Annotated in this window: 48 protein-coding genes and 1 riboswitch (1 of these 49 running past the window's edge); of the genes, 31 read left to right on the forward strand and 17 right to left on the reverse strand. The window is 42.1% G+C overall.

What is annotated here, in order from left to right; translation table 11 throughout:
- The first annotated feature begins 306 nt into the window (after positions 1-306).
- Positions 307-1,896: a bifunctional phosphoribosylaminoimidazolecarboxamide formyltransferase/IMP cyclohydrolase gene (gene purH / locus PR800_RS17255; protein WP_102140161.1), complete on the forward strand. Its 1,590-nt coding sequence runs from the start codon at positions 307-309 to the stop codon at positions 1,894-1,896.
- Between the two features lie 17 nt (positions 1,897-1,913).
- A complete protein-coding gene (purD, locus tag PR800_RS17260; RefSeq protein ID WP_272531188.1) occupies positions 1,914-3,197 on the forward strand; it encodes a phosphoribosylamine--glycine ligase in 1,284 nt (427 codons plus the stop codon).
- Between the two features lie 319 nt (positions 3,198-3,516).
- Here purD and PR800_RS17265 read toward each other — a convergent pair whose 3' ends face one another.
- The 6 genes from PR800_RS17265 to nudC all read right to left on the reverse strand — a co-directional run bounded on the left by PR800_RS17265 (position 3,517) and on the right by nudC (position 8,096).
- The gene (locus PR800_RS17265) at positions 3,517-4,143 is read right to left on the reverse strand and encodes a DUF1481 domain-containing protein (protein ID WP_102140163.1); all 627 of its coding nucleotides are present in this window, start codon (positions 4,141-4,143) and stop codon (positions 3,517-3,519) included.
- Between the two features lie 89 nt (positions 4,144-4,232).
- Positions 4,233-4,505, reverse strand: a complete 273-nt coding sequence (locus tag PR800_RS17270) for an HU family DNA-binding protein (protein WP_004264522.1) — start codon at positions 4,503-4,505, stop codon at positions 4,233-4,235.
- Between the two features lie 199 nt (positions 4,506-4,704).
- Positions 4,705-5,292, reverse strand: a complete 588-nt coding sequence (locus tag PR800_RS17275) for a YjaG family protein (protein ID WP_102140164.1) — start codon at positions 5,290-5,292, stop codon at positions 4,705-4,707.
- A gap of 74 nt (positions 5,293-5,366) precedes the next feature.
- Complete coding sequence (nfi, locus tag PR800_RS17280; protein WP_210848952.1) at positions 5,367-6,038, reverse strand: deoxyribonuclease V; 672 nt, start codon at positions 6,036-6,038, stop codon at positions 5,367-5,369.
- 109 nt (positions 6,039-6,147) lie between these two features.
- Entirely contained in the window at positions 6,148-7,212 is a 1,065-nt protein-coding gene (gene hemE / locus PR800_RS17285; RefSeq protein ID WP_102140166.1) for a uroporphyrinogen decarboxylase, read from the reverse strand.
- A gap of 92 nt (positions 7,213-7,304) precedes the next feature.
- Positions 7,305-8,096 (reverse strand): NAD(+) diphosphatase, encoded by a 792-nt coding sequence (nudC, locus tag PR800_RS17290; protein WP_102140167.1) that lies wholly within the window; start codon positions 8,094-8,096, stop codon positions 7,305-7,307.
- Positions 8,097-8,345: 249 nt separating this feature from the next.
- Here nudC and PR800_RS17295 point away from each other — a divergent pair, with 249 nt between their 5' ends.
- From PR800_RS17295 to PR800_RS17370, 16 genes are all read left to right on the forward strand, one after another.
- Positions 8,346-9,398 (forward strand): ABC transporter substrate-binding protein, encoded by a 1,053-nt coding sequence (locus tag PR800_RS17295; protein WP_272531189.1) that lies wholly within the window; start codon positions 8,346-8,348, stop codon positions 9,396-9,398.
- Between the two features lie 28 nt (positions 9,399-9,426).
- Entirely contained in the window at positions 9,427-10,242 is an 816-nt protein-coding gene (locus PR800_RS17300) for an alkaline phosphatase family protein (protein WP_166268087.1), read from the forward strand.
- Positions 10,242-11,144: an ABC transporter permease gene (locus PR800_RS17305; RefSeq protein ID WP_166268085.1), complete on the forward strand. Its 903-nt coding sequence runs from the start codon at positions 10,242-10,244 to the stop codon at positions 11,142-11,144. The genes PR800_RS17300 and PR800_RS17305 overlap by 1 nt, the downstream gene beginning before the upstream one ends.
- Positions 11,134-11,964, forward strand: coding sequence for an ABC transporter permease (locus tag PR800_RS17310; RefSeq protein WP_272531190.1), 831 nt, complete (start codon positions 11,134-11,136; stop codon positions 11,962-11,964). The genes PR800_RS17305 and PR800_RS17310 overlap by 11 nt, the downstream gene beginning before the upstream one ends.
- Positions 11,964-12,980, forward strand: coding sequence for an ABC transporter ATP-binding protein (locus PR800_RS17315; RefSeq protein ID WP_166268089.1), 1,017 nt, complete (start codon positions 11,964-11,966; stop codon positions 12,978-12,980). The genes PR800_RS17310 and PR800_RS17315 overlap by 1 nt, the downstream gene beginning before the upstream one ends.
- Before the next feature lie 18 nt (positions 12,981-12,998).
- Positions 12,999-13,661: an HAD family hydrolase gene (locus tag PR800_RS17320; protein ID WP_102140173.1), complete on the forward strand. Its 663-nt coding sequence runs from the start codon at positions 12,999-13,001 to the stop codon at positions 13,659-13,661.
- A 228-nt stretch (positions 13,662-13,889) separates the two neighbouring features.
- Positions 13,890-14,002, forward strand: a riboswitch (TPP riboswitch).
- A gap of 143 nt (positions 14,003-14,145) precedes the next feature.
- Positions 14,146-16,125: a phosphomethylpyrimidine synthase ThiC gene (gene thiC / locus PR800_RS17325; RefSeq protein WP_102140174.1), complete on the forward strand. Its 1,980-nt coding sequence runs from the start codon at positions 14,146-14,148 to the stop codon at positions 16,123-16,125.
- The gene (thiE, locus tag PR800_RS17330; protein ID WP_195698104.1) at positions 16,118-16,783 is read left to right on the forward strand and encodes a thiamine phosphate synthase; all 666 of its coding nucleotides are present in this window, start codon (positions 16,118-16,120) and stop codon (positions 16,781-16,783) included. Before thiC ends, thiE begins: the two co-directional genes overlap by 8 nt.
- Before the next feature lie 75 nt (positions 16,784-16,858).
- Complete coding sequence (locus PR800_RS17335; RefSeq protein WP_206276732.1) at positions 16,859-17,617, forward strand: HesA/MoeB/ThiF family protein; 759 nt, start codon at positions 16,859-16,861, stop codon at positions 17,615-17,617.
- Positions 17,605-17,805, forward strand: coding sequence for a sulfur carrier protein ThiS (gene thiS / locus PR800_RS17340; RefSeq protein ID WP_004264499.1), 201 nt, complete (start codon positions 17,605-17,607; stop codon positions 17,803-17,805). The genes PR800_RS17335 and thiS overlap by 13 nt, the downstream gene beginning before the upstream one ends.
- A 2-nt stretch (positions 17,806-17,807) precedes the next feature.
- Entirely contained in the window at positions 17,808-18,578 is a 771-nt protein-coding gene (locus PR800_RS17345; RefSeq protein WP_102140176.1) for a thiazole synthase, read from the forward strand.
- A complete protein-coding gene (thiH, locus tag PR800_RS17350) occupies positions 18,575-19,696 on the forward strand; it encodes a 2-iminoacetate synthase ThiH (RefSeq protein ID WP_272531191.1) in 1,122 nt (373 codons plus the stop codon). Before PR800_RS17345 ends, thiH begins: the two co-directional genes overlap by 4 nt.
- A 327-nt stretch (positions 19,697-20,023) precedes the next feature.
- The gene (locus PR800_RS17355) at positions 20,024-21,826 is read left to right on the forward strand and encodes an arylsulfotransferase family protein (protein WP_272531192.1); all 1,803 of its coding nucleotides are present in this window, start codon (positions 20,024-20,026) and stop codon (positions 21,824-21,826) included.
- A gap of 12 nt (positions 21,827-21,838) precedes the next feature.
- Positions 21,839-22,597 carry an ABC transporter permease gene (locus PR800_RS17360; protein WP_102140179.1) on the forward strand — a complete coding sequence of 253 codons (759 nt, stop codon included), beginning with the start codon at positions 21,839-21,841 and terminating at the stop codon, positions 22,595-22,597.
- A gap of 2 nt (positions 22,598-22,599) precedes the next feature.
- A complete protein-coding gene (locus PR800_RS17365; protein ID WP_229597510.1) occupies positions 22,600-23,367 on the forward strand; it encodes an ABC transporter ATP-binding protein in 768 nt (255 codons plus the stop codon).
- A gap of 12 nt (positions 23,368-23,379) precedes the next feature.
- Positions 23,380-24,381: an ABC transporter substrate-binding protein gene (locus PR800_RS17370; RefSeq protein WP_102140181.1), complete on the forward strand. Its 1,002-nt coding sequence runs from the start codon at positions 23,380-23,382 to the stop codon at positions 24,379-24,381.
- Between the two features lie 80 nt (positions 24,382-24,461).
- Here PR800_RS17370 and PR800_RS17375 read toward each other — a convergent pair whose 3' ends face one another.
- From PR800_RS17375 to PR800_RS17400, 6 genes are all read right to left on the reverse strand, one after another.
- Positions 24,462-25,763 carry a uracil/xanthine transporter gene (locus PR800_RS17375; RefSeq protein ID WP_272531193.1) on the reverse strand — a complete coding sequence of 434 codons (1,302 nt, stop codon included), beginning with the start codon at positions 25,761-25,763 and terminating at the stop codon, positions 24,462-24,464.
- Between the two features lie 256 nt (positions 25,764-26,019).
- Entirely contained in the window at positions 26,020-26,598 is a 579-nt protein-coding gene (locus tag PR800_RS17380) for a DJ-1/PfpI family protein (protein ID WP_272531194.1), read from the reverse strand.
- A 90-nt stretch (positions 26,599-26,688) separates the two neighbouring features.
- Complete coding sequence (locus PR800_RS17385; RefSeq protein ID WP_272531195.1) at positions 26,689-27,543, reverse strand: tagatose bisphosphate family class II aldolase; 855 nt, start codon at positions 27,541-27,543, stop codon at positions 26,689-26,691.
- 115 nt (positions 27,544-27,658) lie between these two features.
- Positions 27,659-29,125 (reverse strand): DUF2264 domain-containing protein, encoded by a 1,467-nt coding sequence (locus PR800_RS17390; RefSeq protein WP_210848948.1) that lies wholly within the window; start codon positions 29,123-29,125, stop codon positions 27,659-27,661.
- Positions 29,126-29,188: 63 nt separating this feature from the next.
- Positions 29,189-30,796 carry a sulfatase family protein gene (locus PR800_RS17395; RefSeq protein ID WP_206276825.1) on the reverse strand — a complete coding sequence of 536 codons (1,608 nt, stop codon included), beginning with the start codon at positions 30,794-30,796 and terminating at the stop codon, positions 29,189-29,191.
- Positions 30,797-30,819: 23 nt separating this feature from the next.
- The gene (locus PR800_RS17400) at positions 30,820-32,055 is read right to left on the reverse strand and encodes an anaerobic sulfatase maturase (protein ID WP_210844648.1); all 1,236 of its coding nucleotides are present in this window, start codon (positions 32,053-32,055) and stop codon (positions 30,820-30,822) included.
- A 528-nt stretch (positions 32,056-32,583) separates the two neighbouring features.
- Between PR800_RS17400 and agaR the strand changes: the two genes are divergently transcribed.
- The 11 genes from agaR (at position 32,584) to PR800_RS17455 (ending at position 42,554) form a co-directional block, all read left to right on the forward strand.
- The gene (gene agaR, locus PR800_RS17405) at positions 32,584-33,360 is read left to right on the forward strand and encodes a transcriptional repressor AgaR (RefSeq protein ID WP_102140188.1); all 777 of its coding nucleotides are present in this window, start codon (positions 32,584-32,586) and stop codon (positions 33,358-33,360) included.
- A gap of 51 nt (positions 33,361-33,411) precedes the next feature.
- Complete coding sequence (kbaZ, locus tag PR800_RS17410) at positions 33,412-34,695, forward strand: tagatose-bisphosphate aldolase subunit KbaZ (protein WP_102140189.1); 1,284 nt, start codon at positions 33,412-33,414, stop codon at positions 34,693-34,695.
- A gap of 8 nt (positions 34,696-34,703) precedes the next feature.
- Positions 34,704-35,888, forward strand: coding sequence for an SIS domain-containing protein (locus tag PR800_RS17415; RefSeq protein ID WP_272531196.1), 1,185 nt, complete (start codon positions 34,704-34,706; stop codon positions 35,886-35,888).
- A 34-nt stretch (positions 35,889-35,922) separates the two neighbouring features.
- A complete protein-coding gene (agaV, locus tag PR800_RS17420) occupies positions 35,923-36,417 on the forward strand; it encodes a PTS N-acetylgalactosamine transporter subunit IIB (RefSeq protein WP_094962832.1) in 495 nt (164 codons plus the stop codon).
- 48 nt (positions 36,418-36,465) lie between these two features.
- Positions 36,466-37,236, forward strand: coding sequence for a PTS N-acetylgalactosamine transporter subunit IIC (agaW, locus tag PR800_RS17425; RefSeq protein WP_094962833.1), 771 nt, complete (start codon positions 36,466-36,468; stop codon positions 37,234-37,236).
- Entirely contained in the window at positions 37,226-38,113 is an 888-nt protein-coding gene (locus PR800_RS17430; RefSeq protein WP_102140191.1) for a PTS system mannose/fructose/sorbose family transporter subunit IID, read from the forward strand. Before agaW ends, PR800_RS17430 begins: the two co-directional genes overlap by 11 nt.
- Positions 38,114-38,175: 62 nt before the next feature.
- The gene (gene agaF / locus PR800_RS17435; protein ID WP_272531197.1) at positions 38,176-38,607 is read left to right on the forward strand and encodes a PTS galactosamine/N-acetylgalactosamine transporter subunit IIA; all 432 of its coding nucleotides are present in this window, start codon (positions 38,176-38,178) and stop codon (positions 38,605-38,607) included.
- Entirely contained in the window at positions 38,604-39,776 is a 1,173-nt protein-coding gene (gene nagA / locus PR800_RS17440; protein ID WP_272531198.1) for an N-acetylglucosamine-6-phosphate deacetylase, read from the forward strand. The genes agaF and nagA overlap by 4 nt, the downstream gene beginning before the upstream one ends.
- Before the next feature lie 37 nt (positions 39,777-39,813).
- Complete coding sequence (gene kduI, locus PR800_RS17445; RefSeq protein ID WP_166268070.1) at positions 39,814-40,644, forward strand: 5-dehydro-4-deoxy-D-glucuronate isomerase; 831 nt, start codon at positions 39,814-39,816, stop codon at positions 40,642-40,644.
- A 69-nt stretch (positions 40,645-40,713) separates the two neighbouring features.
- Entirely contained in the window at positions 40,714-41,469 is a 756-nt protein-coding gene (gene kduD / locus PR800_RS17450) for a 2-dehydro-3-deoxy-D-gluconate 5-dehydrogenase KduD (protein WP_102140195.1), read from the forward strand.
- 17 nt (positions 41,470-41,486) lie between these two features.
- Positions 41,487-42,554, forward strand: coding sequence for a glycoside hydrolase family 88/105 protein (locus tag PR800_RS17455; RefSeq protein ID WP_166268069.1), 1,068 nt, complete (start codon positions 41,487-41,489; stop codon positions 42,552-42,554).
- A gap of 167 nt (positions 42,555-42,721) precedes the next feature.
- On the opposite strand, the gene PR800_RS17460 is transcribed toward PR800_RS17455, so the two are convergent.
- Positions 42,722-43,441, reverse strand: coding sequence for an oligogalacturonate-specific porin KdgM family protein (locus PR800_RS17460; protein ID WP_102140197.1), 720 nt, complete (start codon positions 43,439-43,441; stop codon positions 42,722-42,724).
- A 128-nt stretch (positions 43,442-43,569) separates the two neighbouring features.
- Positions 43,570-45,129 carry a sulfatase-like hydrolase/transferase gene (locus PR800_RS17465; protein ID WP_102140198.1) on the reverse strand — a complete coding sequence of 520 codons (1,560 nt, stop codon included), beginning with the start codon at positions 45,127-45,129 and terminating at the stop codon, positions 43,570-43,572.
- A gap of 909 nt (positions 45,130-46,038) precedes the next feature.
- On the opposite strand from PR800_RS17465, the gene pepT reads away from it, so the two are divergent.
- Together pepT and dcuC are read left to right on the forward strand one after the other, a co-directional pair.
- Complete coding sequence (gene pepT / locus PR800_RS17470; RefSeq protein WP_102140199.1) at positions 46,039-47,292, forward strand: peptidase T; 1,254 nt, start codon at positions 46,039-46,041, stop codon at positions 47,290-47,292.
- A complete protein-coding gene (dcuC, locus tag PR800_RS17475; protein ID WP_102140200.1) occupies positions 47,289-48,662 on the forward strand; it encodes a C4-dicarboxylate transporter DcuC in 1,374 nt (457 codons plus the stop codon). The genes pepT and dcuC overlap by 4 nt, the downstream gene beginning before the upstream one ends.
- Before the next feature lie 71 nt (positions 48,663-48,733).
- Here dcuC and PR800_RS17480 read toward each other — a convergent pair whose 3' ends face one another.
- The 3 genes from PR800_RS17480 to rpoB all read right to left on the reverse strand — a co-directional run.
- Positions 48,734-49,684, reverse strand: coding sequence for a hypothetical protein (locus PR800_RS17480; RefSeq protein ID WP_102140201.1), 951 nt, complete (start codon positions 49,682-49,684; stop codon positions 48,734-48,736).
- Between the two features lie 291 nt (positions 49,685-49,975).
- Positions 49,976-54,199: a DNA-directed RNA polymerase subunit beta' gene (gene rpoC, locus PR800_RS17485; protein ID WP_195698092.1), complete on the reverse strand. Its 4,224-nt coding sequence runs from the start codon at positions 54,197-54,199 to the stop codon at positions 49,976-49,978.
- 108 nt (positions 54,200-54,307) lie between these two features.
- A protein-coding gene (rpoB, locus tag PR800_RS17490) for a DNA-directed RNA polymerase subunit beta (protein WP_102140203.1) crosses the window boundary here: on the reverse strand, positions 54,308-57,671 show its 3' portion. Its footprint extends 665 nt past the window's final position; only the last 3,364 of its 4,029 coding nucleotides appear in the window; its start codon lies beyond the right edge, outside the window; it ends in the stop codon at positions 54,308-54,310.

Consider the following 57,671-nt stretch of genomic DNA (forward strand, 5'->3'; position numbering starts at 1 on the left):
TGCATTCCACAGCAAAACCCCCACTTATACCGACTTATGCACCAAGTTATCCACAACATGAAAATAATTTAAAAATTACCGCGCATTACGCAAACGTTTGCGTTACAATTGGCTCGAAATTTCAGCATTGATTTTGTTTTTATGTTCTGAAATTGTTAGTGACTTATATATTGTTATAGGGAAAGCGGGCTAATTCCGCTTGGCTTTCATCAATAGATATAATAGGTATATAAGAAAAGCTCTTTGAGTTTTTACTGACTGATATTCGTTATTGCCTTATTTATTCAAATCCAAGGGATCTATCTCATGCAACTGCTTCGTCCTATTCGTCGTGCCCTGCTTAGTGTGTCTGATAAAACAGGGGTTGTTGAATTCGCTAAGGCGTTATCTCAACGTGGTGTTGAGCTTCTATCTACTGGCGGTACTGCAAAGTTACTTGCTGAGTCAGGATTAAACGTAACTGAAGTTTCAGATTACACAGGGTTTCCTGAAATGATGGATGGCCGAGTGAAAACATTGCACCCGAAAGTGCATGGCGGAATTTTAGGACGTCGCGGTACAGATGATGCCATCATGCAACAACATGACATCGCGCCTATCGATATGGTTGTTGTTAATCTATACCCATTTGCCCAAACCGTGGCAAAACCAAATTGCACCCTTGAAGATGCTGTAGAGAATATTGATATCGGAGGCCCAACCATGGTGCGCTCCGCGGCTAAAAATCATAAAGATGTCGCAATTGTGGTAAATAGTAATGACTATCAAACCATCATTGATGAGATGGATAATCACGAAAACTCGCTAAATTGGTCGACTCGGTTTGACCTCGCAATAAAAGCTTTCGAGCACACTGCGGCTTATGACAGCATGATTGCGAATTACTTTGGTGAATTAGTTGCCCCTTATTATGGCGATACAACTCAGCCTTCCGGCCGCTTTCCTCGCACCTTGAATTTAAACTTTATAAAAAAACAAGATATGCGTTATGGAGAAAACAGCCATCAAGATGCGGCTTTTTATATAGAAGAAAGCCCAAAAGAAGCTTCTATTGCAACTGCACAGCAGATCCAAGGTAAAGCCCTGTCTTATAATAATATCGCTGATACCGATGCAGCTCTTGAATGTGTTAAATCATTCGAAGAACCTGCTTGTGTAATTGTCAAACATGCAAACCCTTGTGGTGTCGCTATCGGTGATTCTATTCATACAGCTTATGATAACGCATTCAAAACTGACCCAACCTCTGCTTTTGGTGGCATTATCGCTTTTAACCGTCAATTAGATAAAGAGACCGCTCAAGCGATTATTGAACGCCAGTTTGTGGAAGTCATTATTGCGCCTTCTGTTGCTAAAGATGCATTGCCTATTCTTGAGACTAAACAAAACGTCCGCGTACTTGAATGTGGCGAATGGAGCAAACCCGTTGCAGGTTTAGACTTTAAACGCGTGAATGGCGGTTTATTAGTGCAAGACCGTGACTTAGGAATGGTTGAAAAAGAAGAACTTCGCGTTGTAACTAAGCGCCAACCAACTGAACGCGAGCTAAAAGATGCGTTATTCTGCTGGAAAGTCGCGAAATTTGTAAAATCCAATGCAATCGTTTATGCCAAAAATGATATGACTATCGGTATTGGCGCAGGGCAAATGAGCCGTGTGTATTCTGCAAAAATTGCAGGTATTAAAGCCGCAGATGAAGGTTTAGAAGTCGCTGGCTGTGCGATGGCCTCAGATGCCTTTTTCCCATTCCGCGATGGTATTGATGCCGCGGCAGCTGTTGGCGTAACTTGTGTTATCCAACCTGGTGGTTCTATTCGCGATGATGAAGTGATTGCAGCCGCAAATGAACATGGTATTGCCATGCTTTTCACTAATATGCGTCATTTCCGTCACTAATTATTAGGAGCCTAGTCATGAATATTTTAATTATTGGTGGTGGTGGTCGTGAACATGCATTGGCATGGAAAGCTGCGCAATCACCTTTAGCGGAAAAAGTCTATGTTGCCCCAGGTAATGCAGGAACAGCATTAGAACCTACACTCGAAAACGTGAATATTTCGGCAACTGATATTGATGGGCTGCTCCAATTTGCTAAAGAAAAACAAATTGATTTAACGATTGTAGGCCCTGAAGCACCATTAGTTATTGGTGTTGTTGATGCATTTAAGGCTGCCGGTTTAACTATTTTTGGCCCAACCCAAGGTGCTGCACAGCTTGAGGGTTCAAAAGCATTTACCAAAGATTTTTTAGCTCGTCACAATATTCCAACTGCCGCTTATGAAAATTTTACTGAGATAGAGCCCGCTTTGGCTTACTTAGATAAAGTCGGTGCGCCTATTGTGATTAAGGCTGACGGCCTTGCCGCGGGGAAAGGCGTTATCGTTGCCATGACCCTACAAGAAGCAAAAGAAGCTGTTCACGATATGTTAGCGGGAAATGCCTTTGGCGATGCAGGGCATCGTATCGTTATTGAAGAGTTTCTCGATGGTGAAGAGGCGAGTTTCATCGTTATGGTAGATGGTGAAAATGTCATTCCAATGGCGACTAGCCAAGACCATAAACGTGTCGGTGATGGTGATACTGGTCTAAATACAGGTGGAATGGGTGCTTACTCTCCCGCCCCTGTCGTGACCGATGAAATACACCAGCGTGTGATGGAACAAGTCATTTACCCTACGGTTAAAGGCATGGACCAAGAAGGAAACCGCTATCAAGGCTTCTTATATGCAGGTTTAATGATTGATAAAGCAGGTAACCCAAAGGTTATCGAATTCAACTGCCGTTTTGGCGACCCTGAAACTCAACCTATTATGATGCGCTTGCAATCGGACTTAGTCGCTTTATGTTTAGCCGGTGCGAAAGGTGAGCTGGCAGGTAAAGATTCATTATGGGATGAGCGCCCTGCTCTAGGGGTAGTTATTGCCGCGGGTGGTTACCCAGGTGATTACCGCAATGGCGATGTGATTTCAGGTTTACCAACCACTGAAGCCACTGATAGCAAGGTTTTCCACGCAGGCACTCGCTTGAAAAATGGTGATGTAGTCACTGCCGGTGGGCGTGTGTTGTGTGTCACTGCGTTAGGCGATGATATCGCTAAAGCGCAAACCAAAGCTTATGAAGTGGCAAAAAACATTCACTGGGATGATAACTTTTACCGCAACGACATCGGCTACCGTGCTATCGCTCGTATAAAATAATACAAAGTACTAAACCATTCCCTAAGCTGATAAGAGGAAACTTTTATCAGCTTTTTTATTGTTGTTTGTACTATCAAACAAGCACTCTAAGGATTTCTGTTCGTAGCTAGACGACAAGGTGACTAGGCTAAGTCACCGCGGCCAACAATGCTGAAGGTCGAAAGGCTACGAGTTGACGAGCAAAAATATCGGCTCTAAGTATTTCAATTCAGAGCTAGGCGGCAAACGAAGATATCTTAGGGAGCATACATAAGTATGTGACCTAAGTAGCTGAGAGCAGCCAACAACGTTATGGATTGAAAGACGACGAGCGGTGATATTACAACGAATCTTTAGAAGGCTGCCAGCGGCAAAAATCGGTATCCGCCACCATCAAAAGCTGATTCCCCTCTGAAGACTCCAACCACGCTAAATTTAACTGGGAATGCCACACTTTCGCACGGCTCTGTAACCAATTTTCAGCATAGGGCTCGAAGGTTACTTCTCGCACATCACCTTCACAAGTCGTCACTTTGCCTTGTTGCCAACGTCCTTGGTAAAGTTTAACGCCTCCGACAATAAGGGCGGTGTTTGTCTCAAGTACTCGTTCAGCTTCAAAGCGCCAACGCGTGATGTCATCCGTTGAAAGTGGTGTTTTATGGCCATCTTGGGCACGCTGCATAAAAACAACGTCATTGTTTTTATCGAAGCGTAATTGTTCGGTGATATCACCATTTTTTTGGTTCAAGATTTGGCTGCGAATTTGCCAGAGTTTACCGGAGCGGTATTCGAAGAAATTAACGGAAGTGTCTGTGCCTTTATAGGGGCTATAAACCACCATTAAGACAAGAGGTTGGCTTTGTGCATTATTCAGCCGCCACATACGAATGACGCCATCATCAGCAATAAAACCACTTGCACTAAACTCAGGAAGTTTTGGTGCATTAGAAGAACAGGCGCTTAGCATTGAGATGGCTCCCAATACCAGCACCCCTTTTTGAATAAACAAAAGGGGGAGTTTTTTACCCCCTCTGGTAATTCGTCTGTACAATGTTCTTATTTTACAGCTTCTTTCAGTGCTTTACCGGCAGAGAAAGCAGGTACAGTTGTAGCAGGAATTTGGATTTCTGCTTTAGTTTGTGGGTTACGACCAGTACGTGCAGCACGATGGCTAACTTTAAAAGTACCGAAACCGACCAGTTGGACTTGCTCGCCTTTTTTCAGCGTTTCAGAAATAGCATTCAGAGTAGATTCTAATGCTGCTTTTGCCTGAACTTTGGTCAGGTCCGCTGATTCTGCGATAGCATCAACTAATTCAGTCTTATTCATAAATTATCCTTACACAGTGTGTTTATCGTTTGCAAAGCATCGAGTGCGTCGGATATGCCAAATTGACAGCCCCTGATACACGCCCCCGATAGCCACTTCTTCTCGCCCCTAAATGTAGACCAGAGTAGGGGCAAATGTGAAGTCTTAGTACTCAGCATTACTGCGTCAAGTCACGTTTTCGATAATGAAAATGCAAAAATCAGCTTAAAGTAATACCTATGTTGCTCACCCCCGCTTCGCGGAGGTCAGATTTTAATCCTTTAATTAACTCTAAGTCGCGCTCTTCACAAGCTGCCAGTAAGCGGAAAATGTCCCACTGGATATCCCACTCTTCTTCAACGGCCGGGATTTCTTTGAGTTCTTCTTCTGTCATTTCCCGCCCTGCTTGAGTCATTTCGAGCATGGCAACCGTACGAATGGATGCTTCGCTAACCAATATCGCGTGTTCGAGGGTTTCACCACTCAATTTCGAATGAATAATTTCACCCAATGCAATACAGGCATCAATAGCTGGATACACACCATACATATCAAAATCATCCGCTGATGGGATAATTTCTTCTAATTTTTCTAACTGACTGTCGAAATTGACTTTGCTATCTTTAATGACCAAAGTTTCCCAAACTAAATCAAGGATGGAACGATAAACTTTTGCATCGGCAAATTCAGTTTGCAGACAAAACATCTGAAAGTTGGGATACATTCTTTCACATAAGCTTGCCATGAAAGTTGTATGTTGCCAGCTTTCTAATTTTTCCAACCTCAAATGAATGGGATTTCTTAACATAATTTCTGACTCATCAATCTTAATACTTCGCAGTTTACCTGAAAATCTGTCAATGCCACATATTTTGCTGATAATTAGCTGATTTTCTCATTCATTCGCTTAAAAAACGTTCGATTTGATGCAATTCCGTCAGCAAAACGTGTTGGTTCAGGCAACCTATAACCCTTTAGACACTGCCCAACCCACTCTAAGGAAGATGAAAAACCGACTTTATGTCCCGGAGAAACATATAATGGTTTGCAGCGTTTTTTACTCCGCAGCACCCAACCGAGTTGATTTTCACCTGCCATTAACGGCTGAACACTTTCGGGTTCTTCACTTAACTCATCTGCATCACCACATAAACGGCTTTTTGCAACACCAATTGTGGCAACATTCGCTTGTAACCCAAAATGGCAGGCAACACCAAACCGCCGTGGGTGTGCAATCCCTTGTCCATCCACAAGCACTAATTCAGGTTTGTTTTGTATTTTTCCCCACGCAGCCATTAGTCCAGGCACTTCACGAAAAGAAAGTAACCCCGGTATATAAGGTAATTGCGTCGGTATTCGAGCTATTTGATACTCAACAAGTTCTAACTGTGGCCAAGATAGTACAGCCACCACAGCTCTCGTAATCTCACCTTGCTGTTCAAAGCCCACATCAGCCCCACCAATCAGTTTGAGGGGTGGAAATTCGTCATGCAAAATGATTTTTGAGGCTTGGCTAGTTTGTTCTGTTCGTAACTGTTGGGTATCTAAAACCATCATGCGTCCATTGCTTATGATATTTAATTATTCTTAATCATAGATGATAATGGTGTACTTACAAGATCCTATAAATACACCACAAATCAAGAAGATCAATAAACGATAATTATTGATGATATTGGCGGGATAAACGGTGAACAGCATCCACAAATGCACCTGCATGCTCCGGTGGAACATCCTGATGAATACCATGACCTAAATTGAATACGTGCCCTTCACCTTGGCCGAAGCCTGATAGAATATTTTGTACTTCTTCTTCTATTCGCGCAGGAGGTGCATACAACATGGATGGATCCATATTTCCTTGCAGGGCAACTTTATCACCAACACGACGACGAGCATCGGCAATTTCAGTCGTCCAATCAAGGCCTAATGCATCACAACCCGTTGCTGCCATTTCTTCTAACCACTGACCGCCACCTTTAGTAAATAAGGTGACAGGAACACGGCGACCATCATTTTCACGAATTAAGCCATCAATAATTTTATGCATATAATTCAGTGAAAACTGTAAATAATCACGCTTAGTTAATACCCCACCCCATGTATCAAAAATCATCACAGACTGCGCACCGGCACGAATTTGAGCATTCAAGTATAAAATGACGCTATCTGCCAGTTTATCCAATAACAAATGCAATGAATTCGGGTCTTCGTACATCATCTTTTTGATTTTAGTGAAGGCTTTGCTGCTACCGCCTTCCACCATATAAGTCGCCAGTGTCCACGGGCTACCAGAGAAACCAATGAGTGGTACATTGCCTTCAAGGGCTTTACGAATGGCACGAACTGCGTCCATCACATAACCAAGTTCCATTTCAGGATCAGGAATAGGGATATTTTTTACATCTGCTGCGCTCATAATCGGTTTATGAAAACGCGGACCTTCACCTGTTTCAAAATATAGCCCAAGCCCCATTGCATCAGGGATGGTAAGAATATCAGAAAATAAAATTGCAGCGTCTAATGGAAAACGACGTAATGGCTGCAATGTCACTTCACAAGCCAATTCGGTGTTTTTGCACAGAGCAATAAAATCACCAGCTTCCGCGCGAGTTGCTTTATATTCTGGCAGGTAACGCCCTGCTTGACGCATCATCCATACAGGGGTCACATCTACAGGCTGACGTAGCAAAGCACGTAGATAGCGGTCATTTTTTAACTCAGTCATTATTTACTCCATTATTATAAGTGGCCGCCGCAAATGGCTAAGAGCGAAGTTCATTATTGTATCATGTTAATGATAACAATATCAGCGCTGTGCTATTCCCCCGTTTCATACTCACTTTGACGACACAATGCGACCGTATCTTCAATCAAACGCCTAGCTATTGTGTCTGCCGGTGGGATCAACGGTAAATCATCGTAATGATACCAATTTGCGCTCACCAGTTCCTTCGGGTCTACTTTAATATCACCACTTTCATAATCCGCGAGGAACCCCATCATTAAGGAATGAGGAAAAGGCCAAGGCTGTGAAGAAACATAGCGGATATTTTTCACTTTAATATGGCTCTCTTCCATGACTTCGCGCATGACTGCTTCTTCTAATGTTTCGCCAACCTCGACAAAACCAGCAAGTACCGTAAATAACGGATTTTGCGAATGGCGTCGGTGCTGAGCTAATAGAATATGGTCATCGCGGCGGATCCCCACGATAATGCAAGGGGCGATCTGCGGGTAATAGCGCTCATGACAATGGTCACACAAACACGCCCACTCTGTTTCACTGTGGCGCATCGCAGTACCACAATAACCACAATAACGGTGGGAACGATAGAATTCTGCTAATTGCACACCTCGCCCAGCAAGGCGAAATAAGCCTTCATCTTGCGCAGCAACAATACGGGGAGAAGCCATATCTGATGGCATTTTTTCGGCTATCAACCAGACGATTTCCCCTTGCCACTCACCAATGGGTGTTGCCGTTTTTCCTTCTAACAAATAGTCCTTTGCCATACCTCGAGGAATATCTCCATGAGGTAGCCACAAACGCCCGGAAAAACAGATAAACCACCAACCACTTTCTGTTCCTGATAATTTTAACTTATTCATTTTTCACGTCTTTTGTCAGTTTTTATTGTCGGTAAAATAAATCTATTAATGACACAATATACTTTTTTGACACAAAGTCATTCAAACGTTTGTTTCATTGTTTTTCTTTAGCAATTTTGACACTTTTTAGACGTTCCATTCCATAAAATGTCTAAAAACTGTCATAAAAGGATCAACTAACTGTCACGTCTTAAAATTAGGATGCTAAGTAACCAATACGGTTCACCGTTCTTCAAAAGTGAGAAAATAATGAAAACTATCGTTCCTGCGATTTTACTATCATTGACCGCATCCAGTGTGACATTAGCTGCTGATACTAATTTAACAGAGTTAATCAATGCAGCGAAAAAAGAAGGACAAGTTTACAGCGTTGGGATGCCTGATACTTGGGCGAACTGGAAAGGAACTTGGCAAGACTTAGCGACACAATATGGGTTGAAACATCAAGACACCGATATGAGCTCCGCCCAAGAAATTGCTAAATTTGCCGCAGAAAAAAATAATGCGACGGCAGATATTGGTGATGTCGGTGCCTCCTTTGGGCCTGTTGCCGTACAAAAAGGAGTGACGCAACCTTATAAACCAACAACTTGGTCACAAATTCCTGATTGGGCAAAAGACAAAGACGGTCATTGGGCTTTAGCCTATACGGGGTCTATCGCTTTTATGATAAATAATGATTTAGTAAAAGATGCACCGAAAAGCTGGGATGACCTACTAAAAGGGAAATATAAAGTCACCGTTGGGGATGTTGGGATCGCTGCACAAGCGAATAACGCTGTACTGGCAGCTGCATTTGCGCGTGGTGGGGATGAAAACAACCTAAAGCCTGCTATTGAATTTTTTGCTGAACTCGCCAAACAAAAACGCCTATCCGTTAATGACCCAACTGTCGCAAATATCGAAAAAGGTGAAGTCGAAGTTGGCATATTATGGGACTTTAACGCACTGAATTACCGTGATCAGATCAATCGCGATCGCTTTACGGTTGTGATCCCATCTGATGGCTCCGTGATTTCGGGTTACACCACTATTATCAACAAATTCGCCAAAAACCCTAACGCAGCGAAGTTAGCTCGTGAGTTTATTTTCAGTGATAAAGGGCAAATTAACCTTGCTGAAGGTTATGCACGACCAATTCGTGCACAATATTTAACGTTACCTGATGATATTAAAACCAAATTATTACCAGAAGAACAATATAAAAATGTTCAACCCATTAAAAATGCAGAAGGCTGGGAAAAATCATCTCGTAATCTCCCTAAAATGTGGCAACAGCAAGTTTTGATCCACCAGCAGTAATTCAATGTATTGATTTTAGGAAAAATTAATGTCTGAAAAAGTCATACTTGTTGTCCTAGACGGTTTAAGTTATTCAGTAGCCCATCATTGTATGGGCTATCTCAACGGCTTAATCAAAGCCAACAGTGCAACACTTTACCAATTAGAGTGTGAGCTTCCTTCGATGTCTCGCCCTTTATATGAATGCATACTGACGGGGGTTCCCCCGGTCAAAAGTGGTATTGTAAATAACCAAATTGTCCGCCTTTCTCACTTTGAGAGTCTCTTTTCCCTTGCTCGTCAAGCTGAGAAAACAACTGCCGCCGCCGCTTATTATTGGGTGAGTGAACTGTATAACCGGGCTCCTTTTGTTGCCTTACGAGACCGCTTCACCCACGATGACTCACTCGCTATCCAACATGGCTGCTTTTATCAAGCAGACCATTACCCTGATGACCATTTATTTGTCGATGCGGAATATTTACGGACTCAATTTAACCCTGATTTTTTATTGATCCACCCTATGAATATAGACGACACAGGACACAAGTTCGGTTTTGATTCGCCCCAATATCGTAATGCAGCACGCCATGCAGATATTATCCTGTCGAATTATATTCCTACATGGGTTGAGCAAGGCTATCAAATCATGATCACGAGTGATCATGGTATGAATAATGATCGTAGCCATGGTGGAACACTCCCCGAAGAGTGTTTAGTACCATTGTTTGTGGTCGGTTCGCAGTTTTCTCATCAACCCTGCAATATTGAGCAGACAGCAATTTGCGGAACCATTTGTCGTTTACTCGGTGCCAACTCTCTCGATAAACCGGTTTGTGATGCGCTATTACGAGGAGATTTGTAATGGCTGATATTCCTGCCCCCTGTGAACAGACATACCAACAACAGGGAAAAATTGCCATGTTGAAAAAACGCTTTGCTCGTTTTCATTGGCGCGCTGCACTGCTACTTTTGCCATTCTTTGTGTTGTTTAGTTTATTCCAAATCGCCCCAATGATTTGGGTGCTCATTAATAGCTTTATCTACGAAGAAGCATGGTCATTAGGTAACTATCTTGAAGTATTCAATAATGATTTTTACTTGCAAGCGTTTGAAAATACCTTATGGCTTTCCATTATTTGTAGTGTGATTGGCTTATTTATTTCCAGTATCACGGCATTTTCCATTTATAAAATGCAAGGGAAAATTCGCCGAATAATGATCTCCTTCACCACCATGGCCAGTAATTTCAGCGGTGTTCCCCTTGCTTTCGCATTCATTATTATTTTGGGCTTCAATGGGGCGATTACCTTACAACTTAAATCATGGGGGATTATCGAAGATTTTAATATATACAGCGCCAGCGGCTTAATGCTGTTGTATGTGTATTTTCAGATCCCATTAGGTGTGTTGTTGCTCTACCCCGCCTTTGACGCACTAAAACCGGAGTGGGAAGACGCAGCGAAAACGATGGGTGCAAGTAAGCTGACCTATTGGTTAAAAGTCGCTATTCCAGTGCTTTCTCCTGCTTTACTTGGCACTTTTATTATCTTAATTGCTAATGCAATGGGCGCATACGCCAGTACTTATGCGTTAACGAGTGGTAATTACAACCTTGTGACTATCCGAATTGCCAGTTTAGTTTCTGGTGATTTGTTTCTCGAACCGAATATGGCTGCTGCGTTATCAATGCTACTTATCGCTATCTTAGCTTTTATCACTGCCATACATCATTGGTTAATCAAGCGGAGCTACCATGCAAAATAATAATGCGATTAGCCCAGCCATAACCAATGGCAATAAACCCTCTGGGTTATGGCTTCATAAGTTAGTACTAATCAGTGTTGCTAGCCTACTAGCGTTACCTATTATTGCCACATTTTTGTATTCCATCGCCAGTTCTTGGGGAGCCACTGTGCTACCTGACGCCTTGTCCATCAAATGGTATCTACAATTATGGCAAGACCCGCGTTTTCTCATGGCGTTTGGTCGTTCATTGATTATTTGCTTTGGTACATTACTGGTTAGCACATTAATTATTTTACCGATGACGTTTGCAGTATTTTATCGGTTCCCCAAACTCAAAGGGATGATGGATTTACTGATTATTTTACCCTTTGCGATCCCGCCTGTGGTCTCATCGGTTGGCTTGCTGCAAATATTTGCCGATGAACCATTCATGTTAGTTGGCACACCTTGGATCCTGATTGGTACCTATTTCACCATCACGTTACCTTTTATGTATCGTGCGCTTGCGAATAGCTTCCAAGGCATTAATTTACATGACTTAATGGATGCAGCACATTTACTCGGTGCCAGTACTTTTCAAGCCTTCATGATGATTGTGTTACCCAATATTCGCAAAGGTATGTTGGTTTCATTATTAATTTCATTTTCATTTTTAATGGGTGAATTTGTGTTTGCCAATATCCTTGTGGGAACACGTTATGAAACTTTGCAAATCTATCTTTTCAATATGCGACAAACCAGCGGACACTTCACTTCTGCCCTGGTGATGTCTTATTTTCTATTTACCTTATTGCTGACGTGGTTAGCAATGCGATTAAATCGTTCAGGAGATGAATGATGAGTTATGTTATTGCGGAAAATTTAGCCAAATCTTTTGGCACTAATCAGGTATTTGCTGATATTCAATTTACTATCGAAAAAGGTGAATTCATTACCCTACTTGGGCCAAGTGGTTGCGGAAAGTCTACCTTATTACGCTGTATTGCAGGGCTTGAACAACTTAATCATGGTGAACTTTATATTAATCGCCAGAATGTAACCCACCAAGCCGCGCAACAACGCGGAGTGGGTATGGTGTTCCAAAGTTATGCGTTATTTCCCAACATGACTGTGGTTGACAATATCGCGTTTGGTTTAAAAATGCGTAAAATTGATAGCCAAGCGAGATCTAAAGCAGTCGCTGAAGTGATTGAATTAGTTGAATTGCAAGGCAAAGAACAACAATTTCCTCATCAACTGTCAGGGGGACAGCGCCAACGCGTTGCGCTAGCAAGAGCATTGGTGATGAAACCACAAATTTTGTTACTTGATGAGCCGCTTTCCGCTCTTGATGCACGCATTCGCAAGCACTTACGCCAGCAAATTCGCCAAATTCAACGTGAGTTAGGCTTAACCACAATTTTTGTTACTCATGATCAAGATGAAGCGATGATTATGTCTGATCGTATTTTTCTTATGAATAAAGGCCAGATCGTGCAAAGCGATACGGCAGAGAATATTTATACCCAACCGGCAACAGAGTTTGTTGCTCGGTTTATGGGGCACTACAACCTTGTTGATTCAGAAAAAGCCAATACAATGTTAGGCCTTAATTTACAAGGTACACTGGCTATCCGTCCTGAGTCTATATATGTCAAAGAAGCGGGGCGCCAATATGGTAGCCATATTTCTCACCCTGTTGATGCCGTGATATTGGACCATCAATTGCTCGGCAATATTATTCGTTATAGTGTGAATACCCCTGCAGGTGATATGACGGTGGATTTACTTAACCGCTCATCTGAGCGTTTATTTGAACCAGGAACTCACCTTCAACTTATGTTTAATAAAAATGAAATTCGCACACTTAGTTAATCAGTGAATAGGAATATAATGCAAAACCAACTGGCCATTTTTGACTTAGATGATACGTTAATTCAAGGTGATAGCAGCGTATTGTGGACACAATACCTGTGGGATAAACAAATCATCAGTAATCCGCAATTTGTGGAAGCGGATAAAGCCATGATGGCGCAATATAATGCAGGTACATTAGACATGCCAACTTACTTACGTTTTAACCTGCAGACTCTCGCCAATGTAAAAGCTGAGCAAGTAGATATCTGGTTGGATGATTTTGTACAAAGTGTGATTTTACCGCGGATCTACCCTGAAGCGATTAGAACGATCGCAAATTATCGAGCCAAAGGGATCCCAATTATTGTGATCTCCGCAACTGTTTCATTTATTGTGAAAAAAATTGCGGATCAACTGGGTGCAGATATCGCAATGGGGATCGATATCAAGCAACAAGATGGCTGCTACACCACAGAAATTGACGGTATCCCAACCTTTAAAGAAGGCAAAGTCAAACGCCTATTAGATTGGATCCGCCACCAGCCGATCACTGACGCCTATGTGTATTTCTACACCGACTCCGCTAACGATCTCCCAATGTGCCAATTTGCCGATGAAGTATTTATTATCAACGGCGACGAACGCCTAACACAAGCCGCACTCAAACACAATTGGCCACAACATACTTGGGGTTTGTAAGCCCAATTTTAATTTCAAACTTGGTTTTAATTTTGGTTTTAACTAACTAATCTTTTCAAAGGTTCCTCTAAATTATTCGTGCTAGAGGAAGGAGATAAATAGAATTATCCCAAGGAGCATACATAAGTATGTGACTTGGGTAACTCTATGAAATCGACGCACCTATCGCGCGAAGAATGACGAGGAAGCACTTATCGCTTGAAGAATGATAAGGAAAGCTTATACTGAAACCTCTTGTCGGAGTGCCTAGTATGCATACGCATCAGGCTGAGACCGTTAATTCGGGATCCGCGGAACCTGATCGGGTTAATACCCGCGAAGGGAACAAGAGTAATCACTCAGCGTCATTTCACCCCACTACATTTGGTGAAAAATTCAGCGCAAGCCTTTTTATTACTCCTCCGAACTCCTGACAAGCAACTTTCTTTCGATAAACCCGCTACTCACTAAACTGTGATAGCCGTGACAATGTCAGGAAATTGCTATGTCCAATAATACAGAACAAAATATCATCCCTACTGCTGATTTATCGCCACAAGCAGCCCCGGCTCGCACCCGTAAAGCTCAACGTGATGCCGCTGAAACCTTTATTAATACCGTTTCTGGCGTTTCGTTTCCTAATTCACAGCGTATTTATTTACAAGGTTCTAGAGACGATATCCAAGTCCCGATGCGAGAAATCCAACTCTCTCAAACCTTGATCGGGGGCGATAAAGACAACCCACAATTTGAAGATAACGAACCCGTTCCTATCTATGATACATCTGGCCCTTACGGCGACCCAGTTTCTGAATTAAATGTCCATAAAGGCCTTAAAAAAATTCGTGCGCCATGGATAAGTGAACGTGCTGATACCGAACCTGTCGAAAATTTAAGTTCCGATTTTACCCAACAGCGTCTCGCTGATGCAGGCCTTGACCATCTGCGCTTTAACAACCGCCCCCACCCATTAAAAGCCCAAACTAACAAGTGTGTTACCCAATTACACTATGCACGAAAAGGTATCGTAACCCCTGAGATGGAGTTTATTGCAATCCGTGAAAATATGGGGCGTGAACGCATTCGTGGCGAAGTTTTATTACAACAACACCCAGGGCAAGGCTTTGGCGCAAATTTACCGGAAAATATTACCCCTGAATTTGTTCGCCAAGAAGTGGCAGCGGGTCGTGCCATCATCCCAGCCAATATCAACCATCCCGAATCGGAGCCGATGATTATTGGTCGCAATTTCTTGGTTAAAGTGAATGCCAACATTGGTAATTCATCGGTCACCTCATCCATTGAAGAGGAAGTGGAAAAACTGATTTGGTCGACGCGTTGGGGCGCAGATACGGTCATGGATTTATCCACTGGCCGTTATATTCACGAAACTCGCGAATGGATTTTACGTAATAGCCCTGTGCCGATTGGAACAGTACCTATCTACCAAGCGCTCGAGAAAGTGAACGGTGTCGCTGAAAATCTTACGTGGGAAATGTTCCGTGACACATTATTAGAGCAAGCAGAGCAAGGCGTCGACTACTTCACTATCCACGCTGGCGTATTATTACGTTATGTGCCAATGACCGCCAAACGCCTAACGGGGATCGTCTCTCGCGGTGGTTCCATCATGGCAAAATGGTGTTTATCTCATCACCAAGAAAACTTTTTATATGAAAACTTCCGTGAAATTTGTGAAATTTGTGCCGCTTACGACGTTTCCTTATCATTAGGAGATGGCCTGCGCCCAGGTTCAATCCAAGACGCCAACGACCAAGCACAATTTGCTGAGCTCCATACCCTTGGCGAGTTAACCAAAATTGCATGGGAATATGATGTCCAAGTGATGATCGAAGGCCCTGGTCACGTGCCAATGCAGATGATCCGCCGTAATATGACGGAAGAACTCGAGCACTGCCATGAAGCGCCTTTTTATACCTTAGGCCCACTCACTACCGATATTGCACCGGGTTACGACCACTTTACCTCTGGTATTGGTGCCGCCATGATCGGCTGGTTTGGTTGTGCAATGCTGTGCTACGTCACCCCGAAAGAGCATTTAGGCTTACCAAATAAAGACGATGTTAAACAAGGGCTAATCACTTATAAGATCGCAGCTCACGCCGCTGACCTTGCTAAAGGCCACCCCGGTGCGCAAATTCGTGATAATGCCATGTCCAAAGCCCGTTTTGAATTCCGTTGGGAAGACCAATTTAACTTGGCATTAGACCCTGAAACTGCTCGCAAATATCACGATGAAACCTTGCCACAAGCTTCTGGAAAAATTGCCCATTTCTGCTCAATGTGCGGACCAAAATTCTGTTCGATGAAGATATCCCAAGAAGTCCGTGATTACGCAGCCCAAAAAGAAGCAAACGAAAAAGAAGCGGGTATGGAACAGATGTCTGAGGCCTTTCGTGCCCATGGCAGCGAGCTCTATCACGGAGCTGAAATTGTGAATGCAGAGGTGAATGAAAATGCCTAAATTGCCTAATGCTATTATAACGCCAACATCACCCTTTCCAGAGACTGAACAACACCTTGGGCTTTACCCCGTTGTGGATTCCGTTGAATGGATTGAACGTTTGCTTGATGCAGGTGTTTCCACAATCCAATTGCGTATCAAAGACAAATCTGACGCAGATGTGCGTGATGATATTCAAAAAGCCATCGCTTTGGGTAAAAAACATAACGCACGTTTATTCATTAACGATTACTGGCGCTTAGCCGTTGAGTTCGGTGCCTATGGCGTACATTTGGGCCAAGAAGATTTGGAAACGACCGACTTACTGGCAATACACCAAGCTGGGCTACGGTTAGGAATATCAACGCACGATGAGCATGAACTGGCTATCGCAAAATCCGTGCGTCCTTCTTACATTGCTATGGGGCATATCTTTCCAACACAAACGAAAGAGATGCCATCTTCGCCTCAGGGTTTAGAAACACTTAAAGCCATGGTGGAAGCAACGCCTGATTACCCAACGGTCGCCATTGGTGGGATTTCTATTGATAAAGTCCCTGCCGTGCTAGCAACTGGAGTAGGCAGCATCGCGCTGGTCAGTGCGATTACCAAAGCAGATGATTGGCTAGCTGCAACAGAAACCTTGCTGAATTTAATTGAGCGCAATACTGCCAACTAGCCAATTTTTAATCACATAACTCGCCCTGCTTTATCATCATAAAACAGGGTTAGTGATGATTTAAGGAATTCATTCATGTTAAGTGACCAAGAATTCATGCGTTACAGCCGCCAGCTACTACTCGAAGATATCAGTCCCGAGGGGCAACAAAAACTGAAAAATAGCAAAGTCCTCATTGTTGGCTTAGGGGGCTTAGGCTCTCCCGCGTCCCTTTATTTAACGGGGGCTGGTGTCGGTGAATTGTGGCTAGCCGATCACGATGATTTACATGTTTCTAACTTACAACGGCAGGTGCTTTATGATACTGATGATATCGGCCAGCCAAAAGCCCAGCTGGCCGCAGATAGACTGCATCAGCTCAATCCGTTGGTAAGAACCCATGTTGTCGCACAAAAGTTGGATGTTAAGACTTTAATTCCTTTAGCTGAGCAAGTCGATTTAGTGCTTGATTGCTGCGATAACATGGCCACTCGTCACGCAGTTAATGCCGCTTGTGTCATGACCAATACAACCTTAGTTAGCGGTAGTGCGGTTGGGTTTGGCGGCCAATTAATGGTTCTTGAACCGCCATTTAGCACCGGTTGCTATGCCTGTTTATATCCAGACCAAGATGAACCTGAGCGCAACTGCCGCACTGCTGGGGTATTAGGGCCTGTAGTTGGGATCATCGGCACGCTGCAAGCACTGGAAGCCATTAAATTACTTGTCGGCCTTCCCTCTTCACTGAGTGGTAAATTGCGTTTGTTCGATGGAAAACAACAACAATGGAATACATTGCAATTAACGCCGTCATTGCAATGTCCAATCTGTCGGGAAGAAACATGCATATCATAATTAACGACCAACCTATGGAATTCGACGCCCCACTGACGGTTAATCAATTATTTTCCACTCTCAACCGCCCAATAGTGGGAACTGCACTTGCTATCAACCAAGTGATCATTCCTAAAAGTCAGTGGGATTCGCATCTCATTAATGACCAAGACAATATCTTGTTATTTCAAGCTATCGCTGGGGGCTAATAATGTTAAAAATCGCAGATTTAACTTTTCACTCACGCCTGTTTACTGGAACAGGTAAATTTGCCAGCGCCAACCTAATGCAAGACGCCATTGCGGCCTCAGGCAGTCAATTGGTGACAATGGCAATGAAGCGTATTGACTTACGTGGGCAAGATGATGGCATTCTACAACCTCTGCAAGAACTGGGTGTGAAACTATTACCGAATACCTCTGGTGCGAAAAATGCCCAAGAGGCGGTGTTTGCCGCGCGCCTAGCTCGAGAAGCCCTCGGTACCAATTGGGTCAAACTCGAAATTCATCCAGATATGCGTTATTTGCTACCCGATCCTATCGAGACATTGCTTGCCGCGGAGCAGCTCGTTAAAGAGGGATTCGTTGTATTGCCTTACTGCAGCGCAGACCCAGTGTTATGCCGTCGTTTAGAAGAAGTTGGCTGTGCCGCTGTGATGCCATTAGGCGCACCGATAGGCACAAACAAAGGCTTAGCAACCAAAGAAATGCTTCGTATCATTATTGAACAAGCCTCTGTCCCTGTCGTCGTAGATGCAGGAATTGGTGCACCAAGCCATGCGGCAGAAGCGATCGAAATGGGTGCTGATGCCGTTTTAGTCAATACCGCAATCGCGGTAGCTAAGCAACCGGTACTTATGGCAAAAGCGTTTAAACTGGCTGTCGAAGCCGCTGAATTGGCCTATCAAAGTGGATTAGCTGCACCGAAGCAACAGGCGCAAGCATCAAGCCCGTTGACCAGTTTCTTAGGGGCCTTATCATGACCCCAAGTTTCCAAGAACGCTTACAAGCGCTGGATTGGGACGATACGACACTGCGGATAAACAGTAAAACCGCTGTCGATGTGGAACACGCTTTAGCGGCAGACATACTCACACTCGATGATTTTATGGCTCTGCTTTCCCCTGCTGCCCGTCCCTATATTGAACTAATGGCACAAAAGGCTCAGAAACTCACCCGCCAGCGCTTTGGCCATGCAGTTGGGTTTTACGTGCCACTTTATTTATCGAACCTATGCGCAAACGATTGTACTTATTGCGGTTTTTCGATGAGTAATAAAATTAAACGTAAAACCCTAAGTGACGATGAAATCATTAATGAGTGTGAAACCATTCGCAAAATTGGTTTTGATAGCTTATTGCTGGTCACAGGGGAACACCAAAGTAAAGTGGGTATGGACTATTTCCGTCACACACTCCCCATCATTCGCCCTTATTTCAGTTCCTTAATGATGGAAGTGCAGCCATTAAGCACAGAGGAATATAAGGAGTTGAAAACGTTGGGGTTAGATGCTGTGATGGTCTATCAAGAAACCTACCATGAGCCCACGTATCAGCTACATCATCTCAAAGGCAAAAAGCAGGATTTTCACTGGCGCCTAGCCACTCCTGAGCGTTTAGGGGAAGCAGGTATAGATAAAATCGGCCTTGGCGCGTTAATTGGTTTATCAAACAGTTGGCGTACCGATTGCTATATGGTTGCAGAACATTTGTTGTACTTACAGCAATACTATTGGCAAAGTCGTTATTCTATCTCTTTTCCTCGCTTACGCCCTTGTGCGGGTGGCGTTGAACCGGCATCACTGATGAGTGAGGCAGAATTAGTGCAATTAATTTGTGCTTTTCGCTTACTCGCACCGAATGTTGAGCTTTCCCTCTCAACCCGTGAATCGCCTTATTTCCGTGATCACGTCGTGCCATTGGCAATTAATAACGTCAGTGCGGGTTCGAAAACCCAGCCGGGTGGATATGCAGATACCAAAGAAGAGCTAGAACAGTTTTCTCCAAATGATAACCGCAGTGCCACACAAGTCGCACATGCCCTTGTGCAAGCCGGTTTACAGCCCGTTTGGAAAGATTGGGATAGCTATTTAGGCCGTTAAATTTTGCGGGCTAACGCGATGTTAGCCCGCAAGTAACGATCAGTAAATGAATTCATATATAGTTTAATATCATTCATACTGTGCTACTAATCATAAAATATGAGCAATACTCATTGCCATCACTAGGAAAAAATCAATCATATTTTTAACTTTTTGTATTAATTACGTATTATATTCTTATTACTTAATATTATAAATATAAACACTTAATAGAACATTACTTTATTGTTCTATTAAGTTATAACACCATAATAAAAGATATTTCAAAACCCATTACCTTTACACCATTATTCCACATAGAAAAAATTTACTATAGGAATATTTAATATGGGACACCCAAGTATTTATCCTTCAGGAACTACTATTTTCAATAAAGAAAAAACATTTAGTGGTTATACCCTTTTTAACGCACCTGGAAAAGGTGCGCTATTAATTGATATGAATGGCCGAGAAGTGCATTTATGGCAAGGAGTTGATGGTTTTCCTAATAAAATTTTACCTGGTGGATATTTATTTGGTAGTCATGGTTTGCGATCACCTAAATATGGTGTTCAAGATCAAGTTGATTTAGTTCAATTTGATTGGGATGGTAACATTATATGGTCATTCAATAAATTAGAAAAAATACAAGATCCCAATCAAGAAATAATATGGATGGCAAGACAACATCATGATTTTCAACGTGATGGAAACCCTGTTGGTTATTATTCTCCTACATTAACATCACAAACCCATAGCGGAAATACTCTAATACTATGCCATAAGAATATTTACAAACCTGAAATATCAGATAAATGGCTACTTGATGATATTTTTATCGAAGTAGATTGGCAAGGTAATATTATCTGGCAATGGGCATTTAGCGATCACTTTTCAGAATTAAATTTCAGCGAAGAAGCTAGAAATGTTTTATATCGTGACCCAAATATGCGTAGTGCCGGTGGAGGCATGGGAGATTATCTACATATTAATACCATGTCTCGTATAGGACCAAATCTACATTATGATAATGGAGACGAACGTTTTCATCCTGATAATATTATTTGGGATTCTAGAGAAGCAAATATAATCGGAATAACGAGCCGGAAAACTGGAAAAATAGTTTGGCAATTAGGGCCCGATTATAACAACAAACAAGTTCATCATCTTGGTTGGATTATCGGACCTCATCATGCTCATATTATACCTCATGGCCTTCCAGGCGCAGGAAATCTGTTAATTTTTGATAATGGCGGCTGGGCAGGTTATGGAGCACCAAACCCTTCATCTGTATATGGCTTAAAAAATGCATGGCGAGATAGTTCTCGAATATTAGAAATAAACCCAGTTACTCTCGAAATTATTTGGCAACATGATGCAGAAAAACTAGGCTTTGCCGCTCCCATGGATTCAAGTCGATTCTATAGCCCATATGTAAGTAGCGCTCAGCGTCTACCAAATGGTAATACTTTAATTACCGAAGGCTCAAATGGGCGATTGATTGAAATAACAGCTGAACATGAGATTGTGTGGGAATATGTCTCGCCTTACTGGCGAGAAGGAAAAAAACGCAATAATATGATCTATCGTGCTTATAGAATCCCTTATGATTGGATCCCTCAATTAGATATACCTGAAGAAAATAGCATAGCACCTATGGATGTCTCTCAATTCCGATTACCAAATGCAGCTCCTAAAGATACAATTATAGGAGTGTATATCGAAGGAATAATAAAACATAAAATTTCAGATGATGATATCTTATGTATTGCTCGAACTAGAGATAATCATCTCTCTAAGAAATCTGATACCTTTTTCTTTTCCGATAACATATATGAAATAGATAGTGAAACATTCGACTCAATTATTAATGAAAATAAAAATAATTTGATATTCTTCGGTGCTAGTTGGTGCAATAAATGTAAAGTATTGAGTGAGTTATTGCCTTCATTAGTAAAACGTTACTCAATAAATGAAATCAATTATCTCTCTGTAGATAATTCTGTTGAAATCCTTCAAAAGTATTCACTTAGAAGCATACCTATTATTGCAATTTCAAATAATGGGAAATTAGTGGATAAACTCGTTGGATTACAGGATACAACAACATATGTGAGTTTCCTCAATCAATATTTCGACAAAATAAATTGAGGCTTATATATCATGTTGAAAAACAGTTTTTTCTTGCTTCTACTTCCAGTTATTATTTTTACAACTTGGTATATTACAACAACAATTGGAGGTGTTTCCCCTGTTATTTTTCCATCTATTCCACAAGCATGGCATTCTTTGAATTTCCAGCTATATTCTGGGCAATTATGGCAAGATCTATCAATTAGTTTATCCCGAGTATTAATAGCCTTTGTTATCGCTGCTATTTTTGCTTTTTTTCTTGGTATTATCATGGCATTGTCGCTACGAACAAACCAAATTTTCAACCTAACATTAAATGCTATACGTCAAATTCCTCCACTAGCATGGATACCATTATTAATTTTATGGTTTGGAATTGGTGAAGTAACTAAAATTATTCTTATTATAAAAAGTGCCTTTTTCCCTATCTTACTAAGTACTATCAATGGAATACAAACGACACCTATGACTTATATTGAATTAGGTAATCTTTATCAATTCAATATTTGGCAAAAATTACGAAAAATTTATATTCCATCACTACTTCCCAACCTATTTACAGGTTTAAGGCTTGCAATGGGGTTATCTTGGGCAACAGTTGTTGCAGCAGAAATGATCGCAGCTAACTCGGGTATTGGCTATCGCATCAATGATGCCCGGATTATGCTAGATTCCCCAGTCGTTATAGTGGGTATTCTTGTTATCGGTATAGTCGGTTTATTATTAGATAAGATTTTATTAATTATATCTTATTACCTGCTGCCATGGTTAAGAACAGAAAGGAGATAGATATGCTATCAATCAAAAATGGATTTAAAAACTTTACTATCAATAATAAGTTACTTCCTGTTTTAGAAGATATTAACCTTCAAGTTCAAAAAGGTGAATTTGTTGCTATCGTTGGCCATAGTGGTTGTGGGAAAAGTACTTTACTACGCATAATTGCAGGCTTAAACCAATTCAATAGTGGAAGTGTACTATTTAAAAATAAAGAGATAACCAAACCAAATATAGAAAGAGGAATGATTTTTCAAGAAAATAGGCTTCTACCTTGGTTAACAATTGCCGATAATATCGCTTTCGGATTAGACCATATAGATAAAAAAACGAAGAAAATTCTAGTTGAAAATTATTTAAAACTCGTAAACTTGACTGAGTTTGCTAATGCTTATCCCAAACAACTCTCAGGAGGAATGGCACAACGTGCAGCAATTGCCCGTACCATAATCACCCAACCTGAACTATTGTTATTGGATGAACCGCTTGGCGCACTTGATGCTTTAACAAAAATTGAGATGCAACGAGAGATTTTATCTATCAAACAAGAAAAGCAACTGACGATGATTTTAGTTACTCATGATATTGAAGAGGCAATATATTTGGGAAATCGAGTAATTATAATGTCATCCCGCCCTGGAAACATAAAAAAAATAATTGATATTAATCTTCCTTATCCACGAAATCGAGGCAGTTCTGATTTTGCATATTATAAAAGAATTATTCTTCAAGAATTTTTCGATAATTCTGCAGAACTTTTTGCAAGTGAATATGAAATCTAGAAGGAACATATCATGGTATTATTAAATTATATCAAATTTCCTATTATAGTATTAATTTCGTTCATTCTAGTTGGTTGTGGGGATGAAAGGCTACCTGACAGTAAAAATAATGAAAAAATTGTTCGTATTGGCACAGCAGATAATAATGGTCGTTTAAGTGGTTTGCTCGGTTTAGCAAAACAGCTAGGATATCTTGAAGAAGAGCTACAAAAAGTTGATTACCAATATTCCATTTCTGGTTTTGCAGGAGCAGGGCCTGCCGTCAATGAAGGCCTAGCGACAAATGCCATTGATATTGCTGTTTATGCTGATTTTCCAGGAATTATAGCCACATCGAGAGGTGTACCCTTAAAATTAATCATGTCAGAGGATTCTTCCATCAATGCCAATATCGCAGTAAGAAAAGATAGCAATATTCACTCATTAGCTGACCTTAAAGGCAAGAAAGTTGCATTACCACGAGGAACGTATATGCAACGGTATTTCACGCTATTTATTGAACAACAAGGGTATAAATTATCTGACTTCAATATTATTCAAATGACAAATGATGCTGAATCCGCATTATTAAACGGAGCAATTGATGCGATGGTATGGACTGAGCAAAGTACCGCCCGTTTAGAAAATAAATCCCCAACTATTACAACACTTTATTCAACCCGTACTGAACCTGAACTCTCAGGTATTTCTGTTATCGTAGGGCGAGAAGCATTCATAAATCAAAATGAGAATGTGATTAAAGCAATGAATATTGCTTTATTAAAAGCAAGTAAATATGCGCAAAATAATCCCGATCAGGCAGAAATTTTACTTGCTAAAGAAAGCGATACTAATGTTGAAATCATTAAAAAAATACATGATTTTCATAGTATAGATAGTTTTTCTAAACGCTATTCCGTTAATATTACTGATAATGACATCCGTAAGTTAAAGCAAACTCAACAATTTTTGATTGATAACAAAATTATCACTAAGCCTATTGATATAAAAAATTGGGTTTATACTAAAAAATAAACGCCTAAATGAAACCATATCCCTTTTTATTTCTTTTCTAGCAAAGATTTTTCTTCATCTTTGCTTTTTTTATCAAAATATTAAGCAATGTTATCCCACTTGATCATATTTTCTAAAATAAGTGCCAAGATAATGCCCATTAGCAGCCCATTACCCAGTAAAGAACTAAACATTGTTGGCAAAGAACTTAATACCGCAGCAGGTGCTGACATCAAGAAGATACCAATAAAAATAGGTAGAGCAAGGCGATAAATATTACGTGCATTTAGCTTCATATCTGCCAGAAACGAAAATGAAGAAAATAACAGAGGCAGATAAGTCGCCAACATGACCGCGCTGCCAATGGCTAACGGTAAAGAGCGAAAAAATTGGGTCAATACTGCAACGCCCCCCACACATAAGAAAATAAGGCTGCCAATACTAAAAGAGGTACGTGAACTATCTTTTGTTTGGGTAATTAAACCAATGGATGAAACAAACGGTGAAAAAGGCACGACCCCTATTGGCGCGGCTAATATCGTGACGAACCCTGACATCATAAAACTACGTCGATATAGGGACTTCGTCGGCAATGAATCGGGGTAAAACACATCAGTTCCTCGCATCGCTCCAAATGTATTTGATGTATTTAATATCCCCGCCAAAATAGCCGTCAATACAATACTCATATTGACTTCATCGGAGCGACCTAATGGAAATAGCATCCATTCCCCTGATGAAACAGGGGATATTGCGCTGCCAAATAGCCCACTATAAGCAACCCACCCGATAATTGTCCCAATTAATAACGCATATTTACTGATGCTCATGGGTAAATAAATAATCATCCCGATGACAAATATCAGTACCGCAAGCGCTAAAAAGAAGACAGGGTAATTGACCGTGATATTTTCGCCTCCGACACCAAATGGTAGTCCTAGCATTCCTTTTAAGAAAATAGTTACTAACTGGGCGCCAAGCAAAAACATAAATACGACTAAAACACCCGGTTTAAACAAACTCGCCAACCAACCGCCCAATCCACTCAAACCAATAAGAATAGTCACGACCCCAGACAAGAAAATACCAATAGCTAAACTCCAGCCGATAGTGCCAAGGGGAGTTCCTTGCATCGATTCTGATAATGTGACAGTTAAAATTGTTGCCCACCACAACCCTGTCGGTCCTTCCATTACTGAGCGCTTGTGCCCTAAGAATGCTTGCAATAAACAAGCTAGAGCTGTTAATAAGAAAGCATATTGGGTAATAACAAATGTGGTTTGTGGTGATAAATGAAAAGCGGACTGTAACGTCGGAGGAATAACAACCGTATTACAAAAGATAAAAAAGAACCATTGGAAACCAGAAATAATATTATTTTTTGTAATAGCAATATTCCGCATATTCATTCCTTACCGGCGATTATGTACCTGACCAGCTTAATGTTTATAACGGAAAATTTCTAATTTAAATCCAGCTGTTATGATATTGATAAATTACAATTAATTCTTATCATGATGAGAACTAGCTTCATACACTATTAACTCTGATTTTTGATCATTATTCTGCTATCTAATATTAATAAAGCGGGAAAAAATATTATTCCCGCTTTATTTTTATCGGTGATCAAGATAAAAAACGCTTAGTCAGCAATAAACGTTATAGATAAGGAAGTGGCCAATGTTTAAAATAAATATGCTTAGCTTGCCAATCCACTTTATCAATATTGTCAGCCAGTAAATATTTTGCGACGGTAAATGCAAATTCAAAACTCACACCGAGCCCTTTTGCACTGATAAATTTCCCGTCAACAACAACATCTTGGTCAACATAAATACCATCATCAAACATCTCAGCGAGTTTGTCCCCGGTACTATAATGCCGCCTTTCCAGTAAGCCATGGGCGGCTAGCACCTTCGCACCAGAAGAACATAGCGCACAAATATATTTATCCTCATGTATATGCCGGCGAAGAAAATCAACCACCTTTTCATTCGCATATAAACGGTCAGTTCCTTTTGGCCCACCTGGCATCATCACTGCATCATAAGTATGAGATAATTTATCGACTAAAAGATAATCTGCACTAATTTTAGTGCCAAAATACGTATTTAAAACAAGCGTATCCATGCAAGATAGCACATCAACATGAATATCTAGCCGACGCATGATATCAATGAAAACGACAGCTTCCCCTTCCTCAAAGCCATCCGCGAGCAAAACAGCAACTTGTTTCATGACATTCCTTTTATTTTCAAAAAGAGTTATTGCAGGGCATCCGCAATAAATTTTGGTTATATATCAAGCAAATCCAGATAGTTTTGCTTATTAAAGTGTTCCATCACTTTTGCAAACACGAATTTTATCCATCACCACCGCTTTCATCGCTGCCTTTCCTGGAACCAGATAATGGCGAGGGTCAGTGGCTTCTGGGTTTTCAATGAAATACTGCTTAATTGCATCAGAGAACGCGATTTTGAGCTCTGTCGCGACATTGACTTTACAAATTCCAAGCTCAATACAATGCCTAACATCCGCATCAGGGATCCCCGAAGCACCATGAAGCACTAACGGTAAATCCGTTTTCTTACGGATAGCGTCTAGTCTAGCGAAATCTAGGTGTGGCTCATTTTTGTACATGCCGTGAGCGGTCCCAATGGCAACAGCCAAGGAATCAATACCGGTTCTTTGAATAAAAGTCACGGCAGCATCAGGGTCAGTGAAAAGCGCATCCGCTGCATCGACAACTAAGTCATCTTCTTGCCCCCCTAAACGCCCTAGTTCAGCCTCAACCGTGCAGTCCCACTGATGGCAAAAACCAACAACCCGCTTAACGATTTGAATATTTTCTTCAAACGGAAAATGAGAAGCATCAATCATTGCAGAACGTACACCTGCGGAGACTTTTTGGAAAATATCTGGGATATCTTCATGATGGTCGAGATGCAAAGCCACGGGAACTTTATAACGCTCAGCCGCTTGCTGGCAGATTGCAATCAAGTAGTCACTTCCTGCATAAGAAAATGTACTTGGTGTGCCTGCTAAAATAACGGAGGATGCCATTTCTGCGGCCGTTTCCATGACAACTTGAATGGTTTCTAAATTATGAATATTAAATGCGGGAACCGCATAGCCACCCAGTTGGGCTTTGTTCAACATATTACGGGTAGATACCAAGTACATAATCGCCTCTTAACTTTCGATTGATTTCGAATAATATTAAACGAAAGAATCAGAAAGGTAAAAGATCTAAATCACATTTCCATTCCTTTCGCACTGAAAGCAAATGAAAGAGAGGCTAGAAGTAGTGAGTCATTTTAGAGCTATAACTGGTCACCCCCTTACGTAACAGATTGTTTTTAGGGCGTCTTGATTGGCCTAGTAGCATTTCAATCACTTTCTGAGAGCATAATTGTTTCTCTAAGCGACGCGTCAACGGGGATTGCTGTTTGAGGTAATCTTCACGAAATATCACGGTAACCTCTTGTGTTTCTTTCACACCAATAACTGTTGCCGAAATTGATGGTATTTCGAAATGAAAGTCTGAACACTCAATTGGCAATGGAGTGCGAGGGCTATCCCAAAGTTGAATTCGCTTGCCGCAATATAGAGCAATGACTACCGCACGTAATGACCAAAAACTACTCGCAGGACCACTATAGTTATCGACTAAGCGTGCATCATAGCCAAATAAACCTTGAGTTGGCGCTCCTGCTTTTAAGGCACCATGACCAATAAAATAACGCAAAGTACTTTCTAGTGCGTTTTTAGCTTCCCCCACACCCACGGCGTTCCCACCCAAATCAACGCCTGCCAATAAAGGCGCGGATACTGCGAGGCGATAACATGCACTGCGGCCAAAAAAAGGGATGCCTTGAGGCGTCATAAAATATCGGTAATGATGGTTAAACTGATTTAATGAACTACGAATGAATTCTTCATCAAAATCAGGGCATATCTGGTTAAGCCAATATAATGAGTAGTAAAACCCCCATGCATTGTAGTAGTCAAAGTTACCTTTCGCGCCATCCCGAAACCAACCATCACCCACGTAAAATTGTTTCACTCTTTCATAGCGCCACGTTGCAATAGTATCTCGACCAGTGAGTGCTCGGATCACAAATTGCACAGTAAGCGGGAACAGGTGCCAGTTGTTGTCTACGATATCGCAGTGATTAACTTGTTCGAACCATGCAATGATCCTCTGTTGTGCGGACTTATCCAATTTTTCCCATACCCACTCACGACTTAACCAGAGAGCCAGCGCTAAATCTGCGGACTCACAAATTTTTTGGTCATAATTTTCAAACCTTCCCCAATAGCCTTTATGAGTGGGATCTGTGCCATGTAAAAATGCATTCTTGATAATGTCAGAAAGGTCAATCGATGCTAAATTTACCCCATTCAATGTTGCTTTTTGGCTGTGAACTAGCCATGAAGCCAGTAAAGGCAGTACCCTACTAACCCCTTCTAGAGCATCTGTCCGTACCGTTTGCTGGCCTGGGCTACCGGGGTAATATGCGTGAGAGTAGCCCCATGTTTGATAATGAACAAAAGCTTCCGTGGTATAGCGAACTAGTAATTCGCAAAGAACTGAAAGTGATTGATTTTCATCTTGAAAGGCTTTGGTGATGTGGTTATCGTTACATTGATAGGCTGACTTTCTAATTAATCTTCGAATGATATTTTCTTTGAATAGTTTCTGGTAAATTTTTATATTTGGGTGTTCATAAGGCAGCTTTGGACGTTCAGTAGGTGTTGTCATACGTATTTCTCTATCATGCAAACAGGCGCATCCTTGCGCTCAGGCTAAAACAAAATTTTGTATTTATTTTGCTGATTCAATCAGGACTTGGTAACGATCTTGTCCCCATACAACGGGTTTTGGCTTATCTTTAACCCATTGATAATAAGCCGATTTCAACTCTTTCACTTTTTCTGGATATTGAGCTGCTAAGTTATTCGATTCGGCCGGGTTTTGTTTATCATTGAATAATTGGAGCTGGTTAGAACCATCATCATAAAAATAAAGAGCCCACTCTCCATCACGGATAGCCCATGAACCTTTCGATAGTTTTTCTAAATTAGGGTTGTTTGGAATTTCTTTGCGTTGATAAGTGATCCATTCATGGTAGCCATGCCAAAAATCTTGGTTTTCTTCGCTGTAATGTTTCGTCCCTGGCCCTGTCCAATACAGATAATTATGTGGCGACTTTTCTGCTTTCCCCGTTAAGAGTGGCATAATGTTTTTGCCTTCAACCTTCATACTATCGGGAATGGTGATCCCTGCGCTTTGTAATGCGGTTGGTAAGATATCAATCGCTGAAACCATCGCATCACTGTGTTTACCCGCAGGAATATGCCCCGGCCAATAAGCGACAAATGGAACACGTACACCACCATTAAACATTTGCCCTTTAAAGCCTTTATCCATTGCATTCATTGGCATTGGCGACTCATGCACCGCGCCATTGTCAGAAATAAAGAAGATTAACGTATTATCTAATTCACCATTTTCCTTTAGTGTATTGATAATTTTACCAATTCCCTCATCTGCGGCATTGAGCGCAGCAAAATATTTGTCGGCTTCAACATTACCCGTATTGAATTTATCCATATATTTCGCAGGGGAAGCTTCTTCTAACGGAATGTGCGGCACACTATATGAAAGGTTGATAAAAAAAGGTTTGTCCTTGTGCCCATCAATGAATTTAATGGTTTCATCCGTTAGCAAATGTGTGGTATAGCCGGGAGCTGGCACATTTTCACCATTTCGCCACATTGCGGGGGAGTTCCAAAGTGCCGCTCCTGATGCATAGAAACTATATGCATAATCGAAACCTCTTTCATGAGGCGCGAAACCTGGTTCCGGTGTTGAAATCATATTATCGTGATAATCACGAGTTTGCTTTTCTGCTGCAATTTTAGGTTTTTTCAATACCTTCGCATTATGCCACTTTCCAATACTGGCGGTGGCATAGCCATTTTCTTGGAATAATGCAGGTAATAGTTTGATATCTTGTGGAATACCTAACATCGCATCATCGTTACTGTAAGTACCAAAACTTGCAGGAGAGCGGCCAGTAAAAATACCGGCTCGTGATGGGCCACAGACAGGATGAGCCACAAATGCATTGGTCATCTTAATTCCGCCAGCCGCCATGTCAGCGACATTTGGCATCGCTATTTTTGCCGCTTCCACCATCTTATTAATATCGCCCTGATAACGTTGTGGTGACGGGCGCTTCGCAAGTTCGTTAACATCAATGCTATCAAGTACAAAATCGAGCTGTCCTGTTCCTAAGTCATCCATAACAATCAGTAAAACATTCGGCTTTTCCGGTGTACCACCTGCATTCGCTGCAATTGGAGGCACTAAACTACTGGTTGCAATCAGCCCTGCTAACAGGCTTTTCTTCATAGAAGGTAATCTCACAAAAATATCTCCAGATAATATTGTTATTGCTTATAAGCGTGCTGTATTTCGCCAAGTGCATCACTGGCTAATGCGCCACGTGATATCGCTTGGCGCATTAACTGCATGCCTAAAGCGGTATGATGGAAAATCTTTTTATATGAACGACATAAATAGTTATGGCGATATTTTTCACCTTCTATCGCCGTGATCCGGTGCTTAGGACAGCCGCCATAACAAAGGCTTTGAACCTCACAGCGCTGGCAAAGACTCGTTAGCTTGTCATATTTATTTTGCCCAAAACGGATTTGCTGCTTAGAGGAAACAAGACGAGAAAGGGAGTGTTGTTGTACGTTACCCACCCGATTTGCTGGGTACACATAGTGGTCACAGGAATAGACATCTCCATTCGACTCAATAATCAGCGCTTGTCCACACGTTTTAGATTGCACACAGGTTGATGCCGGATAGCCCATCCAAGTGCCTAATAAGCTATCAAATAGACGAATATAAATTTTGCCAATGTCTCCTTGGTGGACCCATTCATCAAAAACATCAGCCATAAACTGCCCATACCCCTCAGCGGGTACTGAAAAAGGAGCCATCACTGCATTTGGCCCAGGGGCATAATGGCCACCTTGGGTATGAGGAAAGCGCCTATCTACCTCAACAATGGGGATAAACTGAAAGAAAGTGGAACCCAATGCTTTCAAAGCTCGATACGTTTCTTTTCCTTTTCGCCAATTTTGGTCATTAACAACGGTTAAGGTATTAAATTCAACGCCATATTCAATCAGGAGCTGAACCGCTTTCTTTACACGTTCAAAAGTTGGATTACCATTAACGGAAATCCGGTATTTATCATGAACAGCTTCTAAGCCATCAATAGATACACCGATTAAAAAACCGTGATCTGCAAAAAACTGTGCCCATTGACGGTTTATCGCAATAGCGTTAGTTTGCACACTATTCGTGATGATTTTTCCTTGGGCATATTGCTTTTGGTACTTAACAACTCGCTCAAAAAATTCGAGCCCTGCGAGGGTTGGCTCCCCACCTTGCCACGAGAAATCCACCTGTTCACCTGCATGAGACTGGATATAGTCTTTGATATAACGACGCAGCACGTTATCAGGCATAACGTCATGTTGGTCTTCCACTGATTGTTCGTGAAATACATTTTCTTTTTCAAGATAAAAACAGTATTCGCATTTAATATTGCAGCGATAGCTGGTGGGTTTCGCCATCATATGAAAATAAGTAGGTTGGTTTGCAGGCATTTAAATTCATCCGAAACAGTCAGGTTATTTTTATAGCATTACGCAAAACACGAAAAATCAAAAGAGATTGAAATCACAAAATTAAAAAATGAAAGAGTTTGAAAGGTTGTAATTTGAGTTAGAAGCATTGAAGAGAGCACAAATAGCACGCATTAAGCCACTAATTTTTGTTTTTGATTTAAAGAAATTTTTATTTCTTTCGAATTTCTAATATCGCCATCGCACTTTATGCCAATTCTTGAGCTTATATTTAGCGATTTTTTTGCAAATATTGCTAATATGCATGCAAAACACAGGGGTTGCTTAGTAAAAGTACAATTATTGCTACTTTATTGATTGGATACTTTCCTATTCGAAGATATGATATTTAAAATTTGAAAATATCCGTAAGCAAGCAACACACAAATCGAAACTTTGTGAAAGAGATCAAAAGTTTTGTTTTTTTTCGTTGTCGGTATTTTTTAGCGTAGTAAACTTAATTCGAAATCAAATGAAAGAAAAGTCATTTGGTTTCGTAAGGAGATGAAAGTGAAAGCGGCTGTTGAACGGCGCATGGAAATCCTCGACATGATTAACCAACAAGGTAAAGCACGGGTCGAAGATTTAGCCGAAATATTTAAAGTTTCAAGTGTCACCATCCGTAGCGATTTAAGCTTTCTTGAAAAAAATGGTTATGTCGTCCGCTCCCATGGGGCAGCAATCCCAAATACTGGGTTTATTGCTGAACTTAGCATCCACGAAAAACGTGGGCAGAATGCGGGCACAAAAACATTAATAGGAAAAGCGGCCGCCGCGCTCATTAATGATGGCGACACAATAATTTTAGACTCGGGGACAACGACACGAGAAATTGCGACCCACTTAAAGTCGCGAGATAGCGTTGTTGTCATGACTAACGGTTTAGATGTCGCAATGGAGTTAGCTACAGCTGCAGGCATTGATGTACTAATGACTGGCGGCGCATTGCGCAAGAATGCTTTATCGTTTTCTGGCTCACAAGCAGAAAACAGCCTCAGAAATTATCGTTTTGACAAGGTTTTTCTTGGGGTTGATGGGTTCGATTTACGCGTTGGTATCACGACACACAATGAACAGGAAGCTAGCCTTAACCGGTTAATGTGTGAAATCTCGGAAACAGTTATTGCGGTTGCTGATTCTACGAAATTCGGTAAGCGCAGTTGTCATATGATCCGTGAATTCGCTGGTATTGATGTTTTGGTGACAGACTCTGGGATCCCTGATGAATATATCCAAGAGTTAAAAAACCATAAAATTGAAGTAATCATCGTCGATAAAGAGCAATAATTCGCTAACTCCATTAACAATACAACCGTGTTGATTGTGGAGTTAGTATTAATGCATCCTTTAGAAAAGATTGTTCAGCAAAATAAACTTGGTAAACAGAATGGCATTTATTCTGTTTGCTCAGCCCACCCATTTGTTATTGAAGCTTCACTGCACCAAGCGCTGGATAATGATTCCTTTCTTTTAATTGAAGCCACATCTAACCAAGTTGACCAATTTGGTGGCTATACGGGTATGACTCCGGCTGACTTCTTCAACTACGTTATTGAAAAAGCAGAAAAAATCAATTTCCCTCTAAATAAATTAATTCTTGGTGGAGACCATTTAGGCCCAAATCGCTGGCAGGGGCTTAATGCCGCTGATGCCATGGATAATGCAGATGTCCTGATTGAGCACTATGTTGCTGCAGGGTTTAAAAAAATACACCTTGATTGCAGTATGTCCTGTGCAGATGACCCAGTTCCACTCACTGATGAAATTGTTGCACAGCGGGCCGCCCGACTTGCTGTTATTGCAGAAAAAACTGCCAAAGAAAAATTCGGTTATAGCGATATCGTCTATGTTATTGGTACTGAAGTTCCTGTGCCTGGTGGAGCAACAGAAGCCCTTGAAGGTGTTGAGGTCACAGACCCACAAGCTGCAAGAAAAACCTTAGACTGTCATGCGAAAGCATTCGAAAAAGCAGGCATCGGTGACTGCTGGGCACGTGTTATTGGCCTCGTCGTTCAACCTGGTGTGGAATTCGACCATACCGGTGTTATTGACTATCAACCTGAAAAAGCACAAGCATTAAGTCAAGTGGTTGATGACTACCCTCATCTCGTTTTCGAAGCACATTCAACCGATTACCAAACACCGGATGCTTACAAGCAACTAGTGCAAGACCATTTTGCCATTTTAAAAGTTGGCCCTGCTTTAACATTTGCTATGCGGGAAGCCCTCTATTCTCTGTGTGAAATTGAGAATGAAATGTTCCCAACAGAACAGTGTTCTCACTTAAAAGAGAAAATGGAACAGTTGATGTGCCGTGAGCCTGAATTTTGGCAAAAATACTACCATGGTGATGCTCAGCAGCAAGCTTTTGCTCGCGTTTATAGCTTTAGTGACCGTATTCGTTATTACTGGCCTGATAAAGAGATTAACCAAGCCATAGACACCCTGATGGCGAACTTATCTTCAAAATCGATTCCGTTACCACTTCTAAGCCAATACATGCCACATCAATTTCAACAATTGAGAGAAGGCATGATCGACGGCTCAGCGAAATCCTTTATTTTTGCAAAAATTCGCGACGTACTTTCGGTATATGCCGATGCATGTAAATTTAGTCACTGAGGTTTGACATGGAATATTTAAGCTATCAAACACCTGAACTCGAAAAGCTAAACGCATTTTGGACAGCAAAAGAGATTGAGCAACAGCCTGAATGCTGGGAAAAAACAAACCAGCTAATACAAGAACAACGTGCTGAAATTGATACATTTTTAGCTAAAGTACTTCAGGCATCGGACGCACGTATTATCATGACGGGAGCAGGAACATCAGCTTTTGCAGGCCGCGCCCTTGCCCCCGTTCTGACTGGTCATTTAAAACGCCGAGTTGATGCTATCGCCACCACGGATTTAGTGGCCGACCCAAAAGAATATTTAGCAGAAGACGTACCAACGCTACTAATTTCTTTTGCTCGCTCTGGTAATAGTCCTGAAAGTGTTGCCGCCCTGGATGTAGCAGAAAAGTGCCTAACACAATGTTACCACTTAGTTTTAACCTGTAACGAGCAAGGACAGCTATATCGTTATTGCCAAAATAATACCAATGCATTAGCTATTTTAATGCCAGAAGAGTCAAATGACCGTTCATTAGCAATGACATCAAGCTTTTCATCTATGATGATGGCTGCACTGTGTATTTTCTTAAAAGAATCGTTCTATTTGAACGAAATTCAACCTTATTTCCAAGATTATCACGACAGTTATACCCAATTTAACCTCCGTATCCGAGAAGATCATGCAGGTAAGTTTAAACGAGTCATTTATCTAGGTAGTGGGGGCCTACAAGGCCTTGCACAAGAAGCCGCCCTAAAAATGCTGGAATTAACCGCTGGTAAGGTCGTTGCTAACTTTGACACGCCTTTAGGGTTTCGCCATGGACCGAAATCTATCGTCAATAAAGAAACGTTAGTTGTGCTGTTTCTATCAAACGATAAGTACACCAGACAGTATGAGACTGACTTATTAAGAGAGGTAATTCACGATAATGCTTCAGCGAAAGTGATCGCGATCACCTCCTCTTCTGATGACACACAAATAGAAGAAAGTTTTGTTTATATTAAAAAAATGGAGAAATGCTCAGACTCAGCACTATTTTTCCCTTATTTAATGTTAGCGCAAGCCTTTGCATTCCATAGTTCCATTGCACTGGGGAATACACCGGATAACCCGTCTCCAACCGGAGAAATTAATCGAGTTGTTCAAGGTGTCACTATTTACCCGTTCTCATATCAAGAAGATGGCACCATGCCTTCTTAATGATAAATATAGCTAATAATAAGAGAGCAATTATATGCACGCACCAAATATTGTCTGGACCCGAATCGATGAGCGTTTATTACATGGGCAAATTCGAATCACTTGGGGTAAACACACTGAAGCAAATTTAATTCTTGTCGCTAATGATGATGCTGCGGACGGCCCTAACTCCGCTTTTATGCAAGCAGGAATGAAAGCTTCTGCCGGTGGAGAATATGCCGTCCGATTTTTCTCTATCGAAAAAACTATCGATGTCATTCACAAGGCATCTCCTCGTCAAAAAATCTTTATTCTTTGCAATAACCCAACAGATGTTGCTCGTCTTGTCGAAGGCGGCGTTCCTATCACTCACTGCAACGTCGGTAATATGCACTTCCATGAAGGAAAACGCCAAATTGCCAAAACAGTGTCTGTGGATGAACGCGACTTAGAAGCATTCCGTCGGCTTGTCGACAAAGGGGTAGCTTGCACAATTCAAAATACTCCAGACCAAACCCCCGTTAATGTTCTTACTCTCGCAACAGCATAAGCAGATTGAGATAACAACTTAACATTAAGGCGTTTAAGGAAAACTATTATGATTTATGAAGCTTCTCTCGTGGCTTTATGGGCCTTCTTTTGCGGTATAGATAAGTATGACGTTGCACTCAATATCCACCGCCCACTGATCACAGGGCCTGTTGTCGGCCTGATTATGGGTGATATGCAAGTCGGTTTAATTGCGGGTGCAACATTAGAATTAGCTTGGCTTGGGCTTGTTCCAAATGCAGGGGCTCAGCCACCTGATGTTACCTTAGGTACTATCGCCGCTGTTGCATTCGCCATTATGACCAACCAATCACCAGCAGTAGCGATGGGAATCGGCATGCCAATTGCCGTTCTCATGCAAATGATCATTATCGGCTTTTTTGCTATTACCGCATTCACCATGGGGAAAGCTGACCGCTACGCTGAAAAAGCAGATGCGGCGGGGATCTCCCGGTTATTAATCGCCACCATTACCGTTCGTTCTTTGCTCTACGCTATCGTCGCTTTTGTAACCGTTTACTTCGGTGAACACGCTGCACAATGGATTGATGAAAACACGCCAAAAGTACTCCTCGAAGGCTTAGGTATTGGCGCGAAAATGGTTCCAGCAATTGGCTTCGCGATGCTGTTAAAAATCATGTGGTCAAAAGAAGTGGCTGGTGTGTTCTTTGTTGGTTTCGTCATGACTACTTATCTCAAGCTGCCAATTATGGCAGTGGCAATACTCGGCGCATCAGCGGCAGCACTGTATTACTTCTTCAGCGGTAACAACAATAAAAATAACTCACAACAAAATGAGGATTTTGAAGATGGTATCTGATAACAAAACAGCAGTAGAAACCAAAAACTTACCAGTGGGATCCTACGTTGATGGCATTGATGAGTACCAAGATACCACTGTCCGTAAAGTCATCACGAAAGGCGATCTATGGCGTTGTGCTTTTCGTGGACTATTTATGGAAGGTAACTTTAACTTTGAACGCATGCAGGGGGGAGGCTTTGCATTCTCCATCATCCCAGCCCTACGCAAAATTCATGGTAATAACAAACGCGATTATGCAACTGCACTGAAAAATCACTTACAGTTTTTCAATGCGAGTCCAAAATTATTTACTTTCTTACTTGGTACAGCTGTGGCCATGGAAGAAAACAAAGAGAAGCCGTCAACTGTCAACGTTATGAAAGTGGCAGGTATGGGGCCAACAGGTGGCATCGGCGATGCTATCGACCATATGACATTGATGCCGCTGACTTTAGCATTAGGTGCATCTATCGCAATGGAAGGCTCAATTGCCGGCCCATTTGTTTTCTTCTTTTTGTACCAAATTGTTCACTTTTTTGTCTATTTCGGCTTGATGTTCATGGGGTATCGCGCGGGTACCGCAGCAATGGTTAATATGAGCGATGCAACAGAAAAGCTCGCTAAAGCCGCCAACATCATGGGGATTTTTGTGATTGGGGCACTTTCCGCCACCTTCATAAAAGTACAAACCACCGCTGCTGTTGAGGTAGGCGGCAAGGTGGTTGAACTACAAACCGCCTTGTTCGACAAAATCATGCCTAACTTACTCCCGCTTTGCCTCGTCTTTTTGATGTTCAAAATGGTGAAAGGGACTGGTTTCTGGGCCAAACCGCCCGTTCTTATCTTCTCTGTCTTAGCCTTCGGCGTTATTGGCCACGTACTCGGTGTGATGTAACAGGATCGTATTAAATTGTTTTTAGGTGGGTAGCTAAGTTACCCACCAGCAAGGAGTTATCAATGATTGGTTTGATTGTTTCTGGGCACATTAATTTTGCGAGCGGCATGGCCTCTGCGGTCAAGGCTATCGCAGGTGAACAGGAAAATATGGTGTTTATTGATTTTGTTGAAACCCTTTCTCCCGATGAATTAGAACAACAAATGCGAGCCGCAATGGACGCTATGAATTGTGAACAAGTGCTCTTTCTCACCGACCTTCCTGGTGGAACCCCTTGTAACCGCGCCATGGCAATTATGATGGAAAATCAATTCGTTGAAGTTGTAGCTGGCGTTAGCCTGCCGATGATCGTTAATGCGTCATTCGAGCGTGAAGGGGTTGATGCAAAAGAACTCCTTTCTATCTTACACGATATAGGGACTCGCAGTATTCAAGACCTACGTCAGCAACTGGCTATGACGTCAGAAACTGAATTTGAAGAAGATGGCCTATGAAACAACAATATGCCCTTTTAGCGGATCGTACTTTTACTCCTGAGGGAATTCGTTATCAGCAGTATGTTCGTGTGTGCAACGGTGTTATACAAGAAATTACGGATACCGCTCCCGAACATTGCCCTGTCATCCGCCTGGAAGGCCGCTCCTTACTACCGGGGTTTGTTGATATCCATATTCATGGGCGTGCTGGCGCAGACGTCATGGATGCAAGCCAACAAGGGTTGCAAACCATAGCCGATGCATTAGCCAAAACCGGTGTTGTTGCTTGGGTGGGAACCACCGTCACCGCACCAATGGATGATATCAAACGTGCACTCACCCAAGTCTGTGAGTTTATCGCCAAATCGCAAACATCAGGAGCCCAGTTAGTCGGCAGTTTTTTAGAAGGCCCTTACTTCACTGAACGTCATCGAGGTTCACATCCTGTTAAGTACTTAAAAGCACCGACCATTCATGAGCTGGAAGACCTTGTGCAATGTGCTAATCACACACTTTTACGGGTTGCAGTGGCCCCCGAAGCAGAAGGTGCCATTGAGGCTATTGATTGGTTAGTACAACGCGGTATTAAGACCAGTGTTGCACATACTGCCGCTGATTTCATACAAACCAGTCTCGCATTTTCACATGGTGCAGATTGTGGCGTACATCTTTATAACGGCATGACGGGTTTACATCATAGAGAGCCCGGTTGCTGTGGCGCAGTGTTGTACCACGATGTCCTTGCGGAACTGATTGCCGATGGCGTTCATGTTCACCCCGTCATGATGCAGCTAGCTTATCGAATGAAAGGTTATCAGCAGCTCGCTTTAATTACAGATTGTATGCGAGCTGGAGGGTTACCGGATGGCGATTATCTCCTTGGTGCACAAACAGTAAAAGTCACTCAAGGACAAGCCCGCACGGCTGATGGCTCTCTTGCAGGTAGTACATGTAGCCTTGATAGCGCATTGCGCAACATGGTGCAACTCGCGCATGTTCCTGAGTGGGAAGCAGTACAAATGGCCACTTCGGTTCCCGCCCAATACCTTGGGATCGATGACCAATTTGGCTACATCCGAGTTGGAGCACACGCTAATTTCGCTGTTGTTGATAACAATTTTTATCTAACAGACACATTCATCAGAGGTGAACACGTTCACTCTGTATTCGGGAATACCGACCATTAAGGCCGGTTACCTATCAGTAAATTATGAGGTATTTATAATGGAAATTCGTCAACCAATTCACAGTGAGCATGCAAAAACACTTGATACTGAAGGCTTACGCAAACAGTTCCTGATCGAGAATTTGTTCCGTGAAGGGGAAATGAATCTCACTTATAGCCATATCGACCGCATTATTGTGGGTGGTATTGTTCCAACACAAAAACCACTCGCGCTAATGGCAGGAAAAGCATTAGGCGTTGATTTTTTTCTTGAGCGTCGTGAGCTGGGTGCAATTAATATTGGGGGCGCGGGCCAAGTTATCGTTGATGGCGAAGCCTATGACATCGCACCAAAAGAAGCTATTTATATCGGTATGGGCGCTAAATCTGTCGAATTTATTAGTGCCGATGCCAATACTCCTGCACGCTTCTACATGAACTGCGCACCTGCACACCATACTTACCCAACACGCAAAATTACTATCGAACAAGCTTCGCCAGAAAAATTAGGTAATGTTGAGAACTGTAACGTTCGTACCATCTATAAGTTCTTACACCCATCGATTTTACCAACCTGCCAATTATCAATGGGTATGACAGTACTCGAGCCTGGCAGCTTATGGAATACCATGCCATGCCATACCCATGAGCGCCGTATGGAAGTCTATTTATATTTCAATATGAAAGAAGACAACGTTGTTTTCCATTATATGGGTGAGCCTTCGGAGACCCGCCATATTGTTGTTCGTAATGAACAAGCCGTTATTAGCCCGAGCTGGTCGATTCACTCAGGCGTAGGAACCGCTGCTTATACATTTATATGGGGAATGGTTGGAGAGAATCAGGTATTCCACGACATGGACCATGTTGCCATGAAAGATCTGAAATAATCCCTTTATCTTTTTGAACAAAATAAAAAAACGATGTGGCTGTACCGTCACATCGTAAGTGAGGCACATATGAATTTATTTGATTTAACTGGAAAAGTCGCGATTGTCACTGGATGTAATACTGGTTTAGGTCAAGGAATGGCAATTGGTTTGGCACAAGCAGGCGCAGATATTGTCGGAGTTGGAGTCCAAGATGCCCCTGAAACACGTGCTCAGGTCGAAGCTTTAGGCCGCAAGTTTCACTATATTATTATGAATTTAATGGAACAAGATGGGCTGCAAACTTTAGTTGATGATGCCGTATCTGCCATGGGCCATGTCGATATCCTTATTAATAATGCGGGTATCATTCGTCGCGAAGACTTACTCGAATTTAGTGAAAAAGATTGGGACGATGTGATTAATATTAATCAAAAAACCCTATTCTTTTTATCTCAACGTGTTGCACGACAATTCGTGAAGCAAGGAAATGGCGGTAAAATTATTAATATTGCTTCAATGCTCTCGTTCCAAGGTGGTATTCGAGTTCCATCTTACACGGCAAGTAAGTCCGCTGTCATGGGGCTCACTCGTGCTCTCGCTACTGAGCTTTCCCAATACAACATTAATGTGAATGCAATCGCCCCAGGTTACATGGCAACAGACAACACAGCAGCACTACGCGCTGATGCAGACCGCAATGCGGCTATCTTAGAGCGTATTCCAGCAGGCCGTTGGGGAACACCAGAGGATTTGGCAGGCCCAGCTGTCTTTTTAGCCTCCAAAGCAAGCGACTATATTAATGGTTATACCATTGCGGTTGATGGTGGCTGGTTAGCTCGCTAACCTATCTGGAGAAAATAATGGAACAATCATCATTACCAAAACCATTACAGCGCGATACGGTTTTAGACGACATGAAACGGGTTTACCGTTTTCAATCAAAAAACCAAGTACGCAGTGTACTTCGTCGTAGTGGTAAAACCCGTTTTATTAAAGATACGGATTGGGAACGTGGTGTTCTGTGGTCTTGTGTTGCCGCTGCTTGGCAAGCAACACAGGATAACGAATATCTGACTGGTGTATTGGATTACACATTACATACTGGATTTCGTACAGGACCTAACCCGCGTTTTGCCGATGACCATGTCTGTACTCAAGCTTATTTAGCTGTAAGTTCACAATTTGATCATCCAGAAGTCCTTGAACCCACTATTAACGCATTCAACCTTATGTTAGCTGAGCCAAAACCAGGTCGAGAAGACTGGTGGTGGTGTGATGCACTTTTCATGGCTCCCCCAGCTTTTGCTGCCTTATCAGCTCAAACAAATGACAGTCGCTACTTAGACTACATGCATACCGCTTATTGGGATGCAGTAGACCATTTGCGTGATCCTGAAACTGGCTTAATTTATCGTGATTATCGCTATATTCCAGATGGCAAAGGCGGTGAATTGCGTGAAAAAAATGGTGAGAAAGTATTTTGGAGTCGAGGTATTGGTTGGGTTATTGCATCTATCCCACGTATCTTACAATCTTTACCTGATGGTTTCCCTGCCCGCCAGCAGTATGTGAATTTATTTGTTGAACTAATGGAAGCTGTCATTCAATACCAACAAGATGATGGTTTCTGGCGTACCAGTTTACTTGACCCACAAAGCTTCCCAGCCCCTGAAAGTAGTGCGACTGCATTATTTAGCTATGGCTTAGCATGGGGCTTAAATCAAGGTTTACTGGAAGAGACACGTTATCTGCCTTTACTCGAAAAATCATGGTGTGCACTACAAAGCTGTATTCACCCCAATGGAATGCTAGGTTGGGTACAGCTTCCAGCGTTCAACCCACGAGATGTCCAGTATGACCATAATATGGATTATGGGGCAGGAGCCTATTTATTAGCCGCAAGTGAAGTTATCCAACTCAAGATTTAATCCATTACGACCCGATTTACCATTGCTCAAGTTGTCATTTCATTACTTTCTTTTTGGCCAATTTATTGGCCATTTTTCTTGCTTCTATTTTTCTCTCTTCTTTACAAGCCGGCAATAAAAAACCCACGATCACTCGTGGGCAAATGTATATTTAATAAAAAGTGATATTACCAAGTATATTGAATACCCACACGGAAGCGTGTTTGGCGGTCACTTGAAAATCTATTTTCTTTCACATTACCCACTTCAACAAATGGGCGCCATAAAGCACCATCATCTGCTTTAATATCATAACGAAGGCGAACGTTGTGTTGATAATCGAATTTCTTATCATTATAAAGAGGTTGAGCGTTGTCGGCCATTTCCCACATTAAATCTAACTGATACTGTAAGTCTAAGTTACCCCATTTATAACCTATCCAGCTATCAAACTCTTGGATTTTAGAGTGGTAATTACTGCCATTTTCCCCTGCTTGACCATAATCCCATACTTTCCATTTATAACGGCCTTGTAAACGAATACCGTTATCAAATGTATAGTTTAAACGGACATAAGGAACATAAACCAAACCTAATTTATCAAAATCAAGAGAAGCACCAACAAGCCCCACTAAATTTGGGTTTAATTTCGTATAATAAAAAGCTGAAAATTCAGAACCATCAATTTTCATTGCGTCATAGGCACCATCTTTATTTCCATAACGCGCATCAAGTTCAAATCCAATATTCTTTCCTGTATCCAAGAAAGCTTTAATTCTGTCCCCACTTTTTCCTGATGCATCTAAATATTGATGACGATATTCAATTGTTGTTTTATAGTTATTTGCGAGAGCATATTGTGATGAAATTGAAAATAACACTGCACTAGCAATAATTAATTTTTTCATTATCTTTATTCCAAAGCTGTGTACTATTTAAGCACGAGGATAGTGATTCCCTGTTTTATTAGAGAATAATATTTTCATTATTTTTAGTTAATGCCACCTAATTTATTAGGCGGCAATTAAGAAATAATTTATTTAACTTCACAAGCTGAAGCTTTTTTATTTAATTTATTTGTTGTAGCTGTAATAAATTCTGTTGGTCTCCAAGAATCACCGGTTTTCTCTAACCACGGTATGAGCTCATCTTTAATTAATTTATCAATAATTGGCGCATTTTCGTCTGCGACATTTTTCATTTGATAAGGGTCATTCACATTATCATAAAGAGTATATTTCAGCGGTTGTCCATCTTGGCGGTCAATAACCAATGTATGCGTTTTCGTTCTCACGCCACGTTTACCAAACGAAGGTTCACCATACGGTATAAATAAATAAAGTTGAGAATTGGCGACATCCCCCTCACCAGTGACTACGCGCTCAGCTAAGTTACTTCCTTCAACTGAGCCAGGGATCCATTGCTCTAACCCTAATAAACCTAAGATCGTTGGGTAGATATCAGGTGCTGACATTAATGCATCATCTTGCCCCGGTTTAATTTTACCCGGTAACCGAAACATCATCGGAACACGCATCGATTCATCATATGGGTTATTCTTTGTCGGCTGGCCATTTGCACCAAGACAACTGCCATGATCAGAGAAGAAAACAACCAATGTATTATCCGCCAGCCCTTGTTTTTCAAGCTCATCAACAATACGACCAAATTGTTCATCAACACCGTTTACCATCGCCAGATATTCTTTAAAGTATTGAGGACCATAACCTTCTTGGTATTCCACATCCCATTTAACATTTGGTCGAGTATTTAACTCTTGCGAGGTTTTTCCTTTATAGGCATCGAGATACTTTTGTGGAACTTGGTCATACGGTGAATGCGGAGGGTTCATTGAAACAACCAGCGCAAATGGCTTGGTATTATCACGATACTGCCCATTTTTATTCTGTAAGAATTTTATGGCCATATCCGCTTCGTGCTCTGGTCCCCATTGGTCTACATAAATAGGTTTTTCACGAGGCGTATCATTGGCCCAATACATTGGTTTCATATGCAGGTCATATGTGCCATAGGAGTACCAAAAATCAAAGCCATGGCGGCGGTTTGGAGCAGCCCATTCATTCCAATAACGCCCTTCCATCGGGTTGTTATAGCTTTCAATGAAAGGGGCATATGGTGCATCTAAATGCCATTTACCAATATACCCCGTACTGTAATCCAATGATTTTAAAACATCAGACCAACAATTGGCATAAGGTGATAAATCAATCCCTACCTTACCGCCATAATCATGAGCGTTGCCTGTGATACCATTACGAACAGGATATTGCCCTGTCATAAACATGCCTCGGAATGGAGAACATAATGGGTAATTAGATGCCATTTGCGTCATCACTTTCGCTTGTTTCGCAAACTTATTTAAATTGGGCGTAATTGACGGGTCTTCTCCCATAAATTGTAAGGCATGGGCACGCATCTCATCGGGGAATACTATCAATAAGTTAGGGGCGTCATCGGGCCGATAAGGCTTAATATTTGAAGGTTTTCCATCACTGGCTAAAATGGGACTAGAAACCGACATTGCTGCACCGCTGGCTGCTAATCCTTTTATAAAGGTTCTGCGCGAAACAGTCATTGCTTCATCCTCTTTTCGTTTACGTTTTCTTTCGTTTTTGGTTAATACATATTATTTATACTTTTACATAAGATCAAAAAGTAAGTGATCGAAAATATCAAAATTCAAGTAGAGATCACAAAAAATGAGCAATATACCAAGAAAAAGCCAACTAACGCACAATAAAAAGATGGTGCCAACTTATTAAAAATAAACACAATAAATTGATTTATAAAAGAAATAAATAATTCAGAGATAATGAGCACAAAAGCTAAATTATGTTTGTAAATTGTATGAAAATGATGCTTTCACCTCATTCATCGAATTTTCATTTACTTTCAATAATGCAAAAAACAGGTAATCCGAAACAATACAAAAAGATAAATTTTTATCACTACCCTATATTCTGTAAAAATTAATCAATATAAGGATAATTATAAAAATTATTCAATTATCTAAAATTAAGAAAAAAATAAAATGCCAAAATATGACTTTAATCATTCATTCCATCTAGTTTTCTATTATTTTTTCAATAAAAATATTTTTTATTTTTAGAGTGAATTATATTTTAATTATCTAACAAAGATATATATTAATTAAATTTAAGATAGGTCAATTTTAAAACTAAGTGTTAAATAAAATATACATCGTGAAAGAAGATTATCACGCTTTAATATCAATAATTTAACAAAGTTATTTAATAAGAAGAATAAGGCAGGAGTAAAGTCGCCCATTCTAATTCATTATTCAAATAATGCCACTATTAATTATCAATTTTATATTCTCACTAGCATTTCTTAGAAAAATTCAACAGGTCTGATATTCAGAATATCTTTAGTTGTGATAAAAGAATAATACTGTGAAATGAAATTACAGCCACAGATATAACTAATGTAAAACGCATTCTATAAGATGCTGGGGAATAAAAGAATGAATATTGTTGAGCGGTTTATTTCTTACACCAAAATTAACACCACCACTGATAGGGAAAAAGGCGCGGCAGGAATTATGCCTTCCTCAGAAGGACAACGCGTCCTTGCAAAACAGCTGGTTCAAGAGCTAGAAGCTCTCGGTGTTGAAGATATTAAGCTGCGTGACACAGCCATTGTCACCGCAACGTTGCCATCTAACCTTGATTATGATGTGCCGACGGTTGCTTTCTTTGGCCACTTAGACACCAGTGCAGAACAAACCAATGACACTAAAGCACAAATCTTGCCATACACCGGTGAAGATTTGTGTATGAATAAGGAGCTTAATATTTATCTACGTAAGAGTGAGTTCCCTGAACTGGTGAATTATATCGGTGATGACATCATTGTCACTGATGGAACTAGCTTATTAGGCGCTGACGATAAAGCCGCCATTGCCTCTATCATGGATATGCTGCAATACTTTAAGCAGAATCCAGAGATTAAACACGGCACAATTAAAATTGGTTTTGTGCCGGATGAAGAGCAAGGGCTACGTGGCGCTAAAGTTTTCGATGTTAAAGAATTCGGTGCTGATTTTGCCTATACCCTCGACTGCTGTGGTATTGGTGAATTAGTTTATGAAAACTGGAATGCAGGTGATGCCGAAATCATCTTTACAGGTAAATCAGCACACCCAATGTCCGCAAAAGGCAAACTGGTTAACTCATTATTAATGGCGCAAAAATTTATTGCCATGTTACCAGGTGGTGAAGCCCCTGAGTATACAGATGGGCGCGAAGGCTATTACTGGGTAAAACAAATGTCAGGTAACAGCGCTCGCACTGTTTTAAAAATGGATGTGCGTGATTTTACCGAAGACGGCTATCGCAAACGTATGGCTTTCTTAAAACAATTAGCAGAGAGCTGCGAAAGCCTTTGGGGCAACGAAAGTGTTGTTTGTAAGCTATCAGACCGCTACTCTAACGTTTACAATAGCCTACAAGGTGACAACCGTTATCCAATCGATATCGCTGTTGATGCCTATCAAGCTTGTGGCATTACGCCAAAAGTGATCCCAATGCGTGGTGGCTATGACGGAGCCGCTTTATCGCAAAATGGATTGCCTTGCCCTAATATCTTCACAGGCGCACATAACTTCCATTCAATCTATGAATACCTGCCAGTGAAATCCCTTTACGCCGCCAGCGATGTACTAAAACAAGTGGTACAAATCACCGCAGAACGCTTCAAACCAGGAGCTAAAGCATGATCCCAATTCTAACGGTTCTGATTATCGTTGTTTTGGTTGCGCGGTTTATTTTGAAGGGATACAAAGCTGAGCCAGTACTGTTAATCGCTGGCTTAGTATTGATGATATTCACCCTAGCCCTTGGCTGGGGGCCTATCCTCCCTAAAAATGTCGCCACCACCGGTATCACTTGGCTCGACCCATTTGAAGTCATGCGAGATTTATTCAGCAGCCGTGCAGCGGATCTCGGTTTAATGATCATGGCATTGATGGGCTTTGCGCACTATATGGACCATATCGGTGCCAATGAAGCGGTAGTTCGTGTTGCAACTAAGCCACTGAAAAATATGCGTTCACCTTACGTATTGCTATTTTTCTCTTTCTTGCTGGCGAGTATCTTGCAATTAGCTATTCCATCAGCGACAGGCTTAGCCGTACTGTTAATGGGTACCATGTTCCCAATTATGATAGGTTTAGGTCTATCACCTGCTTCTGCAGCTGGGGTCATCGCAACGTCTCTTGGGGTAGCCTACACACCAACCGCAATTGATGCTATTCGTGGTGCGAAAGCGGTCGACATGTCTGTCGTTGAGTATGTGCTTTACTATCAGGGCCCTGCAGCGTTAGCTACGGTATTAGTAGTCGGTATTACCCATATTTTCTGGCAACGTCACTGTGACCGTAAGCAAGGCTTTGTTCCCGAGATCGGTAAAGCCATTCAGTCTCATGAAAAAGAGAAAGTGACCAAGTCAGTTCCTGGGTATTATGCACTTCTCCCTATGTTACCCATTATTATGGCGGTAGGAACATCCAATTTGTTCTTTTCCGGTATTCACTTAGATGTCGTGACTATCGTACTGATTGCAATGGCAATCTGTATGGTGATTGAAACTCTTCGTGTACGTAACTTCAAACTGGTTTGTAATGGGTTCCAAACCTTCTTAAACGGAATGGGACACGCATTTAGTAATGTGGTGGGCTTACTGGTTGCAGCTGGGGTATTTGCTCATGGTATCAAAGTCAGTGGTGCTATTGACCAACTGATATTAGGTGCTGAATCTGTTGGTTTACCACCGTTTGCCATGGCGATTGTATTCGCTTTAGTAACCTTAGCAGCCGCAATTATTATGGGCTCTGGTAATGCGCCATTCTTAGCATTCGTTGAACTCATTCCACAAATTGCTCACAGTATGGGCGTTAACCCGATTGCGATGATTTTACCTATGCAACAAGCCTCACACATGGGTCGAGGTATGTCGCCTGTTGCGGGGGTTATTATTGCGGTATCGAGTGGAGCAAAATTACAGCCGTTTGATGTCGTGAAACGAACCGCGGTACCACTCATGGTTGGTTTTGTAGCTCACTGTGCAATTATTGGTATTTTTTACTAATTACTATATTTACCATTCAATAATTAAAGCGGGAAATATTCCCGCTTTTTACTTTTTCTAGCTAACCAATCCTAATGTTTACACTGGCAGTCTGAGGGGTCATCATGTTTGGGATCAGGGCAGCAAGAATCTATTGTCTTTTTTATAATATCAGACAATGTATTCACGGTATTTATAATGAGTGGCAAGTTTTCACAAACAGAGTCGCATTCTGAAAGCCTTCTATCCGGTTTTACTGGTGGCGTTAAGCTATCACACAATATTTCCTGTAAAACCAACGAGAAATTTGCGATCCCAGTGGTATAAATGTATGAGCGTCCGTCGGTTTCTTTGGCTAGTCGTTCATACTCTCGCGTCACGTTATCTCTATCCACCAAGGTCGGAAAGCGATCTAAATTGGTTGGGTTATCATCCGGTGTGCCTTGGTAGGTATACACCTTAATTCCTCTTTCTTGAGCGACGGATATGGCTTCGTTATTTTTTGCGATAGCAGCACGCGTGAGAATTCCACCGCCCCCCTCCATTCCTTCATCACCCAACACAAAAATAGCTCTACGCGCATCATCTCGCCAGTCAAAATGTTTACTTATATCAATAACCGCCCGACATAAATCCTCTTTATTTCCAGCATGATCTCGCCCATCGGATTCTTTAAACGGCAATCTAGCCTGTAGGTCCCTTTCGTTCGCGCCTGTTTTGATTAAATATTCACTGGCAGATTGGTCGAACTTTGTATTTGCCCAAGTCCCTTCGATACCTAAAAATGTCGCCCGAAGGTGGGATGGACACTTTGCTGATGCAGCCTCAATCGTCGCATCAATCTGTTTGCTTAAATCCCCAGCTTCATCAGACATTGAACCACTCGTATCAATAACAACAACTAAGTCTAATGCAATTTGCCCGTTTCCCGTCACGATCTGAGATGTATTCATTACTCCTAATGAATTTGATAGTAATCCATAATAATCCGAAAGGTTGGTTTGATTTGCATCGGTCTGTTCATTTGTCTTTTCTTTATCCATCGCATATTCCTTTTATTTATTTCTATTAAATATTTTTAAAATAATTTTTTATTATTGTTTTTATTACCATTTCTTTTTAATCAAGCAATTTATTATTACTTCTTTTTAGTGCTCGATATATTTCAAAAATAGAAATACGTATTCAAATAAACTAACACCATAAAAAGACTTTATTGGTGGGCTGATTGATTTTAATTAGGAAAAATTAATTGATAAAAATCATTAGATATAAAAAAAGCCAGTACCTTTCGGCACTGGCTTCAATCAGGAATTTTACAGTAAAATCAGAAATTAGTTCTGATTGTCACTGCTGAAACCTGCATTTAACAGCTCAGCTAAGTTCGCTGTTGCTTCATCTGCACTCACTTGTGGTGCTTCCACAACATCGTTCAGATGACGGCGACGGATACGGTCTTGGTGATACGCAAAACCAGTACCTGCTGGGATCAGACGTCCAACAATAACGTTTTCTTTCAGACCACGTAATTCATCACGTTTACCAGCAACCGCAGCTTCAGTCAGTACGCGCGTCGTTTCTTGGAACGATGCTGCTGAGATAAAGGATTCTGTTGCCAGAGATGCCTTAGTAATACCCAACAGGTCACGAGCAAAGTTAGCTGGAATTTTACCTTCAGTTTCCAGTTTACGATTCGAAACTTTAACACGTGAGTACTCGACTTGTTCACCTTCGAGGAATTCAGAGCTTCCTGCATCCGCGATAGTGACTTTACGCAGCATCTGACGAACGATAACTTCAATGTGTTTATCGTTAATCTTAACGCCTTGTAAGCGGTAAACTTCCTGAACCTCGTTCGTGATATAACGCGTAACAGCATGGACACCACGCAGACGCAGAATATCGTGTGGAGATTCTGGACCATCCGAAACTACGTCACCGCGTTCAACGATCTCACCTTCGAACACGTTGAGCTGACGCCATTTAGGGATCATCTCTTCGTACGGATCGCTACCATCTAATGGTGTGATAACCAGACGACGTTTCCCTTTGGTTTCTTTACCAAACGAGATAATACCGCTGATTTCAGCCAAGATTGCAGGCTCTTTCGGACGACGTGCTTCGAACAAGTCAGCTACGCGTGGCAGACCACCCGTGATATCTTTAGTACCCACAGATTCTTGTGGAATACGCGCTAAGGTATCACCCGCATTGATAGCAACGCCATCGTCTAACTGAACAATTGCTTTACCCGGTAAGAAGTACTGAGTTGGCATGTCTGTGTTAGGGATAAGAACATCGTTACCTTTTGCGTCAATTACACGCAATGCAGGACGTAGGTCTTTACCACCACTGGTACGTTCCGCAGTATCGAGAACAACAATTGAAGACAGACCGGTTAATTCATCAGTCTGACGTGTCATTGTTTGACCATCAAGCATGTCAGAGAAGCTGATGAAACCAGACACTTCACTGACGACTGGCATGGTATGTGGATCCCAGTTCGCAACAGTTTCACCGCCCGTTACTGCATCGCCATCGCCTTTCGTCAAGTGCGCACCGTAAGGGACTTTATAGCTTTCTTTCGTACGGCCAAATTCATCAACCAGACGCAATTCAGTATTACGTGAAGTAATAACCAGTTTGCCTTCTGTGTTAGTAACGAATTTCGCGTTAACCAGTTTCAGAGTACCTGTGTTACGGACTTGAATGCTAGATTCTGCCGCCGCACGAGATGCCGCACCCCCGATGTGGAACGTACGCATCGTTAACTGTGTACCCGGCTCACCGATTGACTGTGCCGCGATAACCCCGATAGCTTCACCTTTGTTGATGATATGACCACGAGCAAGGTCACGACCATAACAGTGAGCACACACACCGAAGTCAGTTTCACAACTTACAACTGAACGAACTTTAACGCTGTCGACGGAGTTAGCTTCTAACAGGTCACACAGTTTTTCGTGCAGTAATGTATTACGTGGAACCAGAATGTCCGCAGTTCCTGGGATCAGGATATCTTCTGCAGTCACACGACCCAGTACACGCTCACGCAGTGGTTCTTTAACGTCGCCACCCTCGATAACCGGAGTCATCAGGATACCTTCGAGAGTTCCACAGTCGTCTTCAGTCACAACCAAGTCCTGTGCAACGTCGACTAAACGACGAGTCAGATAACCGGAGTTTGCTGTTTTCAATGCGGTATCGGCAAGACCTTTACGCGCACCGTGCGTAGAAATAAAGTACTGGAGAACGTTCAGACCTTCACGGAAGTTTGCCGTGATAGGTGTTTCGATGATGGAACCATCTGGCTTAGCCATCAGACCACGCATACCCGCTAACTGACGGATCTGAGCGGCGGAACCACGAGCACCTGAGTCAGCCATCATAAAGATGCTGTTGAAAGAAACTTGTTGCTCTTCTACACCATCACGGTTGATGACAGTTTCAGTTGACAAGTTTTCCATCATCGCTTTAGCAACACGTTCGTTTGCTGCGGCCCAGATATCGATAACTTTATTGTAACGTTCGCCTGCTGTAACCAGACCTGACTGGAACTGTTCCTGAATTTCTGCAACTTCGGCTTCTGCTTCGGCGATGATCCCAGCTTTTTTCTCTGGAATAACCATATCGTCGATACCAACCGATGCACCAGAACGTGCCGCATAGGCAAAACCGGTATACATGATTTGGTCAGCAAAAATAACCGTAGGCTTCAGGCCCAGAACACGGTAACAGGTGTTCAGCATTTTAGAGACCGCTTTTTTACCTAACGCCTGGTTAACCAGTTCATAAGGTAGACCTTTCGGTACGATCATCCATAAAATTGCACGACCAACAGTGGTGTCAACTAAACCAGTGTTGATTGTGATGTTACCTTCCGAATCTTTTACTTCTTCAGTAATACGGACTTTAACGCGGGCATGCAGTGAAGCATGACCTGAACGGTAAACACGCTCAGCTTCTTTAGGACCGGCTAATACCATGCCCTCGCCTTTCGCGTTTACGCAGTCACGTGTCATGTAGTAAAGACCCAATACAACGTCCTGTGAAGGAACGATGATAGGCTCACCACTTGCAGGTGACAGGATGTTGTTGGTTGACATCATCAACGCACGTGCTTCTAACTGAGCTTCCAAAGTCAGAGGAACGTGTACCGCCATTTGGTCACCATCGAAGTCGGCGTTATATGCCGCACAAACGAGTGGGTGCAATTGGATAGCTTTACCTTCGATAAGAATAGGTTCGAAAGCTTGGATACCCAGACGGTGAAGTGTTGGTGCACGGTTCAGCATGACTGGGTGTTCACGGATAACTTCATCCAAGATATCCCAAACAACCGCTTCTTCGCGCTCAACCATTTTCTTCGCAGCTTTAATGGTTGTTGCCAGACCACGTAATTCTAATTTGCCGTAGATGAATGGTTTGAATAACTCAAGAGCCATTTTCTTCGGCAGACCGCACTGATGCAGACGCAGGTATGGACCTACGGTGATAACAGAACGACCTGAGTAGTCAACACGCTTACCAAGTAAGTTCTGACGGAAACGACCTTGTTTACCTTTGATCATATCTGCCAAAGATTTCAGAGGACGTTTGTTAGAACCAGTGATTGCGCGACCACGACGACCGTTATCTAACAGGGCGTCAACCGCTTCTTGCAGCATACGTTTTTCGTTACGTACGATGATGTCTGGCGCAGCCAGATCCAGAAGACGTTTCAGACGGTTATTACGGTTGATTACGCGACGATACAGATCGTTCAGATCTGATGTTGCGAAACGACCACCATCCAGTGGAACTAATGGACGCAGATCCGGTGGTAATACTGGTAATACGTTTAAGATCATCCACTCTGGTTTGTTACCAGATTGAATGAATGCTTCCAGCAGTTTGATACGCTTGGTCAGCTTCTTACGCTTAGTTTCAGAGTTAGTTTCGTTTAACTCTTCGCGCAGGGTTTCACACTCGTTCTCAAGATCGAGGTTTTTCAGCAGGCCTTGGATTGCTTCCGCACCCATTTTCGCATCAAATTCGTCACCGAACTCTTCCAACGCATCTAAATATTGCTCTTCTGTCAGAATCTGTGCACGCTCAAGGCTAGTCATACCGCCTTCAACAACAACATATGATTCAAAGTACAGAACGCGTTCGATATCACGCAGTGGCATATCGAGCAGTAAACCGATACGGGATGGCAGTGATTTTAAGAACCAAATATGTGCAGTCGGAGAAGCAAGTTCAATGTGCCCCATGCGCTCACGACGGACTTTGGTCTGTGTAACTTCAACGCCACACTTCTCACAAATCACACCACGGTGTTTTAAACGTTTGTACTTACCGCACAGACATTCGTAGTCTTTTACTGGCCCGAAAATACGCGCACAGAAAAGACCATCACGCTCAGGCTTGAACGTACGGTAGTTAATGGTTTCTGGCTTTTTAACTTCACCGAATGACCATGAACGGATCATATCAGGTGATGCCAGAGCAATCTTGATAGCATCAAACTCTTCGGTCTTGGTTTGCGCTTTCAGAAACTTTATTAAGTCTTTCACAAAATGCTCCTGTCGGAGTTAGACCTGTCAGGTGAGTGTTCAAAGACACTCTCCCCAAATCCCAGTGCTTACATGTGCCGAAAGGCGAACCTTTCGGCATAAAACGAATTACTCGTCTTCCAGCTCGATGTTGATACCCAGAGAACGGATTTCTTTCAGCAATACGTTGAAAGATTCCGGCATACCAGGTTCCATCTGATGGCTGCCATCGACGATGTTTTTATACATCTTCGTACGGCCGTTAACGTCATCCGATTTAACTGTAAGCATTTCTTGAAGAGTATAGGCTGCACCGTATGCTTCCAGTGCCCACACTTCCATCTCCCCGAAACGCTGACCACCGAACTGCGCTTTACCACCCAGCGGTTGCTGAGTAACCAAGCTATAAGAACCAGTTGAACGGGCGTGCATCTTATCGTCAACCAAGTGGTTCAGTTTCAGCATATACATATAACCAACGGTAACTTGACGCTCAAATTTCTCGCCAGTACGACCATCGAATAATGTAATCTGACCTGAAGTTGGCAGACCACCCAATTTCAGCAGTTCTTTGATTTCTTTCTCTTTCGCACCATCAAATACTGGTGTCGCAATTGGCATACCTTTTTTCAGGTTCTCAGCCAAACGCATAACTTCTTCGTCAGAGAAAGTATTCAAGTCAACTTTCTGGCGTGGATCATCACCTAAATCGTACGCTTTTTGGATAAACTCACGCAGTTTGGCAACTTCTTCTTGCTGTTTAAGCATAGCATTGATTTTCTCACCAATACCTTTCGCAGCCATCCCTAAGTGGGTTTCCAAAATCTGACCGATGTTCATACGTGATGGTACGCCCAGCGGGTTCAGAACGATGTCAACTGGGTTACCGTTTTCATCATAAGGCATGTCTTCAACTGGGTTGATTTTTGAGATAACACCTTTGTTACCATGGCGACCCGCCATTTTATCACCCGGTTGAATTTGACGTTTAACCGCCAGATAAACCTTAACAATTTTCAGTACACCAGGTGCTAAGTCATCACCTTGAGTAATTTTACGACGTTTTGCATCGAGTTTTTTCTCAAACTCAGATTTCAGTTCGTCATACTGTTCAGCTAATTGCTCTAACTGGTTTTGCTTCTCTTCGTCTGCTAAAGATAACTCTAACCAACGATCGCGAGGCAGTTTGTCCAGTTTTTCAGCTTCAATTCCGCCGTTAACCAGTACAGAACGGATACGAGCAAACAGGCCAGCTTCGAAAATACGCAGCTCTTCTGTTAAGTCTTTCTTCGCATCACGTAACTGAGTTTCTTCGATCTCTAATGCACGTTTGTCTTTCTCTACACCGTCACGGGTAAATACTTGTACGTCAATAACCGTACCAGAAACACCGTTAGGAACACGTAAAGAAGAGTCTTTAACGTCTGATGCTTTTTCACCGAAGATAGCACGTAACAGTTTCTCTTCTGGCGTCAGCTGAGTTTCACCTTTAGGTGTGACTTTACCAACCAGAATGTCGCCGCCTTTCACTTCCGCACCGATATACACGATACCGGATTCGTCAAGTTTAGACAGAGCAGCTTCACCGACGTTTGGAATATCTGCAGTGATTTCTTCAGGCCCTAATTTAGTGTCACGAGACACACAAGAGAGTTCCTGAATATGAATAGTAGTGAAACGGTCTTCTTGAACAACACGCTCAGAAACTAAGATGGAGTCTTCGAAGTTATAACCATTCCATGGCATGAATGCCACGCGCATGTTTTGACCAAGTGCTAATTCGCCGAGGTCTGTTGAAGGACCATCTGCTAACACGTCACCACGTTCAACTGGCTCACCTAAAGATACGCAAGGCATCTGGCTAATACAGGTGTTCTGGTTAGAACGAGTATATTTAGTCAGGTTATAAATATCGATTCCAGCTTCGCCCGGATACATCTCATCTTCGTTAACTTTGATAACGATACGAGACGCATCAACGTACTGAACTGAACCACCACGTCTTGCAACAGCGGTAACACCTGAGTCAACCGCTACTGCACGTTCCATACCCGTACCAACTAATGGTTTGTCAGCACGCAGAGTAGGAACCGCTTGACGTTGCATGTTCGCACCCATCAATGCACGGTTGGCGTCATCGTGTTCAAGGAATGGGATCAGTGACGCACCAACAGAAACAACCTGTTGAGTCGAAACGTCCATATACTCAACCTGTTCACGGCTGAATAAACTTGATTCACCTTTGTTACGGCAAGTAATCAGTTCTTCAACGAAGCTACCATCATCACCTAAAACGGTGTTTGCCTGAGCAATGATGAAGTTACCTTCTTCAATTGCAGACAGATAATGGATTTCGTCTGTAACTAGACCATCACGCACTAAACGGTATGGGGTTTCTAAGAAACCATACTCATTGGTCTGTGCATAAACAGATAATGAGTTGATCAGACCGATGTTCGGACCTTCAGGCGTTTCGATAGGACAGACACGACCGTAGTGAGTTGGGTGAACGTCACGTACTTCGAAGCCCGCACGCTCACGAGTCAGACCACCTGGGCCTAACGCAGAGATACGACGTTTGTGCGTAATTTCAGACAGTGGGTTGTTCTGGTCCATAAATTGGGACAGCTGGCTAGAACCAAAGAACTCTTTCACTGCGGCTGAAATTGGTTTCGCGTTGATCATATCTTGTGGCATTAATGCATCGAGGTCGCCCAGAGAAAGACGCTCTTTCACTGCACGCTCAACACGAACCAGACCTACACGGAATTGGTTCTCAGCCATTTCGCCAACGGAACGAATACGACGGTTACCTAAGTGGTCGATATCATCCACTTCGCCTTTACCGTTACGGATATCGATGAGTTTACGCATAACATCAATGATGTCTTCTTCACTCAGGATACCTGAACCTTCAATTTCTTCACGGTTCAGTGAACGGTTGAACTTCATACGACCTACCGCAGACAAGTCGTAACGGTCTTCAGAGAAGAACAGGTTCTCGAACAGGTTTTCTGCAGCTTCGCGGGTTGGTGGCTCACCAGGACGCATCATGCGGTAGATTTCTACCAATGCACTCAGACGGTCGTTAGTTGGGTCGACACGAACGGTTTCAGAAATGTAAGCACCGTGGTCTAAGTCATTGGTAAACAATGTTTCGATTGTTTTATGACCAGACTGGCTCAGACGTGCCAACATGTCTAAAGAAAGTTCCATGTTCGCTGCACAAATCAGCTCACCGGTGCTTTCATCAATGTAGTCTCTAGCAACAACTTTACCTGCGATATATTCAACAGGTACTTCGATGCTATTGATTTCTTCTTTTTCTAACTGACGGATATGACGTGCAGTGATACGGCGGCCTTTTTCTACATAGACTTTACCGTTCGCTTCGATATCAAAAGAAGCAGTTTCACCACGCAGACGCTCAGGAACCAGCGTCATCATCAGTTTATTATCACGGATTTGGAATACAGTTTTGTCGAAGAACAGA

The organism is Providencia sp. PROV205 (genome assembly GCF_028479505.1).
GTDB lineage: Bacteria > Pseudomonadota > Gammaproteobacteria > Enterobacterales > Enterobacteriaceae > Providencia > Providencia huaxiensis.

What these genes read in the sequence shown, in the direction of transcription:
- dcuC (WP_102140200.1), top strand. Translation starts at nt 47,289, where the DNA reads ATGATCCCAATTCTAACGGTTCTGATTATCGTTGTTTTGGTTGCGCGG.
- nfi (WP_210848952.1), bottom strand. Translation starts at nt 6,038, where the DNA reads ATGGTTTTAGATACCCAACAGTTACGAACAGAACAAACTAGCCAAGCC.
- agaF (WP_272531197.1), top strand. Translation starts at nt 38,176, where the DNA reads ATGATTGGTTTGATTGTTTCTGGGCACATTAATTTTGCGAGCGGCATG.
- PR800_RS17430 (WP_102140191.1), top strand. Translation starts at nt 37,226, where the DNA reads ATGGTATCTGATAACAAAACAGCAGTAGAAACCAAAAACTTACCAGTG.
- kbaZ (WP_102140189.1), top strand. Translation starts at nt 33,412, where the DNA reads ATGCATCCTTTAGAAAAGATTGTTCAGCAAAATAAACTTGGTAAACAG.
- PR800_RS17480 (WP_102140201.1), bottom strand. Translation starts at nt 49,684, where the DNA reads ATGGATAAAGAAAAGACAAATGAACAGACCGATGCAAATCAAACCAAC.
- PR800_RS17415 (WP_272531196.1), top strand. Translation starts at nt 34,704, where the DNA reads ATGGAATATTTAAGCTATCAAACACCTGAACTCGAAAAGCTAAACGCA.
- PR800_RS17380 (WP_272531194.1), bottom strand. Translation starts at nt 26,598, where the DNA reads ATGAAACAAGTTGCTGTTTTGCTCGCGGATGGCTTTGAGGAAGGGGAA.
- PR800_RS17400 (WP_210844648.1), bottom strand. Translation starts at nt 32,055, where the DNA reads ATGCCTGCAAACCAACCTACTTATTTTCATATGATGGCGAAACCCACC.
- PR800_RS17315 (WP_166268089.1), top strand. Translation starts at nt 11,964, where the DNA reads ATGAGTTATGTTATTGCGGAAAATTTAGCCAAATCTTTTGGCACTAAT.
- PR800_RS17460 (WP_102140197.1), bottom strand. Translation starts at nt 43,441, where the DNA reads ATGAAAAAATTAATTATTGCTAGTGCAGTGTTATTTTCAATTTCATCA.
- agaV (WP_094962832.1), top strand. Translation starts at nt 35,923, where the DNA reads ATGCACGCACCAAATATTGTCTGGACCCGAATCGATGAGCGTTTATTA.
- thiH (WP_272531191.1), top strand. Translation starts at nt 18,575, where the DNA reads ATGACCCCAAGTTTCCAAGAACGCTTACAAGCGCTGGATTGGGACGAT.
- PR800_RS17335 (WP_206276732.1), top strand. Translation starts at nt 16,859, where the DNA reads ATGTTAAGTGACCAAGAATTCATGCGTTACAGCCGCCAGCTACTACTC.
- purD (WP_272531188.1), top strand. Translation starts at nt 1,914, where the DNA reads ATGAATATTTTAATTATTGGTGGTGGTGGTCGTGAACATGCATTGGCA.
- PR800_RS17305 (WP_166268085.1), top strand. Translation starts at nt 10,242, where the DNA reads ATGGCTGATATTCCTGCCCCCTGTGAACAGACATACCAACAACAGGGA.
- PR800_RS17385 (WP_272531195.1), bottom strand. Translation starts at nt 27,543, where the DNA reads ATGTACTTGGTATCTACCCGTAATATGTTGAACAAAGCCCAACTGGGT.
- PR800_RS17265 (WP_102140163.1), bottom strand. Translation starts at nt 4,143, where the DNA reads ATGCTAAGCGCCTGTTCTTCTAATGCACCAAAACTTCCTGAGTTTAGT.
- PR800_RS17390 (WP_210848948.1), bottom strand. Translation starts at nt 29,125, where the DNA reads ATGACAACACCTACTGAACGTCCAAAGCTGCCTTATGAACACCCAAAT.
- thiS (WP_004264499.1), top strand. Translation starts at nt 17,605, where the DNA reads ATGCATATCATAATTAACGACCAACCTATGGAATTCGACGCCCCACTG.
- PR800_RS17275 (WP_102140164.1), bottom strand. Translation starts at nt 5,292, where the DNA reads ATGTTAAGAAATCCCATTCATTTGAGGTTGGAAAAATTAGAAAGCTGG.
- PR800_RS17345 (WP_102140176.1), top strand. Translation starts at nt 17,808, where the DNA reads ATGTTAAAAATCGCAGATTTAACTTTTCACTCACGCCTGTTTACTGGA.
- PR800_RS17295 (WP_272531189.1), top strand. Translation starts at nt 8,346, where the DNA reads ATGAAAACTATCGTTCCTGCGATTTTACTATCATTGACCGCATCCAGT.
- kduI (WP_166268070.1), top strand. Translation starts at nt 39,814, where the DNA reads ATGGAAATTCGTCAACCAATTCACAGTGAGCATGCAAAAACACTTGAT.
- PR800_RS17465 (WP_102140198.1), bottom strand. Translation starts at nt 45,129, where the DNA reads ATGACTGTTTCGCGCAGAACCTTTATAAAAGGATTAGCAGCCAGCGGT.
- purH (WP_102140161.1), top strand. Translation starts at nt 307, where the DNA reads ATGCAACTGCTTCGTCCTATTCGTCGTGCCCTGCTTAGTGTGTCTGAT.
- PR800_RS17370 (WP_102140181.1), top strand. Translation starts at nt 23,380, where the DNA reads ATGGTATTATTAAATTATATCAAATTTCCTATTATAGTATTAATTTCG.
- PR800_RS17300 (WP_166268087.1), top strand. Translation starts at nt 9,427, where the DNA reads ATGTCTGAAAAAGTCATACTTGTTGTCCTAGACGGTTTAAGTTATTCA.
- kduD (WP_102140195.1), top strand. Translation starts at nt 40,714, where the DNA reads ATGAATTTATTTGATTTAACTGGAAAAGTCGCGATTGTCACTGGATGT.
- PR800_RS17455 (WP_166268069.1), top strand. Translation starts at nt 41,487, where the DNA reads ATGGAACAATCATCATTACCAAAACCATTACAGCGCGATACGGTTTTA.
- nagA (WP_272531198.1), top strand. Translation starts at nt 38,604, where the DNA reads ATGAAACAACAATATGCCCTTTTAGCGGATCGTACTTTTACTCCTGAG.
- PR800_RS17270 (WP_004264522.1), bottom strand. Translation starts at nt 4,505, where the DNA reads ATGAATAAGACTGAATTAGTTGATGCTATCGCAGAATCAGCGGACCTG.
- PR800_RS17375 (WP_272531193.1), bottom strand. Translation starts at nt 25,763, where the DNA reads ATGCGGAATATTGCTATTACAAAAAATAATATTATTTCTGGTTTCCAA.
- PR800_RS17360 (WP_102140179.1), top strand. Translation starts at nt 21,839, where the DNA reads ATGTTGAAAAACAGTTTTTTCTTGCTTCTACTTCCAGTTATTATTTTT.
- nudC (WP_102140167.1), bottom strand. Translation starts at nt 8,096, where the DNA reads ATGAATAAGTTAAAATTATCAGGAACAGAAAGTGGTTGGTGGTTTATC.
- thiC (WP_102140174.1), top strand. Translation starts at nt 14,146, where the DNA reads ATGTCCAATAATACAGAACAAAATATCATCCCTACTGCTGATTTATCG.
- agaW (WP_094962833.1), top strand. Translation starts at nt 36,466, where the DNA reads ATGATTTATGAAGCTTCTCTCGTGGCTTTATGGGCCTTCTTTTGCGGT.
- PR800_RS17320 (WP_102140173.1), top strand. Translation starts at nt 12,999, where the DNA reads ATGCAAAACCAACTGGCCATTTTTGACTTAGATGATACGTTAATTCAA.
- pepT (WP_102140199.1), top strand. Translation starts at nt 46,039, where the DNA reads ATGAATATTGTTGAGCGGTTTATTTCTTACACCAAAATTAACACCACC.
- hemE (WP_102140166.1), bottom strand. Translation starts at nt 7,212, where the DNA reads ATGACTGAGTTAAAAAATGACCGCTATCTACGTGCTTTGCTACGTCAG.
- PR800_RS17310 (WP_272531190.1), top strand. Translation starts at nt 11,134, where the DNA reads ATGCAAAATAATAATGCGATTAGCCCAGCCATAACCAATGGCAATAAA.
- PR800_RS17355 (WP_272531192.1), top strand. Translation starts at nt 20,024, where the DNA reads ATGGGACACCCAAGTATTTATCCTTCAGGAACTACTATTTTCAATAAA.
- thiE (WP_195698104.1), top strand. Translation starts at nt 16,118, where the DNA reads ATGCCTAAATTGCCTAATGCTATTATAACGCCAACATCACCCTTTCCA.
- PR800_RS17365 (WP_229597510.1), top strand. Translation starts at nt 22,600, where the DNA reads ATGCTATCAATCAAAAATGGATTTAAAAACTTTACTATCAATAATAAG.